This is a genomic window from Streptomyces minutiscleroticus (genome assembly GCF_014650875.1).
GTDB lineage: Bacteria > Actinomycetota > Actinomycetes > Streptomycetales > Streptomycetaceae > Streptomyces > Streptomyces minutiscleroticus.
Genome location: NZ_BMVU01000021.1, coordinates 1 through 55,936, shown reverse-complemented (window position 1 = coordinate 55,936; position 55,936 = coordinate 1). Strand labels below are relative to the sequence as shown.

Genomic DNA, 55,936 nt, shown 5'->3' with positions numbered 1-55,936 from the left:
CCGACGGCTGCGGGGCCAGGTGCGTCACCAGTTGGTGGCCGTCGAAGTCCCAGTCGATCCAGTGGTCGGTCGAGCGCCCCTCGGACAGGCCCAGCACGCGGCCGTAGAAACCGCGGGCGGCGGCGAGATCGTCGACGGGGATCGCGAGGTGCACGGCAGGACGAGCGGTCATGAGGTATCCCTTCTCGCGAACCGGCCACGGTCCGCCCCCGTGCGAGACACGCCTCTGTACGAGGGCCCTTCGTGCGGGAGGTGGACGGGGAGCCGCGCTTTCGAGCCGAGCCCCCGAAGTGACGGCAGGGCGCACTCAGACTGGAACACGGTGTCGCCCGGTGTCAACATTCGACATCGGGTCGCTGTGGCCGGCCGTTCGACGGGGGAACGGGAGGAACGGCAGGTCACGGCCGCGTGCCGGGCGGCCACCGGAGCCGGGCCCGACGAGCTGGACCGGCCGGCCGGTCGAGGAGTCGCGGAGGAAGGTGTGCGGGGGCGCGAGCGGTGGTGATCCCGCGGCAGCCGACCCGGCCCTCCACGACCGGTTCTCCCGCGCGGCCGGCGGCGACCGGCTCACGGCCACGCGACACACCGTCCGCATGCTTCCGCACGTTGTGCGGTGACCGCCCGGTTCCACGGACAGGGGGACACGGGGCAGCACGCGGCGGCGGACGGAGATCGCCGCGATCGTGGAACGGCCCGCGCCGGAGCAACGGGTGGCGCTGGTGGGGGCGTTGAACGCCTTCAACGAGGCGGGAGGGGAGTCCCCGGCTTCCACGGAGGGCGATCCGGAGCCGTGTCCCTTCGGCCGGACCGCGGATGCCACGGTGGTACGCGACGCGTGACGCGGGCCGGACCGCCGCGCGCCGCCGCCCGAACGCCGGCGCGAGACCGGTCATCCGGGGTGCAGTGTCGTCGGTGTGTCCTTCGGGGGTGTGGCGACGAGGTCACCGGGGGCTGTGGGGACTCCGGTGGGAGCGTTCTCCGGCTCCTGCAGGAGGGAGCCGGGCGCCCTCCCGTCCTCCTGACGGGTGCCGGCGGGCGGTTGGGAGGCCTCCGACACCAGGAGGACGAGCCCGACGACCGCGGCGGCCGCCATCAGTGTGCGGCCGACCCGGCGGTAACGGCCCGCACCGTCCAGGTCGCGCCACGCCGGCGCGGCCGTCGGGGTCCGGGGCCGCCACAGCTCGCCCACTGCCTCGTTCTGCGGGGCGTCGGGTTCGTCGTACCCGCGCGGCGCCCGCCGGACGGTGTGCTCGGTGACGCGTGCGCGGGACGGCTCCACGGGTATGCCGAGGGCGCGCTCCCGGGCGGACGGCTCCCTCGGAGCGGATGTCCGGATCGCGGGCTCGCTGTCCTCGATGAACATCCGCCAGACGTCGTCCGGTGTCACCGGCCCACGGACGCCCTCGCCCGGTGTGCCGCCATCGCCGCCCCCGCCACTGTCCGGTTCCCGGGTGCTCATCCTCCTTCCCTCCGCTCGCGGCGTCGTGCGGCAGAGGCGGAGCCCCGGGGGGAAGGAGCGAGGGGCGTACGGGACCGGAGCGGCCGTGCGCGGGGTCCGGCCGCGGCCTCCTCGCCTTCTGCGGACCTGGACACGCGGTCCCCCGTCCCGATGGGACGGGGGAGCGTGCCGTGATCAGGTCGCAGAGTAAACCTTTGCATGGGCCAAAGATAGAGGCCGGTTGCGGAACAACAGGCTGCGAGCAGGTCACCGTCCGGTCTCACCGCACGGGCCTGCGCGCAGGCCGGTTCGGCAGCCGTGACACTTCGCCCCCGCCGGCGGGCCCCGGACGGCGCGAGGCGCACGAAGAAGCGGGAAATCCATGTCGGGAATCGAGCGCCCACCAGGAACGCCTCGTTAAAATCACCGCCATGGACGGAGCACCCGAGCACCACAGTGGATGGACCTTCATCACCAACCACGCCCGCGTGCTGGCGGCCATCGCCGACAACTCCCACGCGCGCATCCGCGACATCGCCGCGCACTGCCGGCTCACCGAGCGCGCCGTGCAGCGGATCATCGCCGACCTCGAACGGGACGGGTACCTCTCCCACAGACGCGAGGGGCGCACGAACACCTACCGCATCGAGCCGGGGAAGATCCTGCGGCATCCGGCCGAGGCCGGGCTGCCCGTGGCCTCCCTACTGTCCCTGCTGGTCCAGGACGAGGCGGACCGCGACGACAGGAACGGCCGCCCCGCCCGGCCGGCGCGGCAGGTCAGTCGAGAGTGTGGTGGGTGAGGACGCGGGCGACGGTCTGCAGCAGGGGCTGGTTGTGGTGGAAGGCGTGGGCCCGTAGGCGAGCCAGGGCGTCGTCGGGTGTGAGCCGGTGCTTCTCGGCGAGTATGCCGGCGGCGACGTGGACGCTCGGCGGGTATCCCTGCGGGCCGGGCCGGGGAGGTCCGGGTTCGTCGGTGAGCAGGTGGGGGTGCTCGTCGAGGGCGAGCAGTGCGAGGACGCGGGCGTAGGCGAGGGCCCGGTCCTTCTGCCGGGCGGTGAAGGGCCCGGGTGCGGCCCGGTAGAGGTCCAGGGCGCCGACCCGCAGGTTGCCGACGAGGAGGGGGAGCGCCATGGCGCTGCGCATCCCCTGCTCGACCGCGGTCTGGACGAAGGCGGGCCACCGCTCGAAGGCGCTCGGCAGGTCCGCCTCCTCGACGAGGGCGCGCTGGACGTAGGCGTCGGTGCAGGGGCCCTCCCCGGCGACGAGCTGGGCGTCCTCCAGCCGCTCGGCGCGGTCGTCGGTGGCGTGGCCCAGTATGCGCAGGTCGTCGCCGACGACCAGGGTGACCCCGAGGCAGTCGACGTCCAGGTCCTGCAGGCACGCCCGGCACGCCGTGGCGAGGGTGGCGTCCCCGGTGGCGGCGATGTGACGCCAGGCGGCGGAGTGATTGTCATCGTCCATGTGCTCTCCCGGCGGACGGAGGGGTGGGCCATGGGTCCCGCGGAGGACGGTGCGCTCTCGGAGAGCGGCACCGGACGCGGCGGCGACCCACGAACGGAAGGGGTCAGGGGTGCTGGATGTCGGTGCTGTCGATCTCCCCGGCGACGACCTGCCGGCTCAGGCGGGTCAGTCCCAGCTTGTGGGCGCGGGCGTGCCGGCGCAGGCCCTCGAACGCCTCGTCGACGCCGGTCTGCCAGTGTTCGGCGAGGATGCCCTTGGCCTGCTCGATGACGATGCGGCTGGACAGGGCGGCCTGCAGCTGTGCCTGTTCGAGGTTGCCGTGGACGAGGGTGCGGTGCTGCAGGATGGCGATGGTGGCCACGTCCGCCAGGGCGTGCGCCACGCGGCTGTCCGTCTCGGTGAAGGGCTGCCTGCGGGTGCCGAAGAGGTTCATCACCCCGACGGTCCGCTCGCGCAGGCGCATCGGCAGCGCGTGGGTGATGGCGAAGCCGGCGTGGCGGGCGCGCTCGGCGAAGCCCGGGAAGCCGGCGGTCCGGTCGGGCTCGTCGAGATCGATGTCGAGCCGGGCGGTGCCGTCCCGGTAGGTCTCCACGCACGGGCCCTCGTCGTGCTGGATCGAGAAGAGCTCCAGCAGCCGGGTGTGCTCGTCGGAGGCGGCGATCACATGCAGTTTGCCGCCCTGGTCGACGAGCATGACGCCCACGGCCGCCACGTCGAGCAGTTCGGTGCAGCGGTGGCACAGCGTCTGCAGGAAATCGATCAGGTCGTAGTCGTCGACCAGGGTGTCGACGGCGTCGATGACCGCCGACAGCAAGCGTTCCTCACGAGTCATGGTTTCTTCAGTCCCTCCACCGGTCGGACGCGCCCCGCTCGTCCTGATCAATGCGAAAGTGCACCCGTCGGGTCACCACGTCCTCGGCGACCTCCGCCACGGAGCGCCCGTGGCGGAAGGCGTAGGCCCGCAGCCGCACCAGTGCCTGGGCCAGGGTGACCCGGGCCTGAACACTGATCATCCCGGCGGCCTGGTGCACGACCGCCCGGTAGAGGACCGACTCCTTCTCCTCGACGGACGCGGGCCACCGGCCCGCGTTCTCCACGAGTACGGCGGTCAGCGCGCCCGCCACCATCCACGCGTCGGCCACCGCGGCGTCCGCAGGCGGGCCGGGAGCCGCACGCTGCAGTGTCAGGGTGCCGATGCAGGCGCCGCCCAGGAGCAACGGGAAGCAGAACACCGCTCCCACGCCCAGAGCCACGGCCTCGGGCAGCAGGGCGGGCCACCGGCCGTCGCGCACCCGTGTCAGGTCCGGTTCCAGGACGACCCCGCACGTCGCGGCGGCCTCCGGTCCCGGCCCTTCGCCCAGGGTGAACTGGAGGTCCTCCAGATGTCTGCTGGCACCGGGAGTGGACCACACCAGCTCGCACAGCCCGTCGCCCACCACGACCGAGACGGCGACGCCGTCGACGGCGAGCGCCCGTGCACAGGCGGCCGCGTCGGCTCCGATGAGCCCCGCGGCACTGGCTGAAGAGCGCAGATCCCCCAGCACAGCGGCCAAGTCGCCTCTGGAGGCCACGCCCGTCACCTCCTGTACGCGCTGCGGTGGGCGGCCCGTGCAGTCTAGCCGCCGAACGGTGTCCGCACCGGCCGGGCCGGCCGCCCGGGAGGGACGCGGCGCGACCGCCGGCGAGTGGCGCGGCATGCCGTACCGTGCCGGGCACGCCCGGCCGGACCGACCGGACCGGCTCCGGCGGCGGGGTGGGCGTCGAGCATGTCCTTCACCGTGGTCGTCACGGCGGGCCCTCCCGGGTGCCGGTGTCGCGCCCACGGGTGCGGCGGGCGCCGCCTTCTGCGCGTGACACCGGACCGGCCCCGTCGAACCGTGCGTGCGGTGCGACCGGGGCGTACCGCGACGGCGGTCATCGGACGAGGTGGGGCGAGGGCCGTTTTCCGGTACGGCGAGCGCGGTACTGGCACCGGGCATGTCACAGTGAGGAGCGCTGATGAACCAGAAGCGGCAGACGGTCGTGGTGACCGGGGCCAGTGCCGGGATCGGACGGGCGACGGCGCGGATGTTCGCCGCCCGCGGGGCGCGGGTCGCCCTGCTCGCCCGGGGCCGGGCGGGCCTCGACGCGGCGGCGGCCGAGGTGGAGGAGGCGGGCGGGCAGGCGCTGCCCGTCGTCACCGACATGGCGGAGTGGGAGCAGGTGGAAGAGGCGGCCCGCCGCGTCGAGGAGGAGCTCGGCCCGGTCGACGTCTGGGTGAACGACGCCTTCACCTCCGCGTTCGGCAAGTTCACCGACATCTCGCCGGAGGAGTTCCTGCAGACCACCCGGTCGACGTACCTCGGGTACGTGTACGGTACCCGGGCCGCCCTGGACCACATGCTGCCGCGCGACCGCGGGACCGTTGTGCAGATCGGCTCCGCCCTGGCCTACCGCGGCATCCCGCTGCAGAGCGCGTACTGCGGCGCCAAGCACGCCATCCAGGGCTTCACCGAGTCCCTGCGCTGCGAGCTGCTGCACGACAAGTCCCGGGTGCGGGTCACGATGGTGCAGCTGCCCGCGGTGAACACGCCCCAGTTCAGCTGGCTGCGCAGCTACCTGCCCCGGCACGCGCAGCCGGTGCCGCCCATCTATCAGCCGGAGGTCGCCGCCCGCGCGGTGCTGCACGCGGCCGACCATCCGCGGCGGCGCGAGTACTGGGTGGGCGCCTCCACCGCGCTGACCCTGATGGCGAACGCCGTCGTACCGGGGCTGCTGGACCGCTACCTCGCCCGTACCGGCTTCGACTCCCAGCAGACGGACGACTTCCCGCCGTCGCGGGGCCGGGGGAACCTCTTCGAGCCGGCGGACGGGACGGAGGACTACGGCGCGCACGGTGTCTTCGACGACCGGGCGCACGCCGTCAGCCCGCAGGCGTGGGCGAGCCGGCACCACGTCGGCAAGGCGGCCGCCGCCACCGGCCTCGCCGCGGCGGGCTACTACGTGGCGCGGCGGCTCGCCTCCTGACACCGCGGACGTACGCGAGGCCCTGCTCCGGCGCGGCGCAGGGCCGGTCCGCCCCGGGGAAGAGGGTCTGCGACGGCAGTCGGGAGAAGGCCGTGGCGTCCGGGAGAAGGCCGTGGAGACCGACTTCGGGCCGGCGGGCTGCCGCTTCGGTCCGGCGGCCCCACCGGTACGAGGCCGCCCCGGGGACCAGCGGCGTCACGAAGTGACGGACGGCTCCCGTCGGGGGGCGGGCTCCTTCCGGCTCAGTCGGCCCGGCCACCAGGCGCGGGTACCGATGTCGCGGACGAGCGCGGGGACCAGCAGCGAGCGCACGACGAGCGTGTCGAGCAGGACGCCGAAGGCCACGATGAAGGCGATCTGCGCGAGGAAGGCCAGCGGGATCACACCGAGTGCGGCGAAGGTGGCCGCGAGGACCACACCGGCGGAGGTGATGACCCCGCCCGTGGTGACCAGGCCGCGCAGGGTGCCCGCGCGCACACCGTGCCGCAGGGACTCCTCGCGCACCCGGGACATGAGGAAGATGTTGTAGTCGACGCCCAGCGCCACCAGGAACACGAAGCCGTACAGCGGCACGGAGGGGTCCGTGCCGGTGAAGCCGAAGGCGTGCCGGAAGACCGGGCCGGAGACGCCGAGCGTGGCGAGGAAGTTCAGGCCGACCGTGGCCACCAGCAGCGCCGGCATCAGCAGGGAGCGCAGCAGCACGGTCAGGATCAGGAAGATGATCGCGAGAACGACGGGCACGATGAGGGCGCGGTCGCGTTCGGCGGTGCGCAGGGTGTCGTACTGCTGGGCCGTGTAGCCGCCGACGAGGGCGTCCGCGTCGGGCACGGCGTGCAGGGCGGTGCGCAGCCGGGCGACGGTGTCCTTGGCCGCGTCGCTGTCGGCGGCCGCGGCGAGGGTGACGTCGACGCGGACCCGGCCGTCGACGACCAGCGGCTCGCCGCCGGGCCGCCCGGAGGCGCCGACCGGGGCGGCCGAGTCCACGCCCTCGGTGCGCTCGGCGGTCGCGACCACGCGGTCCAGTGTGCCCGCGGCGGCGATGACCACCGTGGGGTTGCCCGAGCCGCCGGGGAAGTGCCGGGCGAGGGTCTGCTGCGCGGCCACCGAGGGGGCGTCGTCGACGAAGGTCTCGTCCATGGGGACGCCCTTGGAGGTGAGGGAGGGCGCGAAGGCGGCACAGACGAGCAGCGCGACCGTCGACACGGCCCACACCTTGCGGGGCGCCCGGTCCACCAGGGAGGCGACCCGCTGCCAGACGCCTCCGCGGTCGGCGTCGTCGCGGACCGGGCGGGGCTCGACGGGCCAGTAGGCGGCGCGGCCGAGGAGGACGAGGACGGCGGGCAGGAAGGTCAGTGTGCTGAGCACGGCGCAGGCGATGCCGATGGCGCCGACCGGGCCGAGCGCGCGGTTGTTGGTGAGGTCGCTGAGCAGCAGGGCGAGCAGGCCGAGGGCGACGGTGGCGGCGCTGGCCAGGATCGCCCCGCGGGAGCGGCGCAGCGCGGCCCGCGCGGCTCCGAAGCGGTCGGCGCGGGCGGCGAGTTCCTCCCGGTAGCGGGCGGTGAGCAGCAGGGCGTAGTCGGTGGCCGCGCCGATGACGAGGATGGAGAGGATGCCCTGGACCTGGCCGTCGACGCGCACCACGTCGTGGTCGGCGAGCACGTAGACGACCGCGCAGGCGAGGCCGAGGGCGAAGACCGCGCCCAGGATGATCACCAGGGGGAGCAGGACGCTGCGGTGGACGAGCAGCAGGATGACGAGCACGGCGACCAGCGCGACGGCGAGCAGCAGGCCGTCGATGCCGGCGAAGGCGTCGGAGAGGTCGGCCTGGGTCGCGGCGGGGCCGGCCACGTGGACCGTGGTGCCCGGGACGCGTTCGGCGGCGGCGCGGATCCTGTCCAGGGTGGGAGCGAGGTCGTCGCCGAGGTCGGGGCGGAGGGGGACCACGCCCTCGACGGCCTCTCCGTCCTCGGAGACCAGCGCGGGCGACACGTCGCCGGCCACGCCGGCGGTGCCGGCGAGGGAGGCGAGCACGTCGCCCGCCGCCGCGCGGCGGTCCCGCACCGTGCCGCCCTCGTCCCCCTCCGCGGTCCAGACGACGATCGCGGGCAGCGTCTCCTCCTGCCGGAAGTCCCGCTGGGCGGCGACGACCTCGGTCGACTCGGCGCTGCGCGGGAGGAAGGCCGCCTGGTCGTTGGTGGCGACCTCGCCCAGGCGCCCGGCGAAGGGGCCGAGGGCGCCGCCGACCCCGAGCCAGACGAGGACGAGGAGGACCGGGACGAGCCAGCGGGCGCGTCGAGGAGTGGTGGACATCGTTCTCCAAGCGGAAGAGCAGGTATGTCAACTACAAACAATCTTAATGATTGACTTAGTTGTCGCCGCACGCGGCACACGACGTCTGCCCTTCTGCCCACGACGGGCCCTTGGATGCAGGTCACTCCGACGCGGGTGCCCTCGCCGCGGGCGGACCCCTTCCGTACCGGGCGCCGCGATCGTCCTGTCCCCGGGACTCTTGCCGCGCCTGCTGTACCTGCCGTGCCCGCCGCGTCTGTCGGCCGGGAGCGGCCTCAGCGGCCGTGGGGCGTGATTCCCGAGAGTTCCTCGCTCAGCGCGGTGAGGAAGCGCAGTGCCACCGACAGTTCGTCCTCGGTGAAGCGGGCGCGGGCGGCCCGGGTCGCCTCGGCCAGCGGCCGGAAGTGGGCGCGGGCGGCCGACCGCGCCTCCGAGGCGTAGTACAGGTGGACGACCCGGCGGTCGGCGCTCTCCCGGACCCGGCGGATGTGCCCCGCCCGCTCCAGGCGGTCCACGCACGCGGTGACGGCGCCCGAGGTGAGCCCGAGGTGCTCGCGCAGCCGCTTCGGGGTCATCGGCTCCTCGGAGTCCAGGATCGCGGCGAGCGCCTGCACGTCCGTCGCGTGCAGTCCCCGCTCCGCGGCGAACCCGTGCACCAACCGGTTGATCTCACCGTTCATCCGTCGCAGCTGCACGGCAAAAGCGTGCAGGCCGGCCGGTGCGGCGGGCGCCCCGGACTCCGGTCCGCGCGCATCCTCCCGACGATCGTTCGCTGTAGCCACGGCGTCAGCGTAGTCCTTCGTCCCGGCCGCCAGGACCGGCGGACGAGCGCCCTGGACACACCGGCTTCCCCGCGCTCCGCGGAGATCCGCGGCGGGCCCTGCGTCTCGCCGGGCGGCCCGGGCCGGCTCATCCGGCCGCGACGAGTGCCCCGGCGCGCTGGCCCGGGTGCGCCGGTCCGTCCGGTTCGGGGTGCCGGCCCACCGCTGCCCGGGCCGGTCGAGGGGATCGCGGCCGGTGCTCCAGAGGGAGCCGGCCTGCTTCCTCGGGCACGCCCGGTAGGCGGCCGGCCCGGTGGCGTCCGCGAGGTCGCCGGGCCGGCGCCACGTCCGGGCGGGGCACCCGGTCCGTCGGGCCGTCGTCGGGCATGGCCCGCGCGCCGTCGCCCCTCTCCTCGGCGGGGGTGTCCGCGGAGACGTCGGCGCCCATGTCCGTGCCCTCTCGCCCGACTCCGTCCGGCGGCGGGGCGACGAGGTGCCGGTCGGTCGCTGACCGGCGCATCATCCAGGCCGGCCCGCCGCAACCCACCGGGGCCGGTGCCCGGACCTCTCGGCGGGCGTCGACGGCCGCGCCTTCGAGCGGGCGGGGTCCCGCGCGCCTCCGCAGCACGGCCGCCACCCTCGCCCGCCGCGGATGAACACCGCGGCCGGCGCGGGCGGGACGGACCGGAACGCCGGGCGGTCACGCGCCGCTCGCGTCCAGCATCTCGTCACGCTCGACGATCTTCACGCGCTCGCGGCCCTGCGGCTCGCCCAGCGCCTTCTCGGCGGCGTCGAGGCGGTACCAGCCGTCCCAGGTGGTGTAACGGACGTTCCGCTCGGCGAGGAACGCCTCCACGGCCTCCGGGGCGGGCGCCTCGGGCGTGTGCAGGCGGCCCCCGGCGTGGTCCTCCAGCAGGCTGGCCACGGTCTCGTTGGCGTCGCCCTTGGTGTGACCGATCAGGCCCACCGGGCCGCGCCGGATCCAGCCGGTGACGTACGTGGACCGCAGGTGCTCGCCGGTCGCCTCCACGACCCGGCCCGCCTCGTTCGGGACGGTGCCCGACTCCACGTCCCAGGGGAGCTTGGGCAGCTTGTCGGAGAGGTAGCCCACGGCGCGGTAGACCGCGGTGACGTCCCAGTCCGTGAAGGTGCCGGTGCCCTTGACGTTGCCCGTGCCGTCCAGTTCGGTGCGTTCGGTGCGCAGGCCGACGACCTCGCCGTTCTCGCCGAGGATCTCGGTGGGCGCCTCGAAGAAGTGCAGGAACAGCTTGTGCGGCCGGTCGCCGACGTCGCGGATCGCCCAGTTCTCCAGGGTCTTGGCGACCATGTCGGCCTGCTTGTTGCCGCGCCGGGTCGCGATCGAGCCCTCGTCGTAGTCGATGTCCTCGGGGTTGACGATGACCTCGATGTTCGGGGAGTGGTCCAGCTCCCGCAGCTCCATCGGGCTGAACTTCGCCTGTGCCGGGCCCCGGCGACCGAAGACGTGGATCTCCACGGCCTTGTTGGCCTGCAGGCCGGCGTGGACGTTCGGCGGTATCTCGGTCGGCAGCAGCTCCTCGGCCGTCTTGGCCAGGATGCGCGCCACGTCGAGCGCGACGTTGCCGACGCCGAGGACGGCGACCTTCTCCGCGTCGAGCGGCCAGGTGCGCGGCACGTCCGGGTGCCCGTCGTACCAGGAGACGAAGTCGGCGGCGCCGTACGAGCCCTTGAGGTCGATCCCCGGGATGTCGAGCGCGCGGTCGGCGGTCGCGCCGGTGGAGAAGATCACACCGTCGTAGAAGGTCCGCAGGTCGTCCAGGCTGATGTCGCCCGGGTAGTCGACGTTGCCGAAGAGGCGGATCTGCGGCTTGTCGAGGACCTGGTGCAGGGCGGTGATGATGCCCTTGATCCGGGGATGGTCGGGGGCGACGCCGTAACGGATCAGACCGAAGGGGGCCGGCATGCGCTCGAAGAGGTCGATGGAGACGCCGGGGTCGGCGGCCACTGCTGACTTCAGCAGGGCGTCGGCGGCGTAGATCCCGGCAGGGCCGGCACCGACGATGGCTACCCGCAGAGGGCGCGGCATGTTCAGGTCCCTTCGAGCGATGACAGAGAAGCTCACCTGAGAGCTTAAACTTAGGTAAGCCTAACTGACTGCTCGGGGTGGGTGCAGGGCGCCTTGGGACCAAGCACGGACCAGCGGGAACGAGCGGCGTGACGCCACCGTCCGCTCCACTTCCCCCCATTCTGTCATCGGTCGCCGCCGCGCGGTCGCCGGGGACGCCGGTGTGGTGCAGGTCATGGCCGGACACCGTGTCCCGGCCCCGCACGGTGTGAGCCGGCGGCCGGGCGGCGGCCCGGGACGCGAAGCCGCGAACGTCCCCGCGCGGACCCGCGGACCCGCGGGCCGTGACGAACGGGGACACCGCGGCGCCCCCGGTCCGCCCCACCGGGTACACGGTCACCGCCCGGGCGCCGTACCCGTGCGACGGCCGGGGCTGTTCCGGCGGGCGTGCCGCTGAGAAGATCGTCCGTGTCGTGACCCGCGGGTCCACCCGAACCCGGAAGGAAGCAACGAGATCATGTGCGTCGTCGTGGCCCGTGACCTGGCGGAGGTGCGCGGATGACCCGCAGCGAGGAAAGTGCGGAAGCCGTCCTGCTGCACACCGCCGGACGGGCCGCCCACATCGTCCTCAACCGTCCCCGAGCGCTCAACGCCCTGAACCACGCGATGGTCCGCCGCATCGACGAGGCGCTCACCGCCTGGGAGCACGACCCGTCCGTCGAGACCGTCGTCATCAGCGGCGCGGGGGAGCGCGGGCTGTGTGCGGGCGGCGACATCCGCGCGATCCACGACGACGCCCGCGACGGGGACGGCAGCGCGTCGGCCGCGTTCTGGCGCGACGAGTACCGCCTCAACGCCCGTATCGCCCGCTGGCCCAAGCCGTACGTCGCCGTCATGGACGGGATCGTCATGGGCGGCGGGGTCGGTCTCTCCGCGCACGGCGACGTCCGCGTCGCCACCGAGCGCTCCCGGATCGCCATGCCGGAGACCGGGATCGGCTTCGTGCCGGACGTCGGCGGCACCCACCTGCTCGCCCGCGCCCCGGGCGAACTGGGTACGCACCTCGCGCTGACGGGCGCGCGGATCGGCGCCGCCGACGCCCTGCTGTGCGGACTCGCCGACCACCTCGTGCCGTCCGCCGCGCTGCCGCGGTTCCTCGACGACCTCGCCGACCTGCCCGTGGGGGAGGCCCTCGCCCGGCACGCGCAGTCGCCGCCGCCGGGAGAGCTGGCCGGGCGGCGGGAGTGGATCGACACCTGCTACGCCGCCGACACGGTCGAGGAGATCGTCCGGCGGCTGATCGCCCAGGGCGACCCGGCCGCGAAGGAGACCGCCGAGACCCTGCTCGCCAAGTCCCCCACCTCCCTGAAGGTCACCCTGGCCGCCCTGCGCCGCGCCCGTCGGCTCGGCTCGCTGGAGCGGGTCCTGGACCAGGAGTACCGGGTCTCCTGCGCGGCGCTGACCACCCACGACCTGGTGGAGGGCATCCGCGCCCAGGTCGTCGACAAGGACCGCACCCCGCGCTGGTCACCGGCCACCCTCGCCGAGGTCACGGACTCCGACGTCGAGCGCTTCTTCACCCCCCTCGGCCCGCACGAACTCGGCCTGGCCGCCGGGACCGACTGACACCGCGCCGAGGGGCGCGCCGGGCGGGCATGGCTCGCGGGGACGGGCGGGCCGGCGATCAGCGCTCGGGGCCGGTCCGCGGGGACGGCCCCCCGTGCCGCGGTTCACTCCGGAAGCGAGGAGGCGTCGCCGACGGCGAGGAGCGGTTCGAGGGGGAACTCCCGGTCGGCCTGGCCGATGGCCAGGGCCGGCCGGCCGGAGGACGGCGGCCGCCACACCTGCATGCCGCCGGCGACGGTGCACAGGAAGGCCGGCGGCTCGGGGACGCCGGACTCCCGGTCCGGGCGGTCGGCTTCGAGGTACGGCCACAGATCCACCGTCACGGGGGCGCCCCAGCGGCCGGTCAGCACACCGGCCAGTGCGGTGAGGTCGGCTTCCAGCTGCCGCTCGGCCGCCTCGACGACCTCCGGGCCGCGGCCGTCCCGGAAGTCCTGACTCCTCCGGAGCACGGCCACGTGGTGCCCCGGCCCGTCCACCTGCCGTTCCCCGGCCGGCCCTGCCGCTCGGGGAACGGCAGGGCACTCGACTCGTCGACGACCGACAACCGGGTCCCGGTGGACTCCGTCGGCCGGTGCCGGCTCGGCACGAGCGGAGCTTGGCCAGGGAGCGGCCCCGGGCGGGAAGCGGCCGTACTCCGGCGGGACACCGGTCAGCAGTCCTCGACGGCCGCCGCGTCGAGCAGGGGGCCGAGTTCGCGGACCGCGTTCGTCAGGGCGCGGACGTCCTGTTCGGCGCGGGCGATGAGGATCGCTCCCTCCAGAGTGCTGATCATGAGCGTGGCCAGCGCGCCGGCCCGCTCCCCGGGCACCCCCATGTCCGTCAGGGCCCCGGCCACCGGCCCGGTCCAGGCGGCGAACGCGGCGGCCGCGGCCCGGCGCGTGGACGCCGTGGTCTCCGCGCAGTCCACCGTGGCGGCGGCGACGGGGCAGCCGCCCGCGAAGCCGGCGCTCTCGTACTCGTCGGTCCACTGGCGCGCCATCTCGGCGAACAGCCCGCCGGGCGTCGGTTCGGGCAGCGCGGCGAGGAAGCGGGCGACGCGCCTGCCCGCGTACCGGCCGGCCCAGCCCACCGCCTCGTTGACGAGCTGCTCCTTGCCGCCGGGGAAGTAGTGCTGGAGCGAACCGCGCGGCGCGCCCGCGTGGGCGGCCACCTCGCGCATGCCCGTGGAGGCGACCCCCTCGCGCCGGATGAGCTGGGCCGCGCTGAACACCATCCGCTCGCGCGGCCCCCGTTCGGACTGCGCCATGGCCGACCTCCCCCACCGTGTCGCGAGCGCTTGCCGCTCCACTCTATGACCGCCGTCACAGCGGGCCCTACTATGACCGCTGTCATAGTGGATGGTGGCAACTGCGACGGCCCGGCCCGCCGTGGGCCGGGGAAGGCGGTGCGTCGTGTACGTCGGTTTCGTCGGCCTCGGGGTCATGGGGCAGCCCATGGCGCTCAACCTCACCCGCGCGGGGACGCCCCTCGTCGTCTGGAACCGCACCCCGGCCCGGTGCGAACCCCTGCGCGCCGCCGGGGCGGAGGTCGCCGCGAGCGCCGCGGAGGTCTTCGACCGGGCCGGGACGGTGATCCTCATGCTGGCCGACGAGGCCGCCGTGGACGCCGTCCTGGGACGCGGCACCCCGGACTTCGGCCCGCGCGTGGCCGGGCGCGCCGTCGTCCACATGGGCACGACCTCGGCCGAGTACTCGCGCGGCCTGCAGGACGACGTACGGGCGGCGGGCGGCAGGTACGTCGAGGCCCCGGTCTCCGGCTCCCGCGTCCCGGCCGAGCAGGGGCGGCTGGTGGGGATGCTGGCGGGCGACGACGACGTCGTGGAGGCCGTGCGGCCCCTGCTCGCCCCCCTGTGCCACGAGGTGTTCGGCTGCGGCCCGGTCCCGGGCGCGCTGCTGATGAAGTTCTCGGTCAACCTGTTCCTGATCACCCAGGTCACCGGGCTCGCCGAGGCGTTCCACTTCGCCGACCGGCACGGGCTCGATCAGCGCCTGCTCCGGGACGTCCTGGACGCGGGGCCGATGGCCAGCGCCGTCTCCCGTACGAAGGCGCCCAAGCTGCTGGACCGCGACTTCTCCGTCCAGGCGTCCGCCGCGGACGTGCTGAAGAACAACCGGCTGATCGCACAGGCCGCCCGCAGGGCCGGTCTGGCCTCCCCGCTCCTCGACGTCTGCCACACCCTCTACGGCGAGACCGTCGAACAGGGCCACGGCGGCGAGGACATGGCGGCCGTGGTGCAGGCCCTGGAGACACGGACCCGTGACATCCCCCGTCCGGACCGTGGCGGAACGGGGAGCGGTCGGCACCCCTCGGCCCCGCGGGGCACCGGCGGCTGACCCGCCGCACACCCGCGCGCCCGGGGCGGTACCACGCCACTTCGACCAGCCGGGTTCCGGGCGCCGGGGCCGGTGAGGCGCGGTGGCCGGCGCGAGGGTGCCCGGACGGTGTGCCCGCCGCGGCGGCGTGGCGGGGCGGGGGTCACGTCCGGCGCAGGTCCTTGATGCGGCGGAGTTTGCCCATCGAGCGTTCCAGGGTCTCCGGTTCGACGATGTCCACCTCCACGGTCACACCGACACCGTCCTTCACACCCTTGGCGATCGCCCGCGCGGCGGCCTCGCGCTGTTCCGGTGCCGCGCCGGGGCGCGCCTCGACGCGGACGGCCATGTGGTCCATCCGTCCGCGCCGGGACAGCTGGACCTGGAAGTGCGGGGCGACGCCGGGGGTGCGCAGCACGATCTCCTCGATCTGGCTGGGGAAGACGTTCACCCCGCGCAGGATGATCATGTCGTCGCAGCGGCCGGTGATCTTCTCGATGCGGCGGAAGGCGGGACGTGCCGTGCCCGGCAGCAGCCGGGTCAGGTCGCGGGTGCGGTAGCGGACGACGGGCAGGGCCTCCTTGGTGAGGGTGGTGAGGACCAGTTCGCCGCTGTCGCCGTCGGGCAGGACCTCGTCGGTGACCGGGTCGACGACCTCGGGCAGGAAGTGGTCCTCCCACACGTGCAGGCCGTCCTTGGTCTCCACGCACTCCTGGGCGACGCCGGGCCCCATCACCTCCGACAGGCCGTATATGTCGACGGCGTGGAGGTCGAGGCGCTCCTCGATCTCGCGGCGCATCTCCTCCGTCCACGGCTCGGCGCCGAAGACGCCGACCCTCAGGGAGGTGGAGCGCGGGTCGACCCCCTGGCGCTCGAACTCGTCGAGCAGGGTGAGCATGTACGAGGGGGTGACCATGATGATCTCGGGCCGGAAGTCCTGGATGATCTGCACCTGACGCGCGGTCATGCCGCCCGAGGCGGGGATGACGGTGCAGCCGGCGCGCTCGGCGCCGTAGTGGGCGCCCAGGCCGCCGGTGAACAGGCCGTAGCCGTAGGAGACGTGCACCTTGTGGCCGGGGCGGCCGCCGGCGGCGCGGATCGAGCGGGCGACGAGGTCGGCCCACGCGGAGAGGTCGTTCTCGGTGTAACCGACCACGGTGGGACGCCCGGTGGTGCCGCTGGAGGCGTGGACGCGGCGCACCTCGGACATGGGGACGGCGAACATGCCGAAGGGGTAGGTGTCCCGCAGGTCGGCCTTGGTGGTGAAGGGGAAGCGCGCGATGTCCTCCGGGGAGCGGCAGTCCTCGGGGCCGACACCGGCCTCGTCGAACTTCTTGCGGTACAGCTCCACGTTGTCGTACGCGTGCCGCAGGGTCGCCCGCAGGCGGCGGAGCTGGAGGTCGCGCAGTTCGTCCCGGGACATCCGCTCGGCCGGGTCCATCAGGTCCTCCGGGAGGGGCTCCCCCCGGCGAGCCGTGGCGGTGACCGGGGCCTTCGGTTCGCTCCTCATCGCGCCTCCCTCGCTTGCGTGCTCCTGACGGTGCGGCTGCGGCCGCGGAACTCCGCGATCACCTCGTCGCCGCGCACGACGCTCACGTCGTAGATGCCGCTGCGGCCGAACCGGGTGCGCTCCCGGGCGCGGGCCAGCAGGACGTCGCCCCGCCGGGCGGGGGCCACGAAGTCGATGTCGGCCCCGGCCGCGACGGTCACGGGGCCGTGACTGTTGCAGGCGCAGGCGAAGGCGGTGTCGGCGAGCAGGAACAGGTAGCCGCCGTGGGCGATCCCGTGTCCGTTGACCATCGAGGCGGTCACCGTCATACGGAGCACGGCCGTCCCCTCGCCGTGCTCCAGTATCTCGATGCCAAGTCCTCGGGACGCCTCGTCGGCGGTGAACATCGCCTCGACGGGATGCGATGCGTCCTTCGTGGGCTGCGTCACGATTCCTACCACCTTGTGTACCGACCGAACATTCGGTTAGCGTGCGGCACGGCCAAGTAACCCAGCATCACCACTGCGTGTCAAGAGGTGGACCGCATGCCGCACGAGGTCCCCCGGAGACCGCGTTTCCTCGCACGTCCCCGCGTGTCGCCGAAGCGCGCCACGGCCGCCGCGGGGAGCCGTGGGCACGGGACTCCGTGCACGGAGTCCCCGAGCGGACGGTCCGCGGCGAGGACCGCATGACACGTTCGGCCGGAGAAGAGGAGCCGGGCATGACCTCGGCACCCGCAGTGGCCGGAGTGATCGGCGGCGGCCGCATGGGCGCCGGTGTCGCGCAGGTCTCCGCGACGGCCGGCGCCCTGGTGACCGTCGTGGAGAGCGACCGGCGGCCGCGGCACCGGGCCGCGTCGCCGCCGGCCTGGGGCGGGCCGCGGAGCGCGACGCGCTCGACGAGTCCCCGGAGCGGGTGCTCGGCCGGGTGAACACGGTCGATTCCGTACGGCACCTGCCCGCGGACCGGCCCGTCGCGCGGGCGGGCACGGCCCCTGTCCGTGTGTCCGGAACGGCGGTGGAGGGTCGGTGGCTCGGGGCCGCGCACCACCAGGAAGTACCAGTCCCCGCACCCGTGGTCGGCGAGCGGCAGCCGTCCGTTCGCCCAGGGCACGTCCAGGTACTCGGCCTGGAGCCGGTCGTAGCCGGCCTCGTGGACCGGGTCGGACTCCGGTCGGGCCACGTGCTCCCGCCGGTCCTCGGGGGCGCCGAGCATGTCACCGAAGCAGACGTCGCCCGTGAGCGGGCTGTCCGCGCACAGCGCCGCCGTGCCCCGGGTCCGCGCGACGCGGTCCACGGCCTCGGCCAGCAGCAGCCCGTAGTACGGGCCCGCCCCGCCCGTCGCCGACGGTGGTGACGAACTCCCGGTGGTCCTCCGGCAGCCGGGTGCCGAGCCGCCGTTCCAGGTCCGCGACGGCCGCCTCGGCGGCCGGTGCGCCGAGCCGGTGGTCGTGCTCGCGGGCACCGAACACCATCCGGTCGCCGTCGCCGTCGCCGTCGCCGTCGCCGTCGCCGTCGCCGTCGCCGTCGCCGTCGCCGTCGCCGTCGCCGTCGCCGTCGCCGTCGCTGTCGCCGTCGCCGTCGCCGTCGCCGTCGCCGTCGCCGTCGCCGTCGCCGTCGCCGTCGCCGTCGCTGTCGCCGTCGGCGTTGCGCAGCGCGCGCAGCCGGTCCGTGATCTCACTCAAAAGGGTTGTCGTGGCGGGAGGTCAGGGGACTTCACCGACAGTGTGACGGCACCCGGTGCGACGGTGCCGGGCGACGGAGCCGGAACCGGGCCTGCCGCCGCCGGACGTCGCAGTGCGGGCCACCGCGGACGTCACCCGATCGCGGTCGCCAGGAGTGTCCGAGGGCGCGCTCGGCACGGTCCGTCGTCCTCAACCGGTCGGCACGCTTTACGACTTCGCCCCTGTTGTTGCGTAGGGTCGGGGTGACAGCCGCAGGCCGGTCGAGGGAGGGGAGAGCCTCGGTGGAGGCGAACGAGAGCTGGAGTGAGCGCGCGGCATGCCGGGCCGTGGACCCGGAGGAGCTGTTCGTCGAGGGGGCGGCGCAGCACAGGGCCAAGGCCGTGTGCTCCGGCTGCCTGGTGCGTACGGAGTGCCTGGCGTACGCCCTCGACCACCGGATCGAGCACGGGGTCTGGGGCGGCATGACCGAGCGGGAACGCCGCGCCCTGCTGCGCCGCCGGCCGACGGTCACCTCCTGGCGGCACCTGCTGGAGACGGCGCGCTGGGAGCACGAGCGGCGGTCCGGCGCCCCGGGGCGACACCGCCAGGAGAGCCGGTCGGCCGAGGCCGGCTGACCGGCCCTCCACCGTTCGGGGAACCGCCTGCCACGGACCGGTCCGTGGCAGGCGCCGAGACACGGGTGCCGTCCGCCGGGCGCAGGCGGCACCGTCTCCTGCCATGCCACCGTCCTGGGCGGAAGCAAGCGCACACATGACAAGTGTCATGTGTTTCCGTGCGCGGGGTCGTTCCGGGGGAGGAGGAGCGCCGCCGGTTTCGCGACCAGGATGAGTGCCTCACGCATGCGTCGAAGCGTGCGGCACCGAGTGAGACAGGAGTGACCGACGATGCGCCTTGCCCGCCCGAACACCGGCCACCGTGCGAACACCGGCCGCCGTCCGGCCCGCGGACGGCTCCGCCCGGCCTCGGCGGCCTCGGCCGCGGTTCTCTCGCTGGCGGTCGCGGTGGTACCGGCCCAGGCGGCGGACCGGCCGTCCGCGGCGGGCGGCGCGCCCGTCGCGGCCCCCGCCGCCGGCATACCCGCCGTCGGCACCCCTGCTGCCGGCGGCCTCGACCGCGCGGCCCTTCGCGCGTCACTGGAGGCGTTCCACCGAGCCGGGATGTACGGCGCCCACTCGGCGGTCCGCGACGGTTCCGCGCAGTGGCTGGGGGCCGCCGGGTCGGCCGACGTGGACACCCGGCGGCCGGTGCGGCCGGACTTCGAGCACCGGATCGGCAGCATCACCAAGACCTTCACCGCGGTGGCCGTCCTCCAGCAGGTCCACCGGGGACGGATCGGCCTCGACGCGCCGATCGGCCGCTACCTGCCCGAGCTGATACCGGGTGAACGCGGCCGCGGGGTGACGGTCCGGATGCTGCTCAACCACACCAGTGGCATCGGCGACTACATACCGGGCGCGTTCCCCGCGCTCGCCACCGACCCGGGCGAGGCGCTCGACGAGGGCCGCTTCCGGCACTGGGAGCCCGAGGAACTGGCCCGGCTCGGTCTCGCCGCCGAGCCGCTCGCGGAGCGCGGCACCTACAGCTACTCCAACACCAACTACATCATCGCCGGGCTGCTGCTCCGGAAGGTCACCGGTGAAGCCCCCGAGGACTGCATCACCCGCGAGGTGATCCGGAAGGCGGGACTGCGGCACACCTACTTCCCGCGCTCGGCCCGTCTCTCCGGACCGCACGCGAAGATGTACGAATCGATGTACGGATATATCGACCCGGCTCGTGACTACAGCGTCTACGACATGTCCTGGGGCGGCACGGCAGGGGCGATGGTCTCGACGATGCGGGACCTCAACGACTTCTACCGCCTGCTGCTCGGCGGCGGGCTGCTCGGCCCCGACGAGCTGCGCGCCATGAAGACCACCGTCCCGATGTACGCACCCGGCCCGGGCGAGGAGGCCAGAGCGCGCTACGGCCTGGGCATCTACACCCAGCAACTGCCCGACGGCCGCTGGTACTGGGGGCACGACGGAGCCGTCTGGGGAGCCGGGACCTGGGCGATGTCCAGCGAGGACGGCCGCCGACAGGTGGCCCTGGGCTTCAACCTGACGAAGTACGAGCGGTTCGACGAGAACGGCGTCCCGTTGCCGGACCCCATCGGGGCGGCGCTGAACGACTACGCGATCGGGGCGCTCACCGGATCCTTCCCGGCGCGGACCACACCGCCCGTTCCGCCCGCCCCGGGGTCCCGGCCGGCCCCCGGCGCGCCGACGGCCCCCCGGCTGCTGGTCGTACCGGAACAGCCGCGCCGCTGAGCGGTGACACGGTGACACGGTCCGGCGCATCCGCCCCGGGGGCGGATGCGCCGGACCGCGATACTGTGCCGCCACCCACGCGCGACCGAGGTCGCCCATCCCGTCGTCGGCCCGGACGGAGGGACGCACCGCCGCGGTGGCGGCACCCGTACGCCGGCCGGCGGGCACACGGACGAGGCACCCGTCCCACACACTGTGCGGGACTCACACACTGTGCGAGTGGTGAGGGGCACGGCGCGCCATGGGAATCCGCGGGAGCTCCCACGGGCCGGCCCCGGTGGGCCAACCGCCCCGGCCGGCGGCTCCTTGAGGTTCCGGCTCCGGGGCGCGGACCCGTACCGTCGGCCGATCCTGTGCCGTGCGGCCGGAACAGCCCGGCCTGCAGACTCTCCCTCCACTGACGATAGAGTCGGGGGCATGGCAGACGAAACGAGCATCAAGGTCGGTGTCGCCACACGCGACCGCCTGGCCGTGCTCGCGGCTGAACGGGGCACCACCATCCGTCGCCTCGTCGAGGAGCTCGCGGCAGCCCGGCCGACCCGGGCCGAGTACGAGGAGCGCGCCACCCAGGCCCGCGCCGAACTGGCCTCCCTGCTCGGTACCGCGCCCGGCGAGGAGGCCGAGGCCAGGGCCCGCGGTCTCCTGCAGGGCCTCGGTGCGGGTCATGACCCGGCGGTCGGATAAGTGGCCCCTGTAGCCGTGGTGCTGGACCACACGACCACCGCCGCCCTCTACGACCCCAAGGACCCTCACAACGAGGCCGTAGCCGCCTTCTACGTCCAGGCCTCCGGCGGCCTGGGCACCCTCTACGTCCCCGTCCTCTCCCTGGTCGCCGGTGACGTCAAACAGCCCGGCCTGTGCGCGTACATCAACGGCCTGCGCTTCGTCCAGGTCGAGCCCTTCGACCGGGACGCGGCCCTCACCGCCACCGAGCTGCTGCACGCCGGGCACTCCTGGGCCGCCGTCCACGCCATCCACGCCATCTACGCGGCCCGCCCCTCCGCCGCGTTCCCGGCCGGCCGCTTCCTGCTGACCCTCACCCCAGAGCTGTACGAGGGCACCGGCGTGCAAACGGTCCACCCCGGCGCGTAGAGCGAGCCCCGCCGTCGGCCGCTCGCCCGCGGCAGCCGCTCACCGCGCGGGGCCGCGGGACTCCGCCGTCCACGGGCGGGCCGGCGCCGGTGACGACAGGTCCTAGCGGCGCTCGGTGGCGGCCGGGCGCACGCGGGGGGTCCTGGTGGAGACCAGAAGGGGCACCGCGAGTGCGGCGGCGCAGGCCGCCGACGCCGCTGCCGTCACCCGGACCCCCTGCGGCACGTCGTCCACCGCCCTGCGCTCCCCGTCCTCCATGACGCACACGGTGCTCAGGGTGGTGAAGCGGACCTCGTAGTCCACCGCCCCCTCCAGACGGAGCCGGCACGGGTGGTCGTAGGGGAACGGAGCCGAGTCGGCCCCGCCCTCCTGTGCCACGGCCACGGTCGACATCAGCCCGATGGCGCCCAGGGCGTAGGAGGCGGTGGCGGCGGCCGCGCAGGCGAAGGCGGCGGCCGCGACCGCACGCTGCCGTCCCGCCCAGCGGCTGCCTCCCGGCAGCGCGGCCCCGAGGCTCTGGAGGAGGAAGAAGCCGACCAGCACGACAGCGGCCAGGAACACCACCGGCACGAAGAAGATCACGACAGCTCTTTCCCCCCGGGTTCGACCGCTCACGGCATCCTGCCCGCATCCGTCCGCTCCCGGTGCCGGCTGTGGTGCGGATCACGTAGGGGCGGGTGGCCCGGGCGGGCGGCCCCTGGCGGGCCGTCACACCGTCCCGCGCCGCCGCCTGATCGGCGCGCCCACACGGTGCAGATGCGTCAGCGCCTCCCGGTAGGACCGGATCAGCCCGGTCTCGTGGTACGGCACTCCGATCTCGGCGCAGTAGTCGCGCACGATCGCCTGGGCCCGCCGCAGGTGCGGGGTGGGCATGCTCGGGAAAAGGTGGTGCTCGATCTGGTAGTTGAGTCCGCCCAGCAGTACGTCGGTGATCACACCGCCGCGCACGTTCCGCGAGGTCAGCACCTGGCGCCGCAGGAAGTCGGGCCGCTCGTCGCCGGTGAGCGTCGGCATGCCCTTGTGGTTGGGGGCGAAGACGCAGCCGAGGTAGACGCCGAACAGGCACTGGTTCACGAGCAGGAACGCCACCGCCTTGCCCGGGGGCAGCACCACGAAGAGGGCGGACAGGAACGCCGCGACGTGCGCGAGGAGCAGCGCGCTCTCCAGCCGCCGGTTCCTCAGCGACGGCGAGCGCAGCGCCCGTACGCTCGACACGTGGAGGTTGAAGCCCTCCAGCGTCAGCAGCGGGAAGAACAGGAACGCCTGGTGGCCGCCGAGGAAGCGGGCCAGGCCCCGGCTGGAGCGGGCCTGGTCGGTGGACCACACCAGGATGTCCGGGGCGACGTCAGGATCCAGTTCCTCGTGATTGGGGTTGGCGTGGTGGCGGGTGTGCTTGTTCATCCACCAGCCGTAGCTCATGCCGATGCCCAGGTTGCCGAACAGCCGGCCCCCGATCTCGCTCGGCCGGCGCGTACGGAAGACCTGACGGTGCGCCAGGTCGTGGGCCGCCAGCGCGATCTGGCCGAAGACCACGGCGAGGCAGGCGGCGACCGCCAGCTGCCACCAGGTGTCGCCGAGGGCGAAGAAGACCGCCCAGCACGCCACCAGCAGTGCGGTCACCAGGGTCAGGCGTACCGCGTAATAGCCGGGGCGCCGCTCCAACAGGCCCGCGTCCGCTATGCGCCGGGACAGCCGGGCGAAGTCGCTGCCGGTGCCGGCACCGGGATCGGGGTCGGACGGGCGGGGCCGCGCGGCGAGCGGCGCGGCCCCGGCGGAGGAATCGGTCGGGATCGTCATGCTGCCGAGTCTGCGGACCGCCGTCCGGCGCGGACAGCCTGCTGGACCCCGGACGCGGAGGGGTGCTGACGCCATGCGGCAGCGGGGGTTGGCACCACCTTCGCGCCCTTGAGCTGCCGCTCCTCGGTGTGGCGCGTCCACGGGATCCGGAAGCGCGAACCCACCGTGTGCACCGCGAGGACCGGTGGGGACATCGGCGCGCCGGTGATCACACCGAGGACGAGCACGACGGCCGCGCAGACCCGTGCGGCCGAGCCGGTACGGCAGCCACCGGCCGCCCCGCGCCGTGCGCTGCGGGCCCGTGCCGATCGGCCGCCGCACGGCGGCCTGCTCCCCGGGCCGCCGGGCACCTCGCGGTGCCGGAGCCTGCGGGTGAGGCCGTCCGCGCCCGGGTCCCGCCCGGGCCGAACCCGCCGTGCCCGGCCGACCGGTCGAGGCCGGCCTCCGGCAGAGGCCGGCCTCCCGGCCGTGCCTGACCTTCCGGCCGAGGCCGACCACGGCCTCGGCCGGATCACCGGCCCGGCCTCCGTGTCCGGCCGGCCCGACCGGACGGTCCCGGGCCGGGCCCGACGCATCCGCCGGTCAGCCGGCCGCCCCGGTGAACATGCCCGCCTCGTAGGAGCCGCCCCGCTGGTGCACGATCACGGCGAGCCGGTTCGCCGCGTTGACGAGGGCGACCAAGCAGACCAGCGCGGCGACTTCGTCGTCGCCGTAGTGCTCGCGTACCCGGGCCCAGGTCTCGTCGGACACACCGTCGTGGGCGTCGGCGAGGCGGGTGCCCTCCTCGGCGAGCGCCAGCGCGGCCCGCTCCGCGTCGGTGAACACGGTGGACTCGCGCCAGGCGGCGACCAGGCTGAGCCGGACCGCGGTCTCCCCGGCGGCCGCGGCCTCCTTGGTGTGCAGGTCGACGCACCAGCCGCAGCCGTTGATCTGACTGACCCGCAGCGACACCAGCTCCTGCGCGGACCTCGGCAGCGGTGACCGGTGGATCACCAGAGCGGTGTTGGCGAACCGCTGGGCGAAGGCGGCCGCGATCCCGTTGCCGGACAGGTCGAATCGGGGTTCCATGACGTCGTTCCTCCTTGTGGTGCGGTGCCGGGCGGACACGAGACGCAGCCGGCCGCCTTCCTGTGACGGCGGCGGCCGTGTGACGTGTGCCACCGTCCGCGGGTGTCACAGAACCGCGGGGAACGGCGTCCTGTGCGTGCCGCAGGGAGTCCTACGTCGGGACATGGCTGCCCGAGCCGCTGCTCACCTCGCCCGACGTGGCCGAGGACGTCGAACTGGCCGACAGCGTCTCGACGGCGATGCTGCTGGTGCTGGAGACGCTCGCGCCGACCGAGCGGGCGGTGTTCGTGCTGCGCGAGGTGTTCGGCCTCGGGTACGAGGAGATCGCCGAGGCCGTGGACAAGAGTCCGGCGGCGGTCCGCCAGATCGCGCACCGGGCGCGGACCCACGTCGCGGCGCGCCGGCCGCGCGGGGCCGTCTCCCCGTCCGAGACCCGGAGCGCGCTCGACGCGTTCCGGCGGGCGGTCGAGACGGGCGACCTGCAGAGCCTGCTCGACGTCCTCGCGCCGGACGTCGTCCTCCTGGGTGACGGCGGCGGTGTCCGGCAAGCTGTTCCGCGGCCCGTCGTGGGGGCCGACAAGGTGGGCCGCCTGCTGGTCGCCGGACTGGGCGGGAGCACGGCGGCGTCGCTGCGACCGGTTCAGGTCAACGGCCGTCCTGCGCTGGTCCTCCGGCTCGACGGCGCGATCGACACCGTGGTGACGGTGCGTGTCGACGACGGTCTCATCACCGGGCTCTACGCCGTGCGCAACCCCGGGAAACTGTCGTACATGCAGCGGGAGACCGCCCTGCGCCGCTGAGTCCGCGGCCCGGCCGTGGACGGTGCGCGGAGGGGGAGGTGGCCCTTGGTCGGGGACGCTCGAGGGCCGTGCGGTTGCGCCGGGTGCCCGCCGGTCCGCCGCGGCGCCCGCGGTCCCGGTGCGGGCGACGGCCGGTCCGCCGCGGTGTCCGCGGCCGGTGCGGGCGACGGCCGCCGTGTGAGCGTGGGGCGAAGCCGTGTCGGACGGGGCCGGGCGTTGCATGCGGCCGGTGGATGCGAGACGGTGACGCTGTGCAGATTCCTCGAGCGGCAGAGAGGTGGTGGGGTACGCACAGCGCGTCCCCCTCTTCGTGACTCCTTCTCCGGGTGCCCCCGACAGTCCGCGCGGTGGTGGCGTCAGTGTCAGCGCGGCGTGGAGCGATGCCCCCTATCCCGTGCTGGTCGTCGACGGCGACGGGGACGTGGTCGACGCCAACGAGGCCGCGCGCCCGCTGTTCCCGCTCGCGGCGGACGCCGGTGGCCTCCCGGCGGAGGACCTGCCGCTCTGGCTGGCGGACGCGCACCGCCGGCTGCGGACGTCCGGGACCCCGGAGCCGGGCGCCGTCTCGGGGACGGTGGCGGGCCGTACGTTCGAGGCGCACCCCTCGCCCGGTGAGGACGGGGACGTGGTGTGGTGGCTGGTGGAGAACACCGATCTCCGGCTGGCCGAGGACGCTCTGCGCACGGAGCGCGAGCGCACGGAGCTGCTGGCGCGGGTCTCCGGTGTGCTGTTGTCATCGTTGAACGTGGACCGGTGCACGGAAGTGACGGCGCGGATGGCCGCTGATCATCTCGCCGATGCGGCGGTCATCGTCGCACCGGCGCAAGGACGCCGTCACCCCCTGACGTACGCGCAGGTCGGCGGTACGGTCACGCAGGAACTGACGCAGATCGACCCGTCGTCGGTCCCCGGGCTCGCGGAGGCCCTGCAGGGCTTCCCGCCGGTCCCGACGCGGTGGATCGACCCCGAGTGCCTTCCCGGCTGGGTGATCCCGCCCGGTTTCCGGGGCCCGATCGGCTCGGTGATCGTCACTCCGCTGCCCGGGCACGGCGCCCCGGCCGGCGTGCTGATCCTGCTGCGCTCCAGCACGCACCGGGCGTTCACGGACGGCGAGGAGGTCTTCGCCCGGCTGTTCGCCGCGCGGGCCGGAGCGGCGCTGTCGGCGGCGCACCTGTACGCGGAGCAGGTCTCGATCACCGCCACCCTGCTGCAGGAACTGCTGCCGCCCCGCCTCGAGCGGGTCCACGGCGTGGAGTACGCCGGCGCCTACCGGGCGTCCCAGGACCACGAACGCGTCGGTGGCGACTTCTACGACGTGCACCCCGGTACGGACCCGTCGAAGGAGACGTTCGCCGTCCTCGGCGACGTGGCGGGCAAGGGCCTGGAGGCCGCCGTTCTGACCGGCAAGATCCGCAGTGTGCTGCACGCGCTGCTGCCGCTGTCCGGCGACCACCAGCAGGTCCTCACGCTCCTCAACGAGGCGCTGCTCACCTCGCACCACACCCGCTACGCATCCCTGGTGATGGCCTCGGTGCGGCGCCGCTCGGGGCTGGTGCGGCTGAGGCTGACCAGTGCGGGGCATCTGCCGCCGCTGATCGTCCGTGGCGACGGCCGGGTGGAGGCGGCCGGCACCACCGGGCAGATCGTCGGCGCCCTGCCCCGGGTCGCCGCACGCAGCGCGGAGGTCGTCCTGGCACCAGGGGAGACGTGCCTGCTGTACACGGACGGCATCACCGACGCCCGCGGCGGCCCCCTGGGCGACCAGCTCTACGGCGAGGACCGGCTGCGCCGCGTGCTGGGGGAGTGCGCGCGGATGCCGGCGGAGGCGGTGGTGGAGCGCGTGCAGATGCTGGCCGCGCAGTGGCTGGGCGGCGGCCGCCACGACGACATGGCCACCCTCGCCATCACCAACCCCGCCGGCGGACGCGGCGCCCTGCACATCGTCAGCGGGCCCGACGACGCCACCGGCACCGGCCGCGGCCGCCGCCCGGGCGGGGGAGGACGCTGATGGCGAAAGACGGCGGGGCGGACCTCCTCGACGGGCTGCCGGACCGGCTGTGGGCCGCGGTGACCGCCGTGCGATCCCTCTGCATACCCGTCATGGCCGGCGGCGCCTCCGGCCGCGACGACCGCCACGCCCGTGCGATCAGGGCCGACGCCCGGGCCCCGGACGCCGCCCGCCGCGTGTCCGCCGGCTCCCCGGGCCCCCGGGGCTGGACGCCCCGGCCGGGCAGCCGCACGTACTTCCCCCGCGCCCGCACCTTCCTCGACGCGGCCGGCACAGCGCTCTCCCAGACGCCCGCACCCCCCGCCCGTCCCGGCCGAGGAATGACCGTATGACCGCCTGTCAGCCAGTCCAGTTCTCCCTGGTCACCCGCGCCTCCAGCGATCACACGATGGAACTGGCGATCCGCGGGGACCTCGACTACGACACCGGCGACGAGTTCCTCACGGCGGTGAACGGGGCGCTGGACACCCACGCGGAGCGGTACGGGCCGTCCCTGCGCCACCTGCACGTGGACTGCGCCGAGCTGACCGCCATCGACTCCATCGGCCTGTCCGCCCTGCTCGCGCTGCGCCGGCGCACCCACCCCGCCGGCGTCACACTGCACTTCCACCGCCGGCCCGTGCACTTCGTCCGCATGCTCGAAGTCACCGGGACCGCCGACCACCTCGTCGAGCGTGCCGACGACACCGTCGGCACCGCCGCCCCGCCGGAGGACCGGACCGGCACCGCGCCGGCGTCCGGACAACGCTGAGCGGTGGCCAGGCGGTCCGCTCCGGCCGGCGGCCACCGGCCGCGGCCCGCGTCGTGACCGCCTTGCGGGGGCGAGTGCTGCCGCTGGGGCGCGCGGTACGAAAAAGGGGCGAGCATATGCCGTAACTGTACGGTTGGAGGTTTTTGTCTCTGTGCGTGCGGGCTGCGGGGGAGTACACCAAGAGTGTGGTGGTACCGCGCATGCGACGAGGCTGTGCGGTACCGCCGGCCGGCGCGGCGGTGAGCGGAAGCGCGGCCTGCCGGCCCGCGTCGCCGAGGACGTCCTGACAGCACCAGGCGAGGGCGGCGGCCGTTACGGATGGGTCGACGGCCGCGTGCGCCGAACAGGGGTCAGCTCCCCCTCCGGACAGGCGCACCCCCCGGCGACCGCCGCGTCCCCGGCCGACCGGGCCGACCGGGCCGACCGGTCCGCCGCCGGCCGGGGAGGCGGCCTCCGGTGCCTCGCGGTCCGGCTCCGCCGCCACCGGGCGCTCCCCATGCCGCCGGGCCCGTCCCCCCCCGCCCTGCGGACTTCAGCCCCGACTCCCGGACGCCTCGGCGCTGCCGCGCCGGACGGGGACGGCCCGCGCACCGCCGTACGGGCCCTCCCGGCGCAGGTGGCCCGCCGCTCGGGGGAGTCGCGCGTGTTGTGCTGCCTGCTCGCCCGAACGCGTTAACCTCGGCAGATGGACACCGGTGCCGAGGATGCTCGTCATGAGCGCTGTACGACCGTGGTGGTAGGGGCCTCCGCCGGCGGCGTCGCCGGTCTGGGGGTCCTGCTGAACGGACTGGACGCGGGGCCCCCGGTGGTCGTCCTGGTGGCCCAGCACCTGCGCCGTTCCCGCCCGACGCAGATCGTGGCCATCCTGTCCCGCCGTACCGGCCGCACGGTGAAGCTGGCCGAGGAAGGGGAGCGGCCGCGGGCGGGCGTCGTCTACGTCGCCCCGCCCGACCGGCACCTGTGCGTGAACGAGGACGGAACGCTGTCGCTGAGCGACGAGGGCCTGGTCAACTTCACCCGTCCGGCGGCCGATCCGCTGTTCGAGTCGGCGGCGCGGGCGTACGGGCCGCAGGTCATCGGCTGCGTGCTCACCGGGGCCGACAGCGACGGTGCGCGGGGCGTGGAGGCGGTCAAGGACCACGGCGGCACCGTCGTCGTCCAGGACCCCGTGACGGCGGAGTTCCACGGCATGCCGAAGGCTGCGGTCGGAACGGGCCGGGTGGACCACGTCCTCCATCTCGCCGACATCGCGCCGACGATCAACCGGCTCGTCGCCGGTGTGGAGTGCTCCTGAGGCGCAGCCGCTGCCGCTGTTCCCCGCGGCGGGACGCGCTTGCGCACCCTGTGCCGGCAGGGTCCTGCAGGCAGGGGCCGTCCCCGCAGGTCGTCGCCGCGGTCAGCGTCGCCGGGAAGCGTCGGTGAGGGGAAGGCGGGCGGTGATGCGCTTGCCGCCCGGCTCGGGCTCGATGTCGAGGCTGTGGGCGACGGCGGTGACGATCTCCAGACCGTGCTGGCCGATGCGGTCGGGGTCCGCCGCACGGGCGGTCGGGAGGACGGGGTGGGTGTCACGCACGGTGATCTCCAGCAGGGCGCCGGTGGTGCGCAGTTCCATCCGGGCGGGGCCGGGGGCGTACTTGTAGGCGTTCGTGACCAGTTCGCTGACCACCAGCTGGGTCAGGTCCCTCACCCGGGCGGGCACCTCCAGGCCGCTCTCGGTCTGCAGGCGGGTGAGGAAGTCGGTCGCGAGGCGGCGGGCCCAGGCGATGCGCGAGTCGTCGCCCTCCAGCGCGACGGCGACCGTCAGCTGCGGATAGTGCGGCGCCACAGCGTTCTCGCTCCCGGGTACAGCGTCCATCGGTTTCGCCTTCGCCCCTTGCTCCACGGCCGTGTGTACCCACCACTTTCTCCTGCACGCCCCGACTGGACCGAATGGGGCCCTATGGGCGGCCGCGGCGTGCGGTCCGCGCCCCGCACCGGCGGTGCCGAACGCCGTCGGCTTCTCTGAGCTGCGATGTCTGTCATCGGGACCTGTCGATTGGATGAGGCGGGGGTGGCTGGGGGTGTTCCCGTCGGATGCCGGGCCGACCGCGCGGGCACGTGAGGCCGCTCCGCACGGCGCCCCGGGCTCCGGCGGCCCCGTCCGGCTGCGCGGGCGGCCGGCGCGGCGCTCACCGGGTCCTCCCGGCCGGGGCCGGCGGCGGTCGGCCGCGCTGTCCCGGAGTTCCGCGAGTCCTCCGGCGTCGGCAGCCCGATCAGGATCCACCAGCGGCCGCCCGCACGCGACAGGGGACGGCGCCCGGCCGGTCCCCGGCGGACCGGGGCTTGCGCCCGGCTCCGTGGCGGAGTCCGTCGACGGGCGGGCAGCGGGCCGGCCGTGCGCTCGTCGCCGGCGCGGTCCACTCCGGCGGCGGGCACGGGGCGCCGCGGGCAGGAGGCCCATGGGGACAGTGTGGCGTCGTCCCGGCAGACGGGGGCCGGCGGCGTTCCGGTGCTTCAGAGCGACCTGCGCGCCAGGTCCTCCAGCACCGCGACCGCCCGGGCGGCCCGCTCGTACGGTACGAACAGGTGGTCGTGGTGGAAGCCGGCGACCACGTTGCAGCTCAGACCGGCGTCGGCGAGTTCCCGTGCCACGGCGGCGGTCAGACCGACCGCCTCCAGCGCCGAGTGGACCCGCAGGGTGATCCAGCCCGCCACGTAGTCGTACGCCATCCCCGCCGTGTCGGCCTCCCGCTGCGGCAGGACCAGGGTCAGGCCCTCCCGTTCGGCGACCGTGACGAGCGGGGTCACGTCCGGCGGGACGGCACCGCCGTCGACGGTGGTGAACACGTAGCGCCCCGCGTTCAGTTCGGGGCGCATCCCCGCCAGCAGTCTCCGCAGATCGCTCTCACCAGGCATGATCGACACCCTATGCGGGCGGACCGCGACCTGTACCTCCTTCGCGCCGCTCCCGCGGCCCGAGGGCCGCCCGGAGGCGGCCTCGGGTGTCACTCGGACAGCACCCGGCCGTCTCGCCGAGCATTGTTACTTTGACATAAGTATGACTCCATATCTATGGTGGCGGCATGCCCGAGAACAGCGCGTCCGTCCAGGACATCGACCACGTGGCCGCACGGCTCGTGGCGTGCCTGCCCGCGCTGACCCGGGCCCTGGACCGGCAGGTCGGACAGGACTGCCCGCACCCCAGGCCCCCCGAGGCCCAGCTCGCGCTGATGCGGCACGTCGAGGCCCATGACGGCGTCACCGTGCGCGCGACGGCCGAGGCCCTGCTGATGAAGCCGAACAACGTCAGCGCACTCGTCACGCAGCTGACCGAGCAGGGGCTGCTGGAGCGCCGGCAGGACCCGGCCGACAGAAGGGTCGCGCACCTGCACCTCACCCCGACCGCCCGGCAGGAGCTCGCCGAGGTCGAACGCCTGATGGGGGCCCACCTCGGCCGGGCGCTGCGCGCCCTGACCGACGGTGAGCTGGACGCCCTCGGCTCCGCTCTGGGCGCGCTCGCCGCACTCAACGAGCACCTTCACCCCCGCCACTGATCACGCACACCGGACCCGCAGCGGTCCGGTGCGCGTGCGGGCGGGCCACCGCGTCCCGTACGGCGGTCACCGGCACGGCGGTCGTCCGCACGCCGAGCACCGGCGTGCGGACGACCGTGTGCCGGCCGCCGGCCGTCGGCCTGCCCACCGCCCCGTACGCCGGTCGCCGGTTCCGTCATTCCGTCATTCCGCGGACACAGGCCCAGGCCGGTCCGCGTCACCTCCACGATCCACGAAGGACAGGCACAGTCATGCCCTCCGCCGCCACGCCCTCCTCCGCTCCGCCGACCCACGCCCCTCCGGGGGACGAGCCGCGGGGCCCGCGGGCCAACCCGTGGCTGACGCTGATCGCCGTCGCCTTCGGCCTCTTCATGGTCGGCCTCGACGGCTCGGTCGTCTCGATCGCCAACCCCGAGATCGGCCGGGACCTGGGCGCCTCCACCGCCGATCTCCAGTGGGTGACCAACTCCTACCTGCTGGCCCTCGCCGCCACGCTGATCCTCGGTGGCAAGCTCGGCGACCGGTTCGGGCGCCGCACCTTCTACCTGATCGGCGTCGCGGGCTTCACCGTCGCGTCCGTCGCCATCGGACTGACCGGGTCCATCGAGGGCGTCATCGCCTTCCGCGCGGTGCAGGGCTTCTTCGGCGCCCTGCTGATGCCCAACACGCTGGGCATGCTGCGCGCCGTCTTCCCGCCGAAGAAGTTCGGCATGGCGGTCGGCATCTGGGCCATGGTCTCCTCGGTCTCCACCGCCCTCGGTCCCATCGTCGGCGGCCTGCTGGTCCAGCACGTCAACTGGGAGTCCGTCTTCTACATCAACGCCCCCATCGGCGTCGCCGCGCTCGTCTTCAGCGCCGTCGTCCTGCCGCAGAGCAGGAACAGCGCCGCGGCGGACGAGAAGTTCGACATCGCCGGGGTCGTCCTGCTGGCCCTGGGCCTGCTCGCCGTCGTGTTCGGCGTCGTCAAGGGCGAGACGTGGGGCTGGACCTCGGGCGGCACCCTGGGCGCCATCGCGGCCGGTGTGGTGGTCCTGCTGGTCTTCGGCTTCTACGAGAACCGTGTGGCGGCCCCGCTGCTGCCCATGCGCCTGTTCCGCAACCGGGCGCTGACCATCGGCACGGTCATCACCGCGCTGAACTTCTTCGTGCTGCTCGGTGTGATCTTCTTCGTCATGCTCTACCTGCAGAACGTGCGCGGGTTCACCCCCGTCGAGGCCGGTGTGCGCACCCTGCCGCTGAGCCTCGCCTCGGTCGTGGCCTCCCCGCTCGGCGCGGCGCTGACGGACCGGTTCGGGCCGCGGTTCACCATGCCGCTCGGCATGGCCCTCCAGGCGATCGCCTGCTTCGTCGTGCTCACCTGGAGCGCGGACTCGTCCTACGCCACGATGTGGCCGCCGTTCATCGCGCTCGGCCTCGGCGTGGGCATGGTGATGTCGTCCTCCTCCGACGCCATCGTCGGCAACGCGCCGGTCAGGGACGGCGGCGTGGCGGGCGGCCTGCAGGCGACCGCGCTGCAGATCGGCGGCGCGCTCGGTACCTCCGTACTGGTGTCGCTCATCAGCAGCCGGGTCGGCTCGACCCTCACCGGTGAGCTGACCTCCGCCGGAGTCCCCGCGGCCGCGGCGGCGGGCCTGGGCGAGGCGAAGGACGCGGTGGCCATGGGCGTCGCCCCGGTCTCCGAGGAGATGCCGGCCCAGCTCAGGAGCGCCGTCGTCGAGGGGAGCCACCAGGCGTTCATGAACGGTGTGCACACCTCCGTCCTGGTCGCCGGCGTGCTGTGCGTCGTCGGCGCCGTGGTGGCGGTGGCCGGCGTGCGGCGCACCCCCGAGCAGCCCGCCGCCTGAGCGACGACGGGCGGACGGGCCCGGCCGGGGCGGTGGGCCAGGCTTCCGCGTCGGCGCCGGTCCCCCGCCGGCCGCCGCAGCCGGAGACGGCTCCCGAGCCGGCGGCGAGCAGGAGCACCGCGGCGAGCGGACCGAGGCGACGCGACGCTCTGATGCGTATGGGACCCTCCGGGGGACGACGACGTGTCACACTGTTCCGCCGTGTGACGCGGCCGGGCCGGGACGGGTTCCGCCGGCCGGGGCCGCCCGCTCCCGCCACGTCGTCGCCGTCCTCGTCGCCTGCGGCCTGTGCGCGGCGGCCGTCGCGGTCCTCGGGGTGACGCGGGGGCCGGAGGGCGGCGCGGTCCGGTCGGCGGTCGCCGCCACCGGGATCGTCGGCCCGTGCGACGCCGTCGCGGTCGTGTACGCGCGCGCCGCCCGCCGCCGTTTCCCCGGTGGACCGAGTGGGTCCCCTGCGGCAGGGAGCGCCGGGCTCAAGGTTCCCGGCGGTGGGGAGTACCGAGTCCCCCGCGACGGGCGCGGTCCCGGTGGAAGGGGGCGGCGCCGCCCTTCCGCCGGGACCGCCGGGTGCCTTCCGGGCTACGGCTTCTCCTGGGTGTAGAGGGCGTTCACCTCCCCGGCGGTGAGTGCCCTGTCGTAGGCGTGGACCTGGTCCACCGCACCGTTCCAGAAGTCGGTGTCCGCGCCGTCCCACTGTGCGCGGCCGACGGCCAGCGGGCCGGTGCCGACGTAGGCGGGACCGGACGCGGCGGTCGCCGCCGGTCTGCCGTCGACGTACAGCCTGATCTCGCCGCTCGCGCCGTCCCGCACGCCGACGAGGTGGTACCAGCGGCCCTTCTCCGGGGTGGTCTCCAGCCGGGCGCGGTGGTTGCCGGGGGTGCTGAAGGCGAAGGCGCCCTGGCCGTACTGCAGGTAGAAGGGGCTGGCCTGGCGGCGGCCGTCCTGGCTGACGGCGGTGGCGTAGTTGCCGGGGAGCCGGTCGACGGTCACCCAGGCGGACACCGAGTAGCTGCCGGTGGTGTCGAGGACCGGCCCTTCGGTCTCGGCGTGCTGCCCGCTGCCGTCGAACCTCAGCGCGCTGCCGCTGACCCCGGTGGTCCAGGCGGTGCCCTCGCTCAGGGTGAGCGGCCTGCCGTTCGGGCCCTCGTCCTTCGCGGTGGTGCCCGCGCCCTCGTCGAGGGACCAGTGGCCGCCGCCCTTCAGCGCCTCGCGGCCGCCCGCGGCGGCGCCGGCCGCGATGACCTTCAGGTTGACCTCGCGCACCCGGACCGGGTCGACCTTGATCTCCCGGCGGTCGTAGGTGTAGAGGCCGTTGAGCTCGTTCTCCAGGTCGGAGATCTGCGTGTACACCGAGCCGGAGAGTTCGGCGCCCGCCTGGTCGAGGTAGTACTTCTCGGTGTTCTCGACGTACTTGCGGGTCAGCGCCTCCTTGTCGGCGACGCCGCTGTAGATCACCGTCGGGGCGCCCGGCCACATGTGGCCGGGGGTGCGCAGGGTGAAGCCGCCGTGCTCGCCGTCCATGGCGGCCCGCTCGCCGTCGGGGAACGGTGGGTCCGTGTTGGTGTAGTCGTGGTGGTCGATGATGTCGCCCTTGCCCGAGTCACCCTTGGAGTCGCAGCAGTTGACCCCGCTGTGGGCGTTGACGATCCGGGACGGGTCGGCGGCCTTCACGGACTCGGCGAGCCGGCCGGTCGCCTCGCGGTTCCACTCGCCCCAGCCCTCGTTGAAGACGATCCAGCCGATCACGGAGGGCGCGTCGTGGTGCTGGCGCATCATCTCCATGCCCTGGTCGACGAAGGCCCGCTGCCCCGTCTCGTCGGTGGTGGTCGAGGAGACGAAGTCCTGCCAGACCAGCAGGCCGAGCCGGTCCGCGTGGTAGAACCACCGCGGCGACTCCACCTTGATGTGCTTGCGGACGGCGTTGAAGCCGAGCTTCTTGTGCGCCTCCAGGTCGAAGGCGAGCGCGTCGTCGCTCGGCGGGGTGTACAGGCCGTCGGGCCAGAAGCCCTGGTCGAGGGTGGCGAGGGAGAAGACCGGCTTTCCGTTGAGCACCAGTTTCGGGTAGCCGCCGACCTTCTCGATCCCCACCTCGCGCATACCGAAGTAGCCGGCGACCTCGTCGGTCGACCTGCCGTCGGTCAGGGTGACGTCGAGGTCGTACAGGTACGGGTCGTCCGGGCTCCACAGGTGCTGCCTGGCCACGGGCAGCCGCAGCTGCTCGTTGGCGGCTCCGGTGACCCTGCCGACGACCCTGCCCCGGGCGTCGCGGGCGACGGCCTCGACGCGTGCCCCGGCGGAGGCGCCGTCGGAGCGGACGGTGACCGCCAGGCTGCCCGTGCCGATGTCCGGCGTGGTGACGACGTCGTCGACGGAGACGCGGGCGACGGGCTCCATCCACACGGTCTGCCAGATGCCCGACGACTGGGTGTAGACGATGCCGCCGGGGCGGGTGGACTGCTTGCCCTTGGGCTGGTTGTCGCCGCCGGTGTCGGTGACCGCGACCACGACCTCCTGGGGGCCGGTGCCCTTGAGCGCGTCGGTGACGTCGGCGCTGAAGGCGGTGTAGCCACCGGTGTGCTCGGCCACCTTCTTGCCGTTGACCCAGACGCGGGCCCGGTAGTCGACCGCGCCGAAGTTGAGCTTCAGGCGGTTGTCCCGGTCGCCCCTGCCCACCTTCCAGTTCTTCGGTACGTCGACGAGCCTGCGGTAGAACATGTGGTCCTCGTGCCGCTCGATCCCCGAGAGCTGGGACTCGACCGGGAAGGGCACGGTGATCCTCTCGTCCAGCTTCCTGCCGAAGACCGGGGTCTCGCCCGCCTCGGCGGCGCTGAACTGCCAGGTTCCGTTGAGGTTCTTCCACCGGTCGCGCACCTGCTGCGGGCGCGGGTACTCCGGCAGCGGGTTCTTCTCGTCGAGCTTGTCGCCCCACGGTGTGGTGAGACGGTGCGCGGAGTCGTTCTGCGCCCAGCGGATGAGCTCCGGTACGGCCTTCCGGCCGGCCTCCAGGCCGCCCTCGCCGTCGTAGGCGACCCGTATCTGCTGGTCCTTCTGGATCGGCTCGGCGAGGGTGACGAGCAGTGAAGTGCGGTCGCCCGGGTCGGCCTCGACCGACTCGACCGGCATGGGGGTCGTGTCGGCCTCTATCTTCAGGTGGTCCCCGACCGCCGCGTAGCCGCCGACCCGGTCCTCGAACCGGGCGCGCAGCCGCCGCCCGTCCTCGGCGACGGTCAGCTCGACGGGGTAGACCTCGAAGTCGGCCGGCGGGGTGAACGCCGACTGGGGCACGAGCTGCTTCGGCGTCGTCGGGGTGGACCAGCGCAGGAACATGTTGGCCCCGCCGAGGTCCTGGAACATCTCCAGGCGGAAGTCGTGCTTCTCTCCTGCGGTCAGCCTGACCGGGGCGCTGGTCTGCTCCTTGTCCCAGTCCGGTTCCCAGTGGTCGATGACCGGCTCGCCGTCGACGAGGAGCCGGAAGCCGTTGTCACCGCTGGCGTGGAACGTGTAGTCGCCGGTGGCCGGTGCCTCGATCTGCCCCGTCCAGCGGGCGGTGGTGTGCTCCGTCCTGCCGGTGAGCTCCTCGAACGTTCCGGTCAGGGAGGAGAAGTCGATCCGCGGATCGAGCGCGGTGCCGCCGAGTTCGGCGAAGTCCCGTGCGCCCGGCGCCGACATGGCGAAGTACTCGCCCTTCAGGCCGTGCACGACGACGTCGGCCTGCTCGGCGGCCTGCCCGGGGGAGGACGCGGCGGCGCCGCTCGCCGTCCCGGCGGCCGCCGCGGTCGCCGTCAGGCCGGTCGTGGGCAGGACCAGGGCCGCCGCCGTCAGCAGCGCCCACACTCCGGTTCGTCGGCGGGTGTGTCGTCTCGTCATGGGACCTTCCTCGCGCGGGGCGGGGGCCGGGACCACTCGGCAGGAGGTGCCGGGGAACGGACGTGGCGCGGTGTCGTGTTCACCGGGGCACCGCGGGCTTCCGGGAGCGTCGTCAGTACGGAGAGCGGACTGCGAGGGAACCGGCGGGCAGGGGAGGGGGACCCCGCAACGCGTACGGGGCCAACGGCTCTTCCAACGTTGGAAATTCTGTGACAGCGGAATCACAGCATGCCGCCCCGGAACTGTCCAGACCTCGTGCGCCTCTTGCCCGTTCGGGGTTTCCGGCTTCCGCGGGGCGCCTCTGGGGCGGGTCGCACCGGCCGCGGTGAATTGACCGGCACCGCGTCACGCGTCAGGGTACGAAGCGGCGCGGATCACCGCCCCGTGCCGGAAGGATGACTGCCTTGATCGGGATCGCCGACATCGAAGCCGCGGCCGAGCGGATCGCCGGACACGTGGTACGCACCCCGACCGTGCCGAGCCCCGGCCTGTCCGGCCTGCTGGGTGCCCCGGTCACCGCGAAACTGGAGCTGTTGCAGCGCACCGGCTCGTTCAAGGCGCGCGGGGCGACGGCGAAGCTGCTCGCGCTCGGCGAGGCCGAGCGGGCCGCCGGCGTGGTGGCGGTCAGCGGGGGCAACCACGGGATCGCCGTCGCGGTGATGGCGGCCGCGCTCGACGTGAAGGCCACGGTGGTCATGCCCCGTACGGCGCCCGCGCGTTCGGTGGCGATGGCACAGGACGCCGGTGCCTCGGTGCGGCTGACCGACGGCATGGACGAGGCCTTCGCACTGATGACACGGTTGCAGGAGGAGGGCCTGACACTGGTCCACCCCTTCGACGACCCCGTGGTGATCGCCGGACAGGGCACGGTCGGGCTGGAGTTCGCCGAGGACGCGGACGGACCGACCGACGTCCTCGTCAGCGTCGGGGGCGGCGGGCTGATCGCCGGTGTCGCGGCGGCGCTGCGGGCCCGCCGCCCGGGGGTGCGGATCTGGGGCGTGGAGACCGAGGGGGCGCAGGCGATGTCGGAGGCGCTGGCCGCGGGCGGGCCGGTCCCGGTCCCCCTGTCGTCGATCGTGACCACGCTCAGCGCGCCCACCGTGTCGCAACTGACGTACGACCATGTGTCCGAGCTGGTCACCGAGGTGCTGGTGGTTCCGGACCGGGACGCGGTGCAGGGCGTGCTCGACCTCGCCGAGCACGCGAAGGTGTGGACCGAGCCCGCCGCCGGCTGTCTGCTGCCCGCGGCGCGGCAGGTCCTGGACCGGGTGGGGGACGGAGCCCGGCTCGGGCTCGTGGTGTGCGGGGGCAACGCGTCCACCACCGACGTGCTGGGCTGGTCGAACCGGTTCGGACTGCGTCCGCAGCCCACCGAGGGCGGCTGACGGCCGGTTCCCCGGCACACTGTCCGGCCGCTGCGCGTCGAGCGCGTGGCCCCGGCGGCGGACGCGCGCACCGGGACGGCACGTGTGCCCCGGCACGGGCGTCCGCCTCGCTCCGGGCCGGCAGGCCCGCCTCGCTCCGGGCCCGGCAGGTCCGCCGACGCGGGCCTCGCCGGGGCGCTCACGACGGCGACGCGGGCGATCCGGCCGCCGACGGCGGTGTACGCGGGGCAGCGGGCGCCGCGTCGCCCTCGGGTGCGGAGCCGTCGTCCGCCGTCACGCCCGCCAGGCGTACCGCCGCTCGGGCCGCCCGGTGGTGCCGTAGCGCAGGGACACGTGGACGAGGCCCGCGGCGTGGAAGTGCTCCAGATACCGGCGGGAGCTGACCCGGGAGACACCGACGACGGCGGCGCACTCGGCCGCCGACAGTGTGCCGTCGGCGGCGCGGAGGGCCCGCTCGACGAGGTCGGCGGTCTCCACGCTCAGGCCCTTGGGCAGCGAGCCGCCCCGCTGCGCCGCGGCGGTCCCGGCGAGGAAGCGGTCCACGTCCGCCTGGCCGCGCACGACCGAGGTGAGCAGCCGCTCGCGCCGGTCGGCGTACCACTGGAGCCGGGTCGCCAGGTCCTCCTGGTCGAACGGCTTGAGGAGGTAGTCGACGACACCGTGGCGGACGGCGCCGCGCACACTGTCCGCCTCGCGGGCGGCGCTGATGACCATGACGTCGCAGTCGTGCCCCGCGGTGCGCAGCCGCGGGATCACGTCGAGTCCGAACATGTCCGGCAGGTACAGGTCGAGGAGGACCAGGTCGGGGCGGAGCTCCTCGACGGCGGCGACGGCCTCCTCGCCCGTGCCGGCCGTGCCGACGACCCGGAAGGGCGGTACGCGTTCGACGAAGGTGCGGTGGACCCGCGCCACCATGAAGTCGTCGTCGACCACGAGGACGTCGACGGGGCGGCCCGCCGGGGCCGCACCGGCCGGTTCTGTCGGTTGTGTCATCGGGACGTTCCTTTCGGCACCGCGTCGGCGGGGTGGCTCACGGACATGCGAGCGGTGAACTGGGCGCCGTCGGCGGTGTTGGCCACGGTGATCTCACCGCCCCGGCTCTCGCAGACGAGCCGCGTCAGGGCGAGGCCGATGCCGCGCTCGCCCTGTCCGGCCGCCTTGGTGGTGAAACCGTGGGTGAAGACCTCCTCCGCCACCTCGGGGGCGACGCCGGGACCGGAGTCGCGGACCACGATCTCCACACTGGAGGCGTCCTGCCGCAGCGCGACCTCCACCCACGCCTCACCCGGCTCCCCGCCCGGGGTGCCGGCGGCGTCGACGGCGTTGTCGACGAGGTTGCCGATCACGGTCGCGACGTCTGCGGCCTCCTCCGGCACGAGCCGCCCGAGGGCCGTGTCGTCCGAGATCCGCAGCGTGACCCTGCGCTCGGCGGCGAGCGAGGACTTCGCCATCAGGAGCGCGGCGACGGCGGTGTCGCGCACCCGCTGCCCGATGGTCATGTCCAGGGACTGGCGGCGCCGGGTCACGGCGCGGATGTAGCGCACTACCTCGTCCTGCTCGCCGATCTGGATCAGGCCGGAGATGGTGTGCAGCTGGTTGGCGAACTCGTGCGCCTGGGCGCGCAGCAGCTCGGCGGAGCTGCGGAACGAGCCGATCTCCTGCTCGAGGCGGGCCAGCTCCGTACGGTCCCGCAGAGTGGTGACCGAGCCGAGCACCCGGTCGTCCTTGGCGACGGTCATCCTGTTCATCACCAGGACGCGGCCGTGCCGGACGACCACCGCGTCGTGCCGGTCCGCGTCCCGGTCCCGCGCGCCGGTCAGGACGTCCCCGAGCCGGCCCTCGACGCCCAGCTCGGCCAGGCTCCGGCCGACGCAGTCCGCGGGCAGGTCGAGCAGGCGCCTGCCCACGTCGTTCACGAGGGTGAGCCGGTGCTGCGGGTCCAGGGCGACCACACCCTCGGCGATCCCGTACAGCATCGCCTCCCGGTGCTCGGCCAGTCCGGTGATCTCGTGCGGCTCCAGTCCCAGCGTCTGCCGTTTGACGCGGCGGGACAGCAGCCAGGAACCGGCCAGGCCGAGACCGCCCGCCACCCCCAGGTAGGTCAGCACGTAGGAGGACGCCCCGCTCAGCCGCTGCCACGCGGTCGGGGATGCCTCACCGATCATCACGGTGCCCAGGCGGCGGCCGAGGTCGCCGCCCGTCGCGCCGAGCACCGGCACCTGGGCCACGAGCTCATGGCTTCCGTCCCAGGTCAGCGGGCCCGACCAGCTGTGTCCGCGCGCGGCGTCCGCGCTCCGGGGCAGCGCCTCGCGCAGGACGGTGGGATTGGTCGAGCCGACGATGCGGCCCGACGCGTCCGCCACGGTGACGGACGAGACGTCGGACTGCACGAGCGTGGAGTGCACCAGCGCGGCGAGCGCCTTCTGCGGCGACGGCCGGACGAGCTGGTTGCGGACCAGGGGGTTGGCCGCCAGCTGCTCCGCCAGCGCCGTCACCCTGCGCCCCTCGACCCGGTTGAACGTCGCCTCCGACTGGGCCAGCGACACCGCGGCGACGGCCAGGAGCACCGTCACGACGATGGCGAGCTGCAGTACCAGCATTTCGCCCGCGAGACTCTGGCGGCGGAACGTGGTGACCACAACGAACTCAATCTCTCTTGGCGACACAAGCTGGGGAGCGCGACCGGCGAGATGCACAATCATGACGTCCGTCCCGCCGACCGTGAAAGAGAGGGGCCGTGAGAGCTCGCGCACGCGCCCTTCGCGTCCTGGCGGCCCTGTCGCTCCTGTCCTCCGCCGGCTGCGGAGCGTGGCCCGGCGCGGGCGGCAGCCCCGGCAGTGACCTGCGGATCATGGTTCCGAACACTCCGGGGGGAGGATACGACACCACCGCGCGCACCGTGGCCAGGGTCCTCGGGGAGACCGGTAGCGCCTCCGACGTGCAGGTCTTCAATCTGCCGGGAGCGGGCGGCACCGTGGGTCTGCAGCGTCTGGTGGACGAGCGCGGCAACGGCCGCCTCGCCCTCCAGATGGGTCTTGGCGTCGTCGGCTCCTCGCACATGGCGCACGCGCGGGTGACCGTGGAGCGGACCACCCCCATCGCCCGGCTGCTGGGGGAGCCGGGCACGGTGGTCGTGCGCGAGGACTCGCCCTACCGCACGGTCGACGACCTCGTCGCCGCGTGGCGCAAGGACCCCGCCGCACTGACGGTCGGCGGCGGCTCCTCGCGGGGAGGCCCCGACCACCTCCTGGCGATGGAGCTGGCGGAGGCCGTCGGCATCGGCCCGCGCGAGGTGGACTACCGGGCCTACGACGGCGGCGGCGGCGACCTGCTGCCCGCGCTGCTCGACGGCGAGGTCGACTTCGCCACCAGCGGGGTCGGGGAGTACCTCGACCAGATCGACGCCGGGCAGCTGCGGGTCCTGGCCGTCACCGGCGACCGTCCGGCCGCCACCCTCCCCGGTGTGCCGACCCTGCGGGCCCGCGGCATCGACCTGGTCTTCAGCAACTGGCGGGGGATCGTGGCCCCGCCCGGCATCAGCGCCTCGGACCGCGAGCGCTGGACCGACGCGCTGACCGGGCTGCACGCCTCCGCCCAGTGGAAGGCGGCACTCGCCCGGCGCGGCTGGACCGACGCCTTCGCCACGGGGGACGCCTTCGAGGACTACCTGGAGCAGCAGGACAGGGCCGTGGCCCGCCTGATCGCCCGCCTCGGACTCGACTGACCCGTCCGCCGCCGCGGACCTTCCCCGCAGGACCTCCCCGGCAGGACCGGCCCGACCGGTCGTGCACGACCCCTATGCCCTTCGAAAGGCACCCGCATGACTTCACACACCTGGTGGCTGCTGCTCATCCTGACCGTGGCGATCGCGGCCCTCATCTACCTGATCAACGGCCGGCTGCGGGTGCATCCGTTCGTCGCGCTGATCGTGGTGACCGTCGCCACCGGGCTGGTCGCCGGCGAGCCCGTGGCCGACCTGACCGGGTCGATCGAGGAGGGCGCCGGCGGCACCCTCGGCGACGTCGGTGTCACCCTGGCGCTGGGGGCCATGCTGGGCCGGCTGCTGTCCGACTCCGGGGCCACCGACGCCATCGCCCGCGCCCTCGTCGGCCGCGCGAGCCCCCGCGGGCTGCCCTGGCTGGTCGGGGCCGCCGCCTTCGTCATCGGCATCCCGATGTTCTTCGAGATCGGGCTGATCGTGCTGCTGCCGCTGATCTTCAGCGTGGCCCGCCGCATGGAGGAGCGCGGCGGTGCCAACGGCTCCCCCTACGTCCTGCTCGGTGTGCCCGCGATCGCCTCCCTGTCCACGCTGCACGGCATGCTGCCGCCCCACCCCGGACCGCTGACCGCCATGACCGGTCTCCACGCCGATCTCGGCCTGACCCTGCTGGTCGGCTTCGTCTGCGCCGTCCCCACCGTCATCCTGTCCGGTCCGGTCTACGCGCGCTGGATCGCCCCGCGCCTCCCCGGCGTCCGGCCGGACGCCGCGCTGGTCGCCCAGTTCACCGGGGCCGAGGGGGCGGCCGGCACGCGGCACGCCCCCGCCACGGGCGCCGACGGTTCCGGTGCGCGGCCGGACACCGGGGGCGGGCCCCGCGAGGGCGTCCCCACCGGTCTCGCCGTGGCCGCCGTACTGGTCCCGGTCGTCCTCATGCTGCTGCGCACCCTGGCCGAGACCGTGCTCGACGAGGACGGCGGACTCGCGGCGGCGCTGGCCTTCGCCGGCGAGCCGCTGGTGGCCATGCTCGCCGGACTGCTCTTCGCACTCGGTGTGACACTGGTCCGCGGCGGCCGGTCGGGGGAGGAGATCCGCGAGTCGCTGACGGGGAGCCTGAAGTCGGTCGCAGCGATCCTCCTCATCATCGGCGGCGGAGGGGCCTTCAAACAGGTCCTGCAGGACTCCGGGATCGGCGACGCGATCGCCTCCGCGGCCGAGGGCGCGCACGTCAGTGTCATCCTCCTCGGCTGGCTGATCGCCCTCCTGCTGTCGCTGACCACGGGGTCGGCGACCGTCGGCATCGTCTCCGCCACCGGCATCGTGGCCCCGCTGATCGGGGGGAACGGCGGCCTGGAGGCGTCCCTGCTCGTCGTCGCCATCGGCGCCGGCTCCATCGGGCTGAACTACGTCAACCACGCGGGGTTCTGGCTGGTGAAGGAGTCCTTCGGCATGGACCTGACCCAGGCGGCCAAGACCCAGACCGCGGTGCAGACACTGGTCAGTGTGTTCGGCCTCGGCATGGCGCTCCTGCTGTCGCTGTTCGCCTAGGTGCCTCCTGCGCGGCCGTGCCGCGCACGCCCCGTCCGCCGGGCCGTGCGCGGCACGGCCGTACGCCTCCGAGCCGGTGTGTTGCACGGGGCTGCCGGCCGTGGTGGGATCACCCGGTGAATCTTCTCCTGACGTCGAGCGGCCTGCGCAACGACACCCTGCGGGACGCGCTGCGGGACATGCTGGGAAAGCCGTTCGGGTCGGCGGACGTCGTGTTCGTCCCCACGGCGTCCGTCGCCGAGCCCGGGGACCACGGGTGGCTCGTCGAGGACCTGAACCGGGTGCACGGCCTCGGCTGGCGGACGTTCGACGTCCTGGAGCTGAACGGCCTGCCGCGGCAGACGGTGCTCGACCGCCTGCTGCGCGCCGACGTCGTCTACGTCGAGGGCGGCAACCACTACCACCTCGCGCGCAGCATCACCGGCAACGACCTGGCCGACGGCTTCCTGGAAGCGCTGGAGAGCCGGGTCTACGTGGGGGTGAGCGCCGGCTCGATGATCTTCAGCCGGCGGCTGGACGAGCGCTCCGCCGAGGTGATCGGGGACACCGCGGACCTGCACGCACTCGGTGCGACGACCCTGGAGCCACCGTTCGGCCTCTTCGACTGGTACCTCAAGCCGCACCTGTACGCGCCGGACTTCCCGGAGCGGGACGACGCCTGGGCCGACCGCATCGTCGCGCGGGCGGACTTCCCGGTCTACTTCATCGACGACGACACGGCCCTGCGCGTCAGCGGTGACGCGGTGGACGTCGTCACCGAAGGCCGGTGGCGGTTCCACCCGTGACCCGGCGCGCGGTGTCCCCCGGCACTCCCTCCGGCGGCCGGGAGACACCGCACGGCCGCCGGAGGGGCGGGTCGTCGGGTCAGCCGAGTCCGAGGACGCTCATGGCGCGCTCGGCCATGCGCCGCTCGCCGAGCGCGTTGGGGTGGACGGGGACGATGTTGGTACCGAAGAGGAGCGGTTCGATCCACCGGGTGCCGGCGGCCTTGCACGCGTCGTGGCCCTCGGAGGCCTGGGAGAAGTCCACGTAGACGGCGCCGGTCTCCTCGGCGGCCCGCTTGACGACCGCGTTGAGGTGGGCCTGTATGCCACGCAGGTAGGAGACGTCGCCGGAGGCGATCGGCAGCTTCGCGAAGCAGGACGGGTCGGCGGCGGCCGGCATGATCCACGGGTAACCCAGGGCCGCCACGCGGGCGTTGGGCGCCTTGGCGCGGACGCTCTGGAGGGCGGCCTTGAGCGCGGGGTAGGTGTTCGCGTCGATCTGGTCGTCGAAGGTGGTGCCGTGCTTGTCCTTGCAGGGGCTGCCCTTGCCGCCGCTGAGCACTCCCGCGGAGCCGCAGGCCGTGATGGCGTTGATGAAGGTGCCGTTGTCGTTGCCGCCGATGGTCAGCGTGACCAGGTCGGTGCCCGCGTCGAGCGCGTTCACCTGGGGACCGACTCCGAGGTACTGGGAGGTGGTGAAGTGCTTGGTCTGGGCGGCTCCGCAGGTGACGTCCTTCAGGCGGGCGCCCGTTCTGGAGGCGATGACGTGGGGGTAGTTCGCCGTGGAGCGCAGGCACAGCAGATTGCTGGCGTCCACGGGCAGGACGCCCGAGCCCGCGCTGTAGCTGTCGCCCAGGGCGGCGTAGTCGAGGGGGGCGGCGGCGTGCGCGGTGGTGCCGGTGAGGCTGAGGGCCAGCGCTCCGGCGGCAGCTACTGTCGCGGCCATGACACGGCGTGAGGCGTGCATCGGCATGTGCTCTCTCTTCTCGGGAGGCGGACGCGGGACCGCGGGCACGGCGGTGCCCGCGAGGGGTACGGCGATGCCCGCGCTCCGTGCTGGTCTGCGAGAATGCGGCGGCTCGAGCAGGGGAGTACCGAGGGTCGCGCCATGGCCGGAGGAGCGCACGACGATGACCGCGGAGTACCGGACGGGGGGTTACTGCGTGGTGCTACCAATAAGTAATGTGCAGGCGCCTCGACCAGGCGTCAACGTTGTTGACCGAACTTCTTGAAACGCTCACGACATGCGTCGTCGGGGTCGCGGCGCGTCGGGAGAGGGACGGCCGGGGGGCTCGGGACAGGGGTGGTCGTCCGCGTTCCCCGGTGTAGGAGGAGCCGGGCATCCGAGGGGCCGGGCGCCCGAGGGGTCGGGTGCCCGAGGGGCCGGGTGCCCGAGGAGCCGGGTGCCCTAGGGGTCGGGCACCCGGCCGGGACGTCGGGCCGCCAGGTGCCCGACCGGAACACCGGGACGCCGGTTCGCCGCAGTTCAACAACGTGACGTCGCGCCCCGACCGGCCGCACGAGTTCAAGTCGGTTTCCCCGAAAGGGTGTTGACCATGACGGTTCCGCATATCTGACGGTGCGTCACCTGCGCGCACCACGGGGTCACGGGACTGGCGGGTTCCGGCCGTCCGCGCTCCTCCGGGGCGGCCGTCGAGAGGTTCGTACTCCTCCTCGCCCGTGAGCCGGGCGGCCGGGACACCGCCGTCGACACCGTGGCGCCTGGCCCGGCGGCGACGCCTTCGTTCCTCGGGCGGACCGTGTGCGTCGCCCGGGCGCGGGTATCCGCTTCGCACTGCAACCGTCGGGCCCGCCCCGAACCGACCGGAGGAGAGGTACCACGTGTCCGCGTCCCTGGTGGAGACCGTCGACATCGAAGCGCCTGTGGCCGTCGCATGGGAACTCTGGAGCGATGTGACCCGGTGGCCGTCCTTCCTGAGCCACGTACGCCTGGTGGAGAGGCTGGACGAGCGTCGTTTCGCCTGGCAGCTGCAGTTGCCGGGAGCCGACAGGAACTTCGTCGCCGAACTCACCGAGGTCGTCCCGGAGGACCGCATCGCCTGGCACACCGTCGAGGGCGTCTCGCACGCGGGCGTGGTCACCTTCCACCGTCTGAGCGACACGGCGAGCCGGGTGACCCTGCAGATCGAGTACGACCCCAAGGGGTTCGTCGAGCGCCTCGGCGCGCTCACCAACCTGGACTCCGCACTCGCCAACTACGACCTCGGCGAGTTCCAGAAGCTGGCCGAGACGGCGGCGGCCTCCTGACCTCGCAGGCACCACCCTCAGGACCCGGGCCCAGGTCCGCCCGCCCGTGGCGCGGGACGGTCAGTCCGCCGTGCTGTTCCGCCGGACGACCAGTTCGGCGATCTCCGCCGGCAGGGTGACCTGGCCCGGGGTGAGGTGGTCCAGGAAGTAGTGCCGGACGTCCTCCACGTGGCGCGGGGCGGCGGCGGTGATGGCGCTCCGGCCCTCCGGGGTGACGGTCACGAACGCCCCGCGCCGGTCGTCGGCGCACTCCTCGCGGGCGATCGGACCGCGCTTGACGATGCGCGCCAGGTGGTGCGACGTCCTGCTCTTCTCCCAGTCCAGGACCTGCGCGAGCTCGGAGATGCGCATCCGCCCGTCCGGAGCGCGCGTCAGCTCGGCGAGGACGGTGTGCCGGTGGCGGACAGCCCGAACTCGCTCTGGAGGGAGCGGCCGGCCCGGTTGACCAGCAGATCGTGCATGCGCAGCAGTCCGTGCCACGCCTGTTCCTCGGTCTCCGTCAGCCAGCGGGGTTCTGCGCTCATGGGGCCACCCTACGAGAAGGCTGACGCATCATGCGTCGTCGCCCCGGCGCCCGCTCCGGCCCGATGCCACTGTGTCGCGTCGTCCGGTTCCGGTGGCCGGGGACGGGGCGCGGCCGCCGAAGGCGGCCGGCTGCCGCGCCCGGACCTCCCATGCCTGGTCGGCGCCGCCGTCGACGTAGATCTCGGTGCCGGTGACGAAGCTGCTCTCGGCGGTGGCCAGGAAGAGGGCCGCGGAGGCCACTTCCTTTGGCCGGCCCATGCGCCCCAGCGGTACGGTGCCCGCGAGCTGGTCCCGCAGGTCCGCGGCCTGCTCGTCGTCGGGCGCGAGTCCGTTGAGCCCGGGGGTCTCGATCGGCCCCGGGACGACGGCGCTGACGCGGATGCCCCGCCCCTTCGGCTCGTTGGCCCAGGTGCGCGCGAAGGAGCGGACGGCCGCCTTGGAGGCGCCGCAGACGCCGAACGCCTCGCTGCCCACCGTCGCCGCGGTGGAGCCGGTGAGGATCACCGAGGCGCCGTCGTTCAGCAGCGGAAGGGCCTTCTGCACCGTGAACAGCACACCTTTGACGTGGTGTCGAACGTCGCGTCGAAGTGCTCCTCGGTGACCTGTTCCAGCGGGGCGAACTCGCCGCCGCCCGCGTTGGCGAACAGGACGTCGACGCGGTCTCCTCGCTCGGCGACGGTGGCGTAGAGGCGGTCCAGGTCCGCCGGGTCGGCGCTGTCGGCCCGGACGGTGGTCACGGCCCCGCCGATGAGGGCGGCCGCCTCGTCCAGGGTCTCCTTGCGCCGGCCGGTGACGTAGACGTGGGCGCCCTCCTCGGCGAACCTGCGGGCCGCCGCGAGCCCGATTCCGCTGGTGCCGCCCGTGACGACGACGGTCCTGCCGTCCGGCTGTCCCATGACGCTCTCCTGCTCCATGCCGGTCCCGAAGGCCGGCTCCTCCGCCGGTCCCGGGGGTTTGTTTAAATCTCAATCAACGTGGCCCTGCATGGATGACGCGTCAACTAAATGGTGCGAGCTCTCCCGCGACGGCCCGCACAGGGCGCGCCCGCGCCGGGCGCACGCGACGCGACGGCGCGGCGCGAGCCCGCCCCGCGGCTGAACGCGACGACCGGAGGGAGCAGTTGGCGCTGAGGGCCGTTTGCCGGCACAAGGGCGGGGCAAGCGGCGTGTCATCACCTGTTGCCGCGGTGGCGACGGACACCTCGGCCCCGACCTTTGGAGTGTGTGAGCGTGGGAATCATCGCCTGGATCATCCTGGGCCTGCTGGCCGGTGCCATCTCCAAGTTCCTGCTGCCGGGCCGCGACCCGGGCGGCATCGTCATCACGATGATCCTCGGCGTCCTGGGCGCCCTGCTGGGCGGCTTCCTCGCCCAGGCGCTGTTCGGGGTCGACCCGATGGACGGCTTCTTCGACCTCTCCACCTGGCTGTCGGCGATCATCGGCTCCCTCATACTGCTCGTGGTCTACCGGGCGGTCGCGGGCCGGCGTCACCACGCCTGACGCGGTCGTCGCAGCACAGCGCGGTGGGCGCCGGAATCCTTCCGGCGCCCACCGCGCTGTGCTGACCGATGTGCCGCTGTCCCGGACGGCGGGCCGGCGGTCGTGCCGAGGGGTCCCTCAGCGGCGCTCGGCCGTCACGTCCGCGCGCCGCTTCGGGGCGGCGCAGACGAAGCGGTAGAGGCCCGTCCGCACCCGCGCCCGGACCGTGTGGGTGAGCGGCGGCTGGGCGGCCGGGCAGCACACCGCGGTCCTCTCCCGGGCCTCCGACAGGGTGCGGGTGACCCGCAGTATGTTCTCCAGGCCGGCTTCGCGGAGCGTCTCGGCCACCTGGGGGGACCGGGCCGTGACGCACAGGAAGACCCCGCTCCGCTCGGTGGACCGGCGTGCGCGGATCAGCAGGTGCACGGCCGCCTGCGACAGGTGTGTGTCGTGCAGGTCCAGGATGACGGCGGGCGTCCTGGAGCGCCCCAGCAGACCGTGCAGGTGGCGCTCGGCCGTCGCCATGTCGTCCACGTCCGCGGTGTCGCGCAGCTCGACGACCTGGTGGACGCGGTCCAGGCGGTAACTGTTTGCGTTCAAGGTTCACTCCCCCAGAAAAAGAGCAGGACGGCAGGCGCGGCCTCGTCTCCTGGCCGCCCTCTCGGATGCCCGCTCCGGTGGACATCACGCCTGGAAAGTCATCCGCTGCCCGTACTGCGTACGCCGGAGTTCAAAGGGGCGGTCGTCACCGATTGTGTCGTCCTGCTCACTTGTGGGGCGAAAGTGTCCGATGAGCCGTTCAGGCTTATCCGGGTCCTCCCGGGGCACTCCCAAGTGCATAATCCGCCACCGCAAAGGCTCGGCGGCAGTCGGAACCCGGGGCGAGGCGCCTGGCGTTCGCCCCTGTCTCTAGGAGTGGCAGTGACCGTTCGTATCGGAGTGGAGGAGGAGTTCCACGTCGTAGAGGTGGAGACGGGTCTGCTGGTGCCGCGCGCCGACGACGTGCTGAAGCGGCTTCCCGGACGCACCTTCACGACCGAGCTGCAGCAGTCCGCCGTGGAGTCGAACAGCGGCGTGCACGCGTCCTTGGGCGACCTGTACGACGACCTGAGGAGCAGCAGGCGGCGGCTCGACGCGGCCGCCTCGGCACAGGGACTGGCCGTCGTGGCCGCCGGCACGGTCCCCCTGGCCCGCACCTCGGCCGTGCACCCCACCGACGACCTCCGCTACCGGCACATGGTCGACGAGTACCGCACGGTCGCCGACGAGCAGCTGATCTGCGGCGCGCAGGTGCACGTGGACGTCCCCGACCGCGACACGGCCGTACGGGTCATGTGCGAGGTCGCCCCGTGGCTGCACGTGCTGCTCGCCCTGTCCGCCAGCTCGCCGTTCTGGCTGGGCGCGGACACCGGCTACGCGAGCTGGCGGACGATGCTGTGGCAGCGGTGGCCCACCGCCGGCCCGATCGGCTGCTTCACGGACGCGGCCGAGTACGACGCGGCCGTGGGGGAGCTCATCGGCTCGGGCGTCATCAGCGACGCCGGGATGATCTACTACGACGTACGCCCCTCCGCCCACCAGCAGACTCTTGAGCTGCGCATATGCGATGCCTGCCCGCGGGCGGAGACGGTCGTCCTGATCGCCGGGCTGTTCCGCGCCCTGGTGACGCAGGCTCGTGAGCGGCTGGCGGCCTCCGGCGCCCCCGCCTGCCGGGAGCGGCACGAGTGGCTGCGCGGCGCGGCGTGGCGGGCCGCCAGGTCCGGTCTCGAAGGAGCCCTGGTGGACCCCCGCACCCGCCGTGAGGCACCCGCCGCCCAGGTCGTGCGGGACCTGCTGTGGCACCTGCGTCCGGCGCTGGAGGCCGACGGCGACTGGACCACCGTCCGGGCCCTTGCCGAGGAGGCCCTCGCGGACGGCAGCGCGGCCCACCGCTTGCGCCGCACGGCCGCGGACGAGGACCTGCTGGCCTGCGTCGACCTGGCCGTCGCCGAGACCCGGGGCGACCGCAGGAACCCGCGGACCGCTTCGGCCGCGACGCGGCGGAGCGCTTCGGCCGCGGCCGGCACGCTCGGCGTGGAAGACACGGTCGGCGCGGCCGACGCCGACCCGGCGGAGACCGCCGGGCGCTGACCTGGAGAGACCATGAACGCCACCCATGTCATGAACGCCGGTACGTCCGGGCGCGAAGACCCGCTTCTGCCCGGCGGTGCCCAGCACGTTCCCCACCTGCTCCGGTCCCCAAGGAGAAGTACCACCATGTCCAGCAGTCGTGTCCCCGTCCCCTCCGGCACGCGCGCCCAGGTCACACCGTCCGGGCGTGCGCAGGCGAGCCGAGGGGGTGAGGCCTGATGTGCGGTCTGAGCGGAGAGATCCGCTTCGACGGCGGGCGGCCCGACGTCGCGGCGGTCGAGCGCATGAGCGACCGGCTGGCGGCGCGCGGTCCCGACGGCAGCGGCATCTGGACGCAGGGCCCCGTGGCGCTCGGACACCGGCGACTGAAGATCATCGATCTGTCCGATCTCGGGGCGCAGCCGATGACCGACGCCGGGGGCACGGTCACGGGCGTCTTCAACGGCTGCATCTACAACTACAAGGAGCTGCGCGCACAGCTCCAGGGCCTCGGCCACTGCTTCGAGTCGACCTCCGACACCGAGGTCGTGCTCAGGTCCTACCTGGAGTGGGGGACCGACTGCGTCGACCACTTCCACGGGATGTTCGCCTTCGTACTCTTCGAGCACCGCAGCGGACGCCTGGTGCTGGGCCGCGACCGTCTCGGCATCAAGCCGCTGTACCTGGCGCAGACGCCCGGGCGGCTGCGCTTCGCCTCCTCGCTGCCCGCCCTGCTCGCGGCCGGCGACGTGGACACCTCGCTGGACCCGGCGGCCGTCCACCAGTACCTCAGCTGGCACGCCACCGTGGCGGCGCCCCGCACCGTCCTGGCCGGCGTGCGCAAGCTGCCGCCCGCCACGGTCCGGGTCGTCGAGCCGGACGGCACCCACCGCGACCACCGCTACTGGCAGCCGTCGTACACGCGCCGTGCCGAGTACGCGGACATGACCGCCACCGAGTGGCGCGACGCCGTCCTGGACGCGCTGCGCACCGCCGTGCGCCGCCGGATGGTGGCCGACGTGCCCGTGGGCGTCCTGCTCTCGGGCGGCCTGGACTCCAGCCTGATCGTGGCGCTGCTGGCCGACGAGGGGCAGCGCGACCTGGCGACGTTCAGCGTCGGGTTCGAGTCCGAGGGCGGTGAGGAGGGCGACGAGTTCCGCTACTCCGACCTGGTCGCCAAGGAGTTCGCCACCGACCACCACCAGCTGATGGTGCCCTCCCACCGGGTCTCGACGGCCCTGGACGGAGCGATCGCGGCGATGAGCGAGCCGATGATCAGCCACGACGTGGTCGCCTTCCACCTGCTGTCCGAGCAGGTGGCCAAGGAGGTCAAGGTCGTCCAGAGCGGGCAGGGCGCCGACGAGGTGTTCGCCGGCTACTACTGGTACCCGGAGCTGGCGTCGGCCGCCCGCGAGGACGAGCCGCGGCAGTACGCCGAGACCTACTTCGACCGGCCCCACTCCGACCTGGCGCGGATGCTCCAGCCCCACATGCTGCCGGACGAGGACGTCTCCGCCCGCTTCGTACGGGAGCACATGGCGGCGCCGGGGGCGGAGACCGCCCTGGACGCGGCCCTGCGCCTGGACACCCACGTCATGCTCGTGGACGACCCGGTCAAGCGGGTCGACAACATGACCATGGACTGGGGCCTGGAGGCCCGCGTGCCGTTCCTGGACCACGAGCTGGTGGAACTGGCGGCCGCCTGCCCGCCGGAGCTGAAGCTGGCCGACGGCGGCAAGGGCGTCCTGAAGGAGGCCGGCCGCAAGCTGCTGCCGGCCGACGTGGTCGACCGCCCCAAGGGGTACTTCCCGGTCCCCGCGATCAAGCACATGGCGGGACCCGTCCTGGAGCGGGTGCGGGAGGCGCTGGGCGCGCCGGAGGCGAGGAAGCGCGGGATCTTCCAGGAGTCGTACGTCGCCGAACTCCTCGCGGCCCCCGACGCGCACCGGACCAAGCGCGGGGCGAACGCCCTGTGGCAGGTAGCTTTGCTGGAGATATGGCTGCAGACGCACGGAATCTGACCGACCGGCACGGCGGCCCCGGCGCGCACGGCAGGCGCGCCGCGGGCGCCGTGCAGCCCGCCGCCCCCTTCCTCCGCCGGCCGCCGGGCACCGGCCCGGCCACGCCGGAGAGAGGCACCGATCCCCAGGGCTCCGCCCTCGCCGCCCCGGCACAGGTCCTCCTGGCCGACGCCTCCGGCCCGCGCGACCCCGTCACGCGGCTCACCGCCCACGGCTGCTGGTACCCCTCGGCGGCACCGGACGGCACGCAGGTGGCGTTCGTCTGCGACCGCGGCGGCCTGCCGCAGCTGTGGGCGGGGCCGGTCGACGCCGACGAGGCCCGCCTGCTCGACACCGGGCCCGACCCGGTACAGGAGGTGGCGTGGTCGCCCGACGGCCGCTGGATCGCCTACACGACCGCGCCCGGCGGGGGCGAGCGCTCGCGGGTGCTGTGCGTACGCCCCGACGGCACCGGCCGTCGCGTCCTGGCCGGGGCCGAGCCGGGCACCTCGGCCCACCTGGGCTGCTGGGCGCACGACGGCTCGGCCGTGGCCGTCACCGTGGCCGCACCGGCCGCCGCCCGCCCCGGGGACGGCACGGACCACCACCCGGCGCAGCACGGCCTCGCGGACACCGGCGCCCACACCGGCCCCCTGCCGGCCGGCTGGGCCGGCCGCGACGGCCGGGCCGTCCTCCTCGGCGCGGCCGCGCACACCGGCACCGGGCCCTTCGCCGTGAGCGGGACGACCGTCCCGGGAGGGCGGCCGGCGCCCGCCGCCGGGCCCGGGGACGGGCTGTCGGCCTACCTGATCGACCCCGACGGCGTGGCCGCCCCGGTCCTGCTCGCCACCGAGACGGACGCCGCCACCCTGCGCGTGTGCGACCTCAGCCGCGACGGAAGGCTCGCTCTGCTGCGCCGCGGCCCGCGCGGACGGCGCGAGGCGGTGGTGATCCGCACCCGCGACCTGGCCAGGACGTGCGTGGTGCCGGTGGCCGACCACGACCCGTGGATCGGCCGGTTCTCGCCCGAGGCGGACGTGCTGTGGCTGCGCAGCGACGCCGACCGGGAGTTCGCGGCGCTGCTCGCCGCCGGCCTCGACCCCGAAGGGCACCTGCGCGGTCTTTCGGTCGCGGCCGAACGCGCGGACAGCGGCCTGGAGCTGCTGGGCTTCTCCCGCGACGGGCGCACGGCCGTCCTCGCGTGGAACGTCCAGGGCCGGAACGAGCTGGAGACCGCCGACGTGTCCACCTCCGGTGCCGCCGCCGACCGCATCGGCACGGTCACGGCCCGCACGGGCGCGCCGCGGCCGGTGCCGCTGCCCCACGAAGTGGTCACCCGCGTCGAGACCGCGGGGGAGGGGCGGCTGGTGCTGGCCCTGTCGGGCTCCCAGCGCCGCCCCGGCGTGTGGTGGCTCCCCGAGGGCACGTCCCTGCTGCGCACCCCGTGGTCGTCCCGCGACGAGGACGCGGTCCCGCCGGGCCGCCCGCCCGTACGGCCGGTGCCCCTGCGCCTGGCGGCACGCGACGGCCTGCCCCTGAGCGGCTGGTACTACCGTGCGCCGGGGCGGGGCGCGGGTGAACCGGCGCCCTGCGTGGTCCACCTGCACGGCGGGCCCGAGGAGCAGGAACGCCCCGTCCTCGATCCGCTCTACCACGAGATCCTGGGGCGCGGGATCGACGTCTTCGCCCCCGACGTCCGGGGCTCCTCCGGGCACGGCCGGTCCTTCGTCGACGCCGACCTCGGCACGGGCCGGTTCGCCGCGATCGACGACATCGCCGACTGCGCGGCCCACGCGGTCGCGGCCGGCCCGGCCGACCCCGCGCGGCTGGCGGTCATGGGCCGCTCCTACGGCGGCTACCTGACCTTCGCCTCCCTGGTGTGGCACCCCGGCCTCTTCCGCACCGGGGTCGCGGTCTGCGGCATGTCGGACTTCGCGACGTTCTTCGAGGGGACCGAACCCTGGATCGCGCAGTCGGCCGCCCACAAGTACGGCCACCCGCGACGGGACCGCGACCTGCTGCACGCGCTGTCCCCGATGAGCCGCGTCGACGCGCTGCGCGTGCCGCTGCTCGCCGTGCACGGCGAGTACGACACCAACGTGCCGCCGGAGGAGTCGGAGCAGTTCGTACGGGCGGCACGCGAACGCGGCATCCCCGCCGAACTGCTCACCCTGCGCAACGAGGGGCACGAGTTCCAGCGCGCGGACAACCGCCGCCTCTTCCGCCGGACCGCCGCGGACTGGCTGGAGCGACACCTCACCGGCTGACCCGGGAGCGGGCCCCGTCGACCGGAGGCCCGCTCCGCGCGCCGGGTGACGCCGGGCCGACGGCCGTCCAGGAGGTCCCGGCGGACTCGGCGACGTGGATTCCGGGACCTGCGTGCCGGGGCTGGACACCGTCCTCCACGACGGAGGACGGGGACCGGATCGAGCAGGAATCGAGAAGCGTCGTCCGTGGGGCGCCCATTAGCGTGGCGGGCATGGACATCACCATTCACACGACCTTCCTCCCGCACGACGACCCGGACGCCTCCCTGGTCTTCTACCGCGACGTCCTCGGCTTCGAGGTCCGCAGCGACGTCGGGCAGGGCAGGATGCGCTGGATCACGGTCGGTCCCGCCGGCCAGCCCGGCACGTCCATCCTCCTGGCGCCGCCGGCCGCCGACCCGGGCGTCACCGAGGACGAGCGCCGCACCATCGCCGAGATGATGGCCAAGGGCACCTACGGCTGGATCCTGCTGGCCACCCGGGACCTCGACGGCACCTTCGAGAAGGTGCAGGCCGCCGACGCCGAGGTCGTCCAGGAGCCGACCGAGCAGCCCTACGGCGTCCGCGACTGCGCCTTCCGCGACCCCGCGGGCAACCTGGTCCGCATCCAGGAGCTCCGCTGAGCCGTCCGGCCGTCGGACCGGCGGTCGCGCACACCTCGCCGCCCGCCGCGGCGGGCGGCGAGGTGCCCGCGG

The 55,936-nt window shown here is 74.0% G+C and carries 50 protein-coding genes and 2 pseudogenes (1 of these 52 cut by a window edge); 26 read left to right on the top strand and 26 right to left on the bottom strand.

What is annotated here, in order from left to right:
• Positions 1-172, bottom strand: partial view of a VOC family protein gene (locus IE271_RS20965; protein ID WP_190191909.1) — the 5' portion only. 251 nt of this gene lie to the left of the window's left edge; only the first 172 of its 423 coding nucleotides appear in the window; the start codon lies at positions 170-172; the stop codon falls past the left edge of the window.
• 717 nt (positions 173-889) lie between these two features.
• The gene (locus IE271_RS20960; protein WP_190191908.1) at positions 890-1,459 is read right to left on the bottom strand and encodes a hypothetical protein; all 570 of its coding nucleotides are present in this window, start codon (positions 1,457-1,459) and stop codon (positions 890-892) included.
• Between the two features lie 410 nt (positions 1,460-1,869).
• Between IE271_RS20960 and IE271_RS20955 the strand changes: the two genes are divergently transcribed.
• Positions 1,870-2,238 carry a helix-turn-helix transcriptional regulator gene (locus IE271_RS20955; protein ID WP_190191907.1) on the top strand — a complete coding sequence of 123 codons (369 nt, stop codon included), beginning with the start codon at positions 1,870-1,872 and terminating at the stop codon, positions 2,236-2,238.
• On the opposite strand, the gene IE271_RS20950 is transcribed toward IE271_RS20955, so the two are convergent.
• From IE271_RS20950 to IE271_RS20940, 3 genes are all read right to left on the bottom strand, one after another.
• Positions 2,216-2,899 (bottom strand): GAF and ANTAR domain-containing protein, encoded by a 684-nt coding sequence (locus IE271_RS20950; protein ID WP_190191906.1) that lies wholly within the window; start codon positions 2,897-2,899, stop codon positions 2,216-2,218. The genes IE271_RS20955 and IE271_RS20950 overlap by 23 nt on opposite strands.
• 103 nt (positions 2,900-3,002) lie before the next feature.
• On the bottom strand, positions 3,003-3,731 hold the full coding sequence (locus IE271_RS20945) for a GAF and ANTAR domain-containing protein (RefSeq protein WP_190191905.1): 729 nt from the start codon (positions 3,729-3,731) through the stop codon (positions 3,003-3,005).
• A gap of 7 nt (positions 3,732-3,738) precedes the next feature.
• A complete protein-coding gene (locus IE271_RS20940; protein WP_229919463.1) occupies positions 3,739-4,470 on the bottom strand; it encodes an ANTAR domain-containing protein in 732 nt (243 codons plus the stop codon).
• Between the two features lie 427 nt (positions 4,471-4,897).
• On the opposite strand from IE271_RS20940, the gene IE271_RS20935 reads away from it, so the two are divergent.
• The gene (locus IE271_RS20935; protein WP_190191903.1) at positions 4,898-5,905 is read left to right on the top strand and encodes an SDR family oxidoreductase; all 1,008 of its coding nucleotides are present in this window, start codon (positions 4,898-4,900) and stop codon (positions 5,903-5,905) included.
• A gap of 195 nt (positions 5,906-6,100) precedes the next feature.
• On the opposite strand, the gene IE271_RS20930 is transcribed toward IE271_RS20935, so the two are convergent.
• The 3 genes from IE271_RS20930 to IE271_RS20920 form a co-directional block, all read right to left on the bottom strand.
• Positions 6,101-8,215, bottom strand: coding sequence for an MMPL family transporter (locus IE271_RS20930; protein ID WP_190191902.1), 2,115 nt, complete (start codon positions 8,213-8,215; stop codon positions 6,101-6,103).
• A gap of 254 nt (positions 8,216-8,469) precedes the next feature.
• Positions 8,470-8,976: a MarR family winged helix-turn-helix transcriptional regulator gene (locus IE271_RS20925; protein ID WP_190191901.1), complete on the bottom strand. Its 507-nt coding sequence runs from the start codon at positions 8,974-8,976 to the stop codon at positions 8,470-8,472.
• Positions 8,977-9,655: 679 nt separating this feature from the next.
• Complete coding sequence (locus tag IE271_RS20920) at positions 9,656-11,020, bottom strand: FAD-dependent oxidoreductase (RefSeq protein ID WP_190191900.1); 1,365 nt, start codon at positions 11,018-11,020, stop codon at positions 9,656-9,658.
• Positions 11,021-11,557: 537 nt separating this feature from the next.
• Between IE271_RS20920 and IE271_RS20915 the strand changes: the two genes are divergently transcribed.
• The gene (locus tag IE271_RS20915; protein WP_190191899.1) at positions 11,558-12,625 is read left to right on the top strand and encodes an enoyl-CoA hydratase/isomerase family protein; all 1,068 of its coding nucleotides are present in this window, start codon (positions 11,558-11,560) and stop codon (positions 12,623-12,625) included.
• A 104-nt stretch (positions 12,626-12,729) separates the two neighbouring features.
• On the opposite strand, the gene IE271_RS20910 is transcribed toward IE271_RS20915, so the two are convergent.
• Together IE271_RS20910 and IE271_RS20905 are read right to left on the bottom strand one after the other, a co-directional pair.
• The gene (locus tag IE271_RS20910; protein WP_229919462.1) at positions 12,730-13,074 is read right to left on the bottom strand and encodes a hypothetical protein; all 345 of its coding nucleotides are present in this window, start codon (positions 13,072-13,074) and stop codon (positions 12,730-12,732) included.
• Between the two features lie 200 nt (positions 13,075-13,274).
• Entirely contained in the window at positions 13,275-13,871 is a 597-nt protein-coding gene (locus tag IE271_RS20905) for a TetR/AcrR family transcriptional regulator (RefSeq protein ID WP_190191898.1), read from the bottom strand.
• Between the two features lie 145 nt (positions 13,872-14,016).
• On the opposite strand from IE271_RS20905, the gene IE271_RS20900 reads away from it, so the two are divergent.
• Positions 14,017-14,958, top strand: a complete 942-nt coding sequence (locus IE271_RS20900) for an NAD(P)-dependent oxidoreductase (RefSeq protein WP_229919461.1) — start codon at positions 14,017-14,019, stop codon at positions 14,956-14,958.
• 142 nt (positions 14,959-15,100) lie between these two features.
• Here the strand turns inward: IE271_RS20900 and paaK are convergent, their stop codons facing one another.
• Complete coding sequence (gene paaK / locus IE271_RS20895; protein ID WP_190191896.1) at positions 15,101-16,447, bottom strand: phenylacetate--CoA ligase PaaK; 1,347 nt, start codon at positions 16,445-16,447, stop codon at positions 15,101-15,103.
• Entirely contained in the window at positions 16,444-16,833 is a 390-nt protein-coding gene (gene paaI / locus IE271_RS20890; protein ID WP_190191979.1) for a hydroxyphenylacetyl-CoA thioesterase PaaI, read from the bottom strand. The genes paaK and paaI overlap by 4 nt, the downstream gene beginning before the upstream one ends.
• 314 nt (positions 16,834-17,147) lie before the next feature.
• Between paaI and IE271_RS42185 the strand changes: the two genes are divergently transcribed.
• Entirely contained in the window at positions 17,148-17,357 is a 210-nt protein-coding gene (locus IE271_RS42185) for a 3-hydroxyacyl-CoA dehydrogenase NAD-binding domain-containing protein (protein WP_229919460.1), read from the top strand.
• Positions 17,358-17,642: 285 nt separating this feature from the next.
• Here IE271_RS42185 and IE271_RS42180 read toward each other — a convergent pair whose 3' ends face one another.
• Positions 17,643-18,110: an SMI1/KNR4 family protein gene (locus tag IE271_RS42180; RefSeq protein WP_229919459.1), complete on the bottom strand. Its 468-nt coding sequence runs from the start codon at positions 18,108-18,110 to the stop codon at positions 17,643-17,645.
• A gap of 281 nt (positions 18,111-18,391) precedes the next feature.
• On the opposite strand from IE271_RS42180, the gene IE271_RS43610 reads away from it, so the two are divergent.
• From IE271_RS43610 to IE271_RS20865, 4 genes are all read left to right on the top strand, one after another.
• The gene (locus tag IE271_RS43610) at positions 18,392-18,724 is read left to right on the top strand and encodes a WhiB family transcriptional regulator (RefSeq protein ID WP_190191895.1); all 333 of its coding nucleotides are present in this window, start codon (positions 18,392-18,394) and stop codon (positions 18,722-18,724) included.
• A gap of 270 nt (positions 18,725-18,994) precedes the next feature.
• Positions 18,995-20,419: a serine hydrolase domain-containing protein gene (locus tag IE271_RS20875; RefSeq protein WP_190191894.1), complete on the top strand. Its 1,425-nt coding sequence runs from the start codon at positions 18,995-18,997 to the stop codon at positions 20,417-20,419.
• A gap of 417 nt (positions 20,420-20,836) precedes the next feature.
• On the top strand, positions 20,837-21,103 hold the full coding sequence (locus IE271_RS20870) for a hypothetical protein (protein WP_190191893.1): 267 nt from the start codon (positions 20,837-20,839) through the stop codon (positions 21,101-21,103).
• Positions 21,104-21,511 carry a PIN domain-containing protein gene (locus IE271_RS20865; RefSeq protein WP_190191892.1) on the top strand — a complete coding sequence of 136 codons (408 nt, stop codon included), beginning with the start codon at positions 21,104-21,106 and terminating at the stop codon, positions 21,509-21,511. It begins immediately after the preceding gene.
• Between the two features lie 102 nt (positions 21,512-21,613).
• On the opposite strand, the gene IE271_RS20860 is transcribed toward IE271_RS20865, so the two are convergent.
• From IE271_RS20860 to IE271_RS20850, 3 genes are all read right to left on the bottom strand, one after another.
• Positions 21,614-22,093 (bottom strand): hypothetical protein, encoded by a 480-nt coding sequence (locus tag IE271_RS20860; RefSeq protein WP_190191891.1) that lies wholly within the window; start codon positions 22,091-22,093, stop codon positions 21,614-21,616.
• A 126-nt stretch (positions 22,094-22,219) separates the two neighbouring features.
• Complete coding sequence (locus tag IE271_RS20855) at positions 22,220-23,308, bottom strand: fatty acid desaturase family protein (RefSeq protein WP_190191890.1); 1,089 nt, start codon at positions 23,306-23,308, stop codon at positions 22,220-22,222.
• Between the two features lie 582 nt (positions 23,309-23,890).
• Positions 23,891-24,376, bottom strand: a complete 486-nt coding sequence (locus IE271_RS20850; RefSeq protein ID WP_190191889.1) for a carboxymuconolactone decarboxylase family protein — start codon at positions 24,374-24,376, stop codon at positions 23,891-23,893.
• 140 nt (positions 24,377-24,516) lie between these two features.
• Here IE271_RS20850 and IE271_RS20845 point away from each other — a divergent pair.
• From IE271_RS20845 to IE271_RS20825, 5 genes and pseudogenes are all read left to right on the top strand, one after another.
• Positions 24,517-25,176 (top strand): annotated as a pseudogene (locus IE271_RS20845) (sigma factor-like helix-turn-helix DNA-binding protein); the annotation flags it as partial.
• A gap of 310 nt (positions 25,177-25,486) precedes the next feature.
• Complete coding sequence (locus IE271_RS20840) at positions 25,487-27,184, top strand: PP2C family protein-serine/threonine phosphatase (protein ID WP_229919458.1); 1,698 nt, start codon at positions 25,487-25,489, stop codon at positions 27,182-27,184.
• Complete coding sequence (locus IE271_RS20835) at positions 27,184-27,516, top strand: hypothetical protein (RefSeq protein WP_190191887.1); 333 nt, start codon at positions 27,184-27,186, stop codon at positions 27,514-27,516. The genes IE271_RS20840 and IE271_RS20835 overlap by 1 nt, the downstream gene beginning before the upstream one ends.
• Positions 27,513-27,935 (top strand): STAS domain-containing protein, encoded by a 423-nt coding sequence (locus tag IE271_RS20830; protein WP_190191886.1) that lies wholly within the window; start codon positions 27,513-27,515, stop codon positions 27,933-27,935. The genes IE271_RS20835 and IE271_RS20830 overlap by 4 nt, the downstream gene beginning before the upstream one ends.
• Before the next feature lie 685 nt (positions 27,936-28,620).
• Positions 28,621-29,229 carry a chemotaxis protein CheB gene (locus IE271_RS20825; RefSeq protein WP_190191885.1) on the top strand — a complete coding sequence of 203 codons (609 nt, stop codon included), beginning with the start codon at positions 28,621-28,623 and terminating at the stop codon, positions 29,227-29,229.
• Between the two features lie 102 nt (positions 29,230-29,331).
• Here IE271_RS20825 and IE271_RS20820 read toward each other — a convergent pair whose 3' ends face one another.
• Complete coding sequence (locus tag IE271_RS20820) at positions 29,332-29,790, bottom strand: ATP-binding protein (RefSeq protein ID WP_190191884.1); 459 nt, start codon at positions 29,788-29,790, stop codon at positions 29,332-29,334.
• Positions 29,791-30,428: 638 nt separating this feature from the next.
• Complete coding sequence (locus tag IE271_RS20815) at positions 30,429-30,830, bottom strand: ACT domain-containing protein (RefSeq protein ID WP_190191883.1); 402 nt, start codon at positions 30,828-30,830, stop codon at positions 30,429-30,431.
• Between the two features lie 167 nt (positions 30,831-30,997).
• Between IE271_RS20815 and IE271_RS20810 the strand changes: the two genes are divergently transcribed.
• Together IE271_RS20810 and IE271_RS20805 are read left to right on the top strand one after the other, a co-directional pair.
• Positions 30,998-31,468 (top strand): MarR family winged helix-turn-helix transcriptional regulator, encoded by a 471-nt coding sequence (locus IE271_RS20810; RefSeq protein ID WP_190191882.1) that lies wholly within the window; start codon positions 30,998-31,000, stop codon positions 31,466-31,468.
• 251 nt (positions 31,469-31,719) lie between these two features.
• On the top strand, positions 31,720-33,312 hold the full coding sequence (locus IE271_RS20805) for an MFS transporter (RefSeq protein WP_190191881.1): 1,593 nt from the start codon (positions 31,720-31,722) through the stop codon (positions 33,310-33,312).
• Positions 33,313-33,891: 579 nt separating this feature from the next.
• On the opposite strand, the gene IE271_RS20800 is transcribed toward IE271_RS20805, so the two are convergent.
• Entirely contained in the window at positions 33,892-37,179 is a 3,288-nt protein-coding gene (locus IE271_RS20800) for a LamG-like jellyroll fold domain-containing protein (RefSeq protein ID WP_190191880.1), read from the bottom strand.
• Between the two features lie 404 nt (positions 37,180-37,583).
• On the opposite strand from IE271_RS20800, the gene IE271_RS20795 reads away from it, so the two are divergent.
• The gene (locus tag IE271_RS20795; RefSeq protein ID WP_190191879.1) at positions 37,584-38,564 is read left to right on the top strand and encodes a threonine/serine dehydratase family protein; all 981 of its coding nucleotides are present in this window, start codon (positions 37,584-37,586) and stop codon (positions 38,562-38,564) included.
• Between the two features lie 273 nt (positions 38,565-38,837).
• On the opposite strand, the gene IE271_RS20790 is transcribed toward IE271_RS20795, so the two are convergent.
• Together IE271_RS20790 and IE271_RS20785 are read right to left on the bottom strand one after the other, a co-directional pair.
• The gene (locus tag IE271_RS20790; RefSeq protein WP_190191878.1) at positions 38,838-39,557 is read right to left on the bottom strand and encodes a response regulator; all 720 of its coding nucleotides are present in this window, start codon (positions 39,555-39,557) and stop codon (positions 38,838-38,840) included.
• Positions 39,554-41,203 (bottom strand): sensor histidine kinase, encoded by a 1,650-nt coding sequence (locus tag IE271_RS20785; RefSeq protein ID WP_190191877.1) that lies wholly within the window; start codon positions 41,201-41,203, stop codon positions 39,554-39,556. Before IE271_RS20785 ends, IE271_RS20790 begins: the two co-directional genes overlap by 4 nt.
• A 98-nt stretch (positions 41,204-41,301) precedes the next feature.
• On the opposite strand from IE271_RS20785, the gene IE271_RS20780 reads away from it, so the two are divergent.
• From IE271_RS20780 to IE271_RS20770, 3 genes are all read left to right on the top strand, one after another.
• Complete coding sequence (locus IE271_RS20780) at positions 41,302-42,288, top strand: Bug family tripartite tricarboxylate transporter substrate binding protein (protein WP_190191876.1); 987 nt, start codon at positions 41,302-41,304, stop codon at positions 42,286-42,288.
• A 96-nt stretch (positions 42,289-42,384) separates the two neighbouring features.
• A complete protein-coding gene (locus tag IE271_RS20775) occupies positions 42,385-43,830 on the top strand; it encodes a GntP family permease (protein WP_190191875.1) in 1,446 nt (481 codons plus the stop codon).
• 116 nt (positions 43,831-43,946) lie between these two features.
• The gene (locus IE271_RS20770) at positions 43,947-44,615 is read left to right on the top strand and encodes a Type 1 glutamine amidotransferase-like domain-containing protein (RefSeq protein ID WP_190191874.1); all 669 of its coding nucleotides are present in this window, start codon (positions 43,947-43,949) and stop codon (positions 44,613-44,615) included.
• A 79-nt stretch (positions 44,616-44,694) separates the two neighbouring features.
• Here the strand turns inward: IE271_RS20770 and IE271_RS20765 are convergent, their stop codons facing one another.
• The gene (locus tag IE271_RS20765) at positions 44,695-45,567 is read right to left on the bottom strand and encodes an SGNH/GDSL hydrolase family protein (RefSeq protein WP_190191873.1); all 873 of its coding nucleotides are present in this window, start codon (positions 45,565-45,567) and stop codon (positions 44,695-44,697) included.
• 869 nt (positions 45,568-46,436) lie between these two features.
• Between IE271_RS20765 and IE271_RS20760 the strand changes: the two genes are divergently transcribed.
• Entirely contained in the window at positions 46,437-46,862 is a 426-nt protein-coding gene (locus IE271_RS20760) for an SRPBCC family protein (protein WP_190191872.1), read from the top strand.
• 60 nt (positions 46,863-46,922) lie between these two features.
• On the opposite strand, the gene IE271_RS20755 is transcribed toward IE271_RS20760, so the two are convergent.
• The 3 genes and pseudogenes from IE271_RS20755 to IE271_RS20750 form a co-directional block, all read right to left on the bottom strand.
• Positions 46,923-47,213 (bottom strand): MarR family winged helix-turn-helix transcriptional regulator, encoded by a 291-nt coding sequence (locus IE271_RS20755; protein WP_308435196.1) that lies wholly within the window; start codon positions 47,211-47,213, stop codon positions 46,923-46,925.
• A gap of 20 nt (positions 47,214-47,233) precedes the next feature.
• Positions 47,234-47,386 carry a hypothetical protein gene (locus IE271_RS43605; protein ID WP_308435195.1) on the bottom strand — a complete coding sequence of 51 codons (153 nt, stop codon included), beginning with the start codon at positions 47,384-47,386 and terminating at the stop codon, positions 47,234-47,236.
• A gap of 154 nt (positions 47,387-47,540) precedes the next feature.
• Positions 47,541-48,283, bottom strand: a pseudogene (locus IE271_RS20750) (SDR family oxidoreductase); the annotation flags it as partial.
• Positions 48,284-48,616: 333 nt separating this feature from the next.
• Between IE271_RS20750 and IE271_RS20745 the strand changes: the two are divergent.
• Positions 48,617-48,886, top strand: a complete 270-nt coding sequence (locus IE271_RS20745) for a GlsB/YeaQ/YmgE family stress response membrane protein (RefSeq protein ID WP_190191978.1) — start codon at positions 48,617-48,619, stop codon at positions 48,884-48,886.
• Between the two features lie 117 nt (positions 48,887-49,003).
• On the opposite strand, the gene IE271_RS20740 is transcribed toward IE271_RS20745, so the two are convergent.
• Positions 49,004-49,465 carry an STAS domain-containing protein gene (locus IE271_RS20740; RefSeq protein WP_190191871.1) on the bottom strand — a complete coding sequence of 154 codons (462 nt, stop codon included), beginning with the start codon at positions 49,463-49,465 and terminating at the stop codon, positions 49,004-49,006.
• 321 nt (positions 49,466-49,786) lie between these two features.
• Between IE271_RS20740 and IE271_RS20735 the strand changes: the two genes are divergently transcribed.
• From IE271_RS20735 to IE271_RS20720, 4 genes are all read left to right on the top strand, one after another.
• Complete coding sequence (locus IE271_RS20735; RefSeq protein ID WP_190191870.1) at positions 49,787-50,995, top strand: carboxylate-amine ligase; 1,209 nt, start codon at positions 49,787-49,789, stop codon at positions 50,993-50,995.
• Positions 50,996-51,213: 218 nt separating this feature from the next.
• Positions 51,214-52,995, top strand: a complete 1,782-nt coding sequence (locus IE271_RS20730; protein WP_190191869.1) for an N-acetylglutaminylglutamine amidotransferase — start codon at positions 51,214-51,216, stop codon at positions 52,993-52,995.
• Positions 52,971-55,241: a S9 family peptidase gene (locus tag IE271_RS20725; protein WP_190191868.1), complete on the top strand. Its 2,271-nt coding sequence runs from the start codon at positions 52,971-52,973 to the stop codon at positions 55,239-55,241. Before IE271_RS20730 ends, IE271_RS20725 begins: the two co-directional genes overlap by 25 nt.
• A gap of 212 nt (positions 55,242-55,453) precedes the next feature.
• On the top strand, positions 55,454-55,864 hold the full coding sequence (locus IE271_RS20720) for a VOC family protein (protein ID WP_190191867.1): 411 nt from the start codon (positions 55,454-55,456) through the stop codon (positions 55,862-55,864).
• Positions 55,865-55,936: the final 72 nt, after the last annotated feature.

Bases quoted from the DNA above. Each gene is read 5' to 3' on its own strand.
- IE271_RS20805 (WP_190191881.1), top strand. From the start codon at position 31,720: ATGCCCTCCGCCGCCACGCCCTCCTCCGCTCCGCCGACCCACGCCCCT.
- IE271_RS20960 (WP_190191908.1), bottom strand. From the start codon at position 1,459: ATGAGCACCCGGGAACCGGACAGTGGCGGGGGCGGCGATGGCGGCACA.
- paaK (WP_190191896.1), bottom strand. From the start codon at position 16,447: ATGAGGAGCGAACCGAAGGCCCCGGTCACCGCCACGGCTCGCCGGGGG.
- IE271_RS20930 (WP_190191902.1), bottom strand. From the start codon at position 8,215: ATGTCCACCACTCCTCGACGCGCCCGCTGGCTCGTCCCGGTCCTCCTC.
- IE271_RS20935 (WP_190191903.1), top strand. From the start codon at position 4,898: ATGAACCAGAAGCGGCAGACGGTCGTGGTGACCGGGGCCAGTGCCGGG.
- IE271_RS20835 (WP_190191887.1), top strand. From the start codon at position 27,184: ATGGCGAAAGACGGCGGGGCGGACCTCCTCGACGGGCTGCCGGACCGG.
- IE271_RS20830 (WP_190191886.1), top strand. From the start codon at position 27,513: ATGACCGCCTGTCAGCCAGTCCAGTTCTCCCTGGTCACCCGCGCCTCC.
- IE271_RS20720 (WP_190191867.1), top strand. From the start codon at position 55,454: ATGGACATCACCATTCACACGACCTTCCTCCCGCACGACGACCCGGAC.
- IE271_RS20790 (WP_190191878.1), bottom strand. From the start codon at position 39,557: ATGACACAACCGACAGAACCGGCCGGTGCGGCCCCGGCGGGCCGCCCC.
- IE271_RS20955 (WP_190191907.1), top strand. From the start codon at position 1,870: ATGGACGGAGCACCCGAGCACCACAGTGGATGGACCTTCATCACCAAC.
- IE271_RS20950 (WP_190191906.1), bottom strand. From the start codon at position 2,899: ATGGACGATGACAATCACTCCGCCGCCTGGCGTCACATCGCCGCCACC.
- IE271_RS20870 (WP_190191893.1), top strand. From the start codon at position 20,837: ATGGCAGACGAAACGAGCATCAAGGTCGGTGTCGCCACACGCGACCGC.
- IE271_RS20810 (WP_190191882.1), top strand. From the start codon at position 30,998: ATGCCCGAGAACAGCGCGTCCGTCCAGGACATCGACCACGTGGCCGCA.
- IE271_RS20915 (WP_190191899.1), top strand. From the start codon at position 11,558: ATGACCCGCAGCGAGGAAAGTGCGGAAGCCGTCCTGCTGCACACCGCC.
- IE271_RS20730 (WP_190191869.1), top strand. From the start codon at position 51,214: ATGTGCGGTCTGAGCGGAGAGATCCGCTTCGACGGCGGGCGGCCCGAC.
- IE271_RS20855 (WP_190191890.1), bottom strand. From the start codon at position 23,308: ATGACGATCCCGACCGATTCCTCCGCCGGGGCCGCGCCGCTCGCCGCG.
- IE271_RS43605 (WP_308435195.1), bottom strand. From the start codon at position 47,386: ATGAGCGCAGAACCCCGCTGGCTGACGGAGACCGAGGAACAGGCGTGG.
- IE271_RS20820 (WP_190191884.1), bottom strand. From the start codon at position 29,790: ATGGACGCTGTACCCGGGAGCGAGAACGCTGTGGCGCCGCACTATCCG.
- IE271_RS20850 (WP_190191889.1), bottom strand. From the start codon at position 24,376: ATGGAACCCCGATTCGACCTGTCCGGCAACGGGATCGCGGCCGCCTTC.
- IE271_RS20815 (WP_190191883.1), bottom strand. From the start codon at position 30,830: ATGCCTGGTGAGAGCGATCTGCGGAGACTGCTGGCGGGGATGCGCCCC.
- IE271_RS20755 (WP_308435196.1), bottom strand. From the start codon at position 47,213: ATGCGCATCTCCGAGCTCGCGCAGGTCCTGGACTGGGAGAAGAGCAGG.
- IE271_RS20765 (WP_190191873.1), bottom strand. From the start codon at position 45,567: ATGCCGATGCACGCCTCACGCCGTGTCATGGCCGCGACAGTAGCTGCC.
- IE271_RS20920 (WP_190191900.1), bottom strand. From the start codon at position 11,020: ATGCCGCGCCCTCTGCGGGTAGCCATCGTCGGTGCCGGCCCTGCCGGG.
- IE271_RS20875 (WP_190191894.1), top strand. From the start codon at position 18,995: ATGCGCCTTGCCCGCCCGAACACCGGCCACCGTGCGAACACCGGCCGC.
- paaI (WP_190191979.1), bottom strand. From the start codon at position 16,833: ATGTTCACCGCCGACGAGGCGTCCCGAGGACTTGGCATCGAGATACTG.
- IE271_RS20945 (WP_190191905.1), bottom strand. From the start codon at position 3,731: ATGACTCGTGAGGAACGCTTGCTGTCGGCGGTCATCGACGCCGTCGAC.
- IE271_RS42185 (WP_229919460.1), top strand. From the start codon at position 17,148: ATGACCTCGGCACCCGCAGTGGCCGGAGTGATCGGCGGCGGCCGCATG.
- IE271_RS20725 (WP_190191868.1), top strand. From the start codon at position 52,971: ATGGCTGCAGACGCACGGAATCTGACCGACCGGCACGGCGGCCCCGGC.
- IE271_RS20905 (WP_190191898.1), bottom strand. From the start codon at position 13,871: ATGGCGCAGTCCGAACGGGGGCCGCGCGAGCGGATGGTGTTCAGCGCG.
- IE271_RS20775 (WP_190191875.1), top strand. From the start codon at position 42,385: ATGACTTCACACACCTGGTGGCTGCTGCTCATCCTGACCGTGGCGATC.
- IE271_RS20825 (WP_190191885.1), top strand. From the start codon at position 28,621: ATGGACACCGGTGCCGAGGATGCTCGTCATGAGCGCTGTACGACCGTG.
- IE271_RS20800 (WP_190191880.1), bottom strand. From the start codon at position 37,179: ATGACGAGACGACACACCCGCCGACGAACCGGAGTGTGGGCGCTGCTG.